53 protein-coding genes and 1 tRNA gene (1 of these 54 only partly in view) are annotated in these 57,069 nt (G+C 68.2%); 30 read left to right on the top strand and 24 right to left on the bottom strand.

From position 1 onward, the window contains the following. The 8 genes in view from RIC11_RS07305 to RIC11_RS07270 are tightly spaced (at most 30 nt apart) and all read right to left on the bottom strand, a layout consistent with a single transcriptional unit that may run on beyond the window. Positions 1-502, bottom strand: partial view of a PilN family protein gene (locus RIC11_RS07305; protein WP_350209830.1) — the 5' portion only. 74 nt of this gene lie to the left of the window's left edge; the window shows 502 of its 576 coding nt (coding positions 1-502); it begins with the start codon at positions 500-502; the stop codon falls past the left edge of the window. Then, positions 499-1,440 (bottom strand): hypothetical protein, encoded by a 942-nt coding sequence (locus tag RIC11_RS07300; protein WP_350209828.1) that lies wholly within the window; start codon positions 1,438-1,440, stop codon positions 499-501. Before RIC11_RS07300 ends, RIC11_RS07305 begins: the two co-directional genes overlap by 4 nt. Positions 1,441-1,461: 21 nt before the next feature. After that, positions 1,462-2,565, bottom strand: coding sequence for a type II secretion system F family protein (locus tag RIC11_RS07295; RefSeq protein ID WP_350209826.1), 1,104 nt, complete (start codon positions 2,563-2,565; stop codon positions 1,462-1,464). A gap of 16 nt (positions 2,566-2,581) precedes the next feature. After that, entirely contained in the window at positions 2,582-4,402 is a 1,821-nt protein-coding gene (locus tag RIC11_RS07290) for a GspE/PulE family protein (protein WP_350209824.1), read from the bottom strand. Beyond that, a complete protein-coding gene (locus RIC11_RS07285; protein WP_350209822.1) occupies positions 4,399-4,731 on the bottom strand; it encodes an STAS domain-containing protein in 333 nt (110 codons plus the stop codon). The genes RIC11_RS07290 and RIC11_RS07285 overlap by 4 nt, the downstream gene beginning before the upstream one ends. Before the next feature lie 12 nt (positions 4,732-4,743). After that, positions 4,744-6,201, bottom strand: coding sequence for a sensor histidine kinase (locus RIC11_RS07280; RefSeq protein ID WP_350209821.1), 1,458 nt, complete (start codon positions 6,199-6,201; stop codon positions 4,744-4,746). Between the two features lie 24 nt (positions 6,202-6,225). Then, entirely contained in the window at positions 6,226-6,612 is a 387-nt protein-coding gene (locus tag RIC11_RS07275) for a response regulator (RefSeq protein WP_350209819.1), read from the bottom strand. A gap of 30 nt (positions 6,613-6,642) precedes the next feature. Continuing rightward, positions 6,643-7,077, bottom strand: a complete 435-nt coding sequence (locus RIC11_RS07270; protein WP_350209817.1) for a type II secretion system protein — start codon at positions 7,075-7,077, stop codon at positions 6,643-6,645. A gap of 176 nt (positions 7,078-7,253) precedes the next feature. Between RIC11_RS07270 and RIC11_RS07265 the strand changes: the two genes are divergently transcribed. Beyond that, positions 7,254-8,870, top strand: a complete 1,617-nt coding sequence (locus tag RIC11_RS07265; RefSeq protein WP_350209815.1) for an HD-GYP domain-containing protein — start codon at positions 7,254-7,256, stop codon at positions 8,868-8,870. Between the two features lie 21 nt (positions 8,871-8,891). Here the strand turns inward: RIC11_RS07265 and RIC11_RS07260 are convergent, their stop codons facing one another. From RIC11_RS07260 to RIC11_RS07245, 4 genes are read right to left on the bottom strand one after another with little or no spacing between them, the layout of a single operon-like run. Further along, positions 8,892-10,190: a hypothetical protein gene (locus RIC11_RS07260; protein ID WP_350209813.1), complete on the bottom strand. Its 1,299-nt coding sequence runs from the start codon at positions 10,188-10,190 to the stop codon at positions 8,892-8,894. Next, a complete protein-coding gene (locus RIC11_RS07255) occupies positions 10,187-10,840 on the bottom strand; it encodes a prepilin-type N-terminal cleavage/methylation domain-containing protein (protein WP_350209809.1) in 654 nt (217 codons plus the stop codon). Before RIC11_RS07255 ends, RIC11_RS07260 begins: the two co-directional genes overlap by 4 nt. A 7-nt stretch (positions 10,841-10,847) precedes the next feature. Next, complete coding sequence (locus RIC11_RS07250) at positions 10,848-11,897, bottom strand: PilW family protein (RefSeq protein WP_350209807.1); 1,050 nt, start codon at positions 11,895-11,897, stop codon at positions 10,848-10,850. Further along, positions 11,894-12,418 (bottom strand): GspH/FimT family pseudopilin, encoded by a 525-nt coding sequence (locus tag RIC11_RS07245; protein WP_350209805.1) that lies wholly within the window; start codon positions 12,416-12,418, stop codon positions 11,894-11,896. Before RIC11_RS07245 ends, RIC11_RS07250 begins: the two co-directional genes overlap by 4 nt. A 183-nt stretch (positions 12,419-12,601) precedes the next feature. Between RIC11_RS07245 and RIC11_RS07240 the strand changes: the two genes are divergently transcribed. The 15 genes from RIC11_RS07240 (at position 12,602) to RIC11_RS20710 (ending at position 24,678) form a co-directional block, all read left to right on the top strand. Continuing rightward, positions 12,602-12,674 (top strand) — tRNA-Ala (locus RIC11_RS07240). 112 nt (positions 12,675-12,786) lie between these two features. Beyond that, positions 12,787-13,983: a tyrosine-type recombinase/integrase gene (locus RIC11_RS07235; RefSeq protein WP_350209803.1), complete on the top strand. Its 1,197-nt coding sequence runs from the start codon at positions 12,787-12,789 to the stop codon at positions 13,981-13,983. A 113-nt stretch (positions 13,984-14,096) separates the two neighbouring features. Further along, positions 14,097-14,840, top strand: coding sequence for a MalT transcriptional regulator family protein (locus tag RIC11_RS07230; protein WP_350209802.1), 744 nt, complete (start codon positions 14,097-14,099; stop codon positions 14,838-14,840). Between the two features lie 127 nt (positions 14,841-14,967). Next, positions 14,968-15,204: a DUF1580 domain-containing protein gene (locus RIC11_RS07225; protein WP_350209800.1), complete on the top strand. Its 237-nt coding sequence runs from the start codon at positions 14,968-14,970 to the stop codon at positions 15,202-15,204. A gap of 157 nt (positions 15,205-15,361) precedes the next feature. Next, entirely contained in the window at positions 15,362-15,511 is a 150-nt protein-coding gene (locus RIC11_RS07220; protein ID WP_350209799.1) for a hypothetical protein, read from the top strand. Beyond that, positions 15,511-17,103 carry an AAA family ATPase gene (locus RIC11_RS07215; RefSeq protein WP_350209797.1) on the top strand — a complete coding sequence of 531 codons (1,593 nt, stop codon included), beginning with the start codon at positions 15,511-15,513 and terminating at the stop codon, positions 17,101-17,103. The genes RIC11_RS07220 and RIC11_RS07215 overlap by 1 nt, the downstream gene beginning before the upstream one ends. A gap of 448 nt (positions 17,104-17,551) precedes the next feature. Then, entirely contained in the window at positions 17,552-17,764 is a 213-nt protein-coding gene (locus tag RIC11_RS07210; RefSeq protein ID WP_350209795.1) for a hypothetical protein, read from the top strand. 82 nt (positions 17,765-17,846) lie between these two features. Further along, positions 17,847-18,170 carry a hypothetical protein gene (locus tag RIC11_RS07205; RefSeq protein ID WP_350209793.1) on the top strand — a complete coding sequence of 108 codons (324 nt, stop codon included), beginning with the start codon at positions 17,847-17,849 and terminating at the stop codon, positions 18,168-18,170. Positions 18,171-18,183: 13 nt separating this feature from the next. After that, positions 18,184-19,110, top strand: coding sequence for a hypothetical protein (locus tag RIC11_RS07200; RefSeq protein ID WP_350209791.1), 927 nt, complete (start codon positions 18,184-18,186; stop codon positions 19,108-19,110). A gap of 34 nt (positions 19,111-19,144) precedes the next feature. Then, positions 19,145-19,336 carry a hypothetical protein gene (locus RIC11_RS07195; protein WP_350209790.1) on the top strand — a complete coding sequence of 64 codons (192 nt, stop codon included), beginning with the start codon at positions 19,145-19,147 and terminating at the stop codon, positions 19,334-19,336. Positions 19,337-19,427: 91 nt separating this feature from the next. Then, positions 19,428-19,790 (top strand): hypothetical protein, encoded by a 363-nt coding sequence (locus RIC11_RS07190; RefSeq protein WP_350209788.1) that lies wholly within the window; start codon positions 19,428-19,430, stop codon positions 19,788-19,790. Positions 19,791-20,033: 243 nt separating this feature from the next. Further along, positions 20,034-20,288: a hypothetical protein gene (locus RIC11_RS07185; protein ID WP_350209787.1), complete on the top strand. Its 255-nt coding sequence runs from the start codon at positions 20,034-20,036 to the stop codon at positions 20,286-20,288. Between the two features lie 257 nt (positions 20,289-20,545). Beyond that, positions 20,546-23,974, top strand: a complete 3,429-nt coding sequence (locus RIC11_RS07180) for a class I SAM-dependent DNA methyltransferase (RefSeq protein WP_350209785.1) — start codon at positions 20,546-20,548, stop codon at positions 23,972-23,974. Between the two features lie 90 nt (positions 23,975-24,064). Continuing rightward, a complete protein-coding gene (locus tag RIC11_RS07175; protein WP_350209784.1) occupies positions 24,065-24,313 on the top strand; it encodes a hypothetical protein in 249 nt (82 codons plus the stop codon). Positions 24,314-24,396: 83 nt separating this feature from the next. Then, complete coding sequence (locus tag RIC11_RS20710; protein WP_502879381.1) at positions 24,397-24,678, top strand: winged helix-turn-helix domain-containing protein; 282 nt, start codon at positions 24,397-24,399, stop codon at positions 24,676-24,678. 434 nt (positions 24,679-25,112) lie between these two features. Here the strand turns inward: RIC11_RS20710 and RIC11_RS07170 are convergent, their stop codons facing one another. The 4 genes from RIC11_RS07170 to RIC11_RS07155 form a co-directional block, all read right to left on the bottom strand. Further along, the gene (locus RIC11_RS07170) at positions 25,113-25,241 is read right to left on the bottom strand and encodes a hypothetical protein (protein WP_350209782.1); all 129 of its coding nucleotides are present in this window, start codon (positions 25,239-25,241) and stop codon (positions 25,113-25,115) included. A gap of 238 nt (positions 25,242-25,479) precedes the next feature. Then, the gene (locus RIC11_RS07165) at positions 25,480-26,301 is read right to left on the bottom strand and encodes an ATP-binding protein (RefSeq protein ID WP_350209780.1); all 822 of its coding nucleotides are present in this window, start codon (positions 26,299-26,301) and stop codon (positions 25,480-25,482) included. A 28-nt stretch (positions 26,302-26,329) separates the two neighbouring features. Then, positions 26,330-26,623, bottom strand: a complete 294-nt coding sequence (locus tag RIC11_RS07160) for a hypothetical protein (RefSeq protein WP_350209778.1) — start codon at positions 26,621-26,623, stop codon at positions 26,330-26,332. 102 nt (positions 26,624-26,725) lie between these two features. Then, complete coding sequence (locus RIC11_RS07155) at positions 26,726-26,977, bottom strand: hypothetical protein (protein WP_350209776.1); 252 nt, start codon at positions 26,975-26,977, stop codon at positions 26,726-26,728. A gap of 470 nt (positions 26,978-27,447) precedes the next feature. Here RIC11_RS07155 and RIC11_RS07150 point away from each other — a divergent pair, with 470 nt between their 5' ends. The 9 genes from RIC11_RS07150 to RIC11_RS07110 all read left to right on the top strand — a co-directional run bounded on the left by RIC11_RS07150 (position 27,448) and on the right by RIC11_RS07110 (position 42,480). Beyond that, on the top strand, positions 27,448-33,033 hold the full coding sequence (locus RIC11_RS07150; RefSeq protein ID WP_350209774.1) for a CheR family methyltransferase: 5,586 nt from the start codon (positions 27,448-27,450) through the stop codon (positions 33,031-33,033). After that, a complete protein-coding gene (locus RIC11_RS07145; protein WP_350209772.1) occupies positions 33,034-33,708 on the top strand; it encodes a response regulator transcription factor in 675 nt (224 codons plus the stop codon). Between the two features lie 25 nt (positions 33,709-33,733). Next, the gene (locus tag RIC11_RS07140) at positions 33,734-33,973 is read left to right on the top strand and encodes a calcium:cation antiporter family protein (RefSeq protein WP_350209770.1); all 240 of its coding nucleotides are present in this window, start codon (positions 33,734-33,736) and stop codon (positions 33,971-33,973) included. Positions 33,974-34,400: 427 nt separating this feature from the next. Then, entirely contained in the window at positions 34,401-35,870 is a 1,470-nt protein-coding gene (locus tag RIC11_RS07135) for a family 10 glycosylhydrolase (RefSeq protein WP_350209768.1), read from the top strand. Between the two features lie 170 nt (positions 35,871-36,040). Continuing rightward, positions 36,041-37,345 carry a hypothetical protein gene (locus tag RIC11_RS07130; protein WP_350209766.1) on the top strand — a complete coding sequence of 435 codons (1,305 nt, stop codon included), beginning with the start codon at positions 36,041-36,043 and terminating at the stop codon, positions 37,343-37,345. A gap of 75 nt (positions 37,346-37,420) precedes the next feature. Next, on the top strand, positions 37,421-38,536 hold the full coding sequence (locus tag RIC11_RS07125; RefSeq protein ID WP_350209764.1) for a DUF1559 family PulG-like putative transporter: 1,116 nt from the start codon (positions 37,421-37,423) through the stop codon (positions 38,534-38,536). A 133-nt stretch (positions 38,537-38,669) separates the two neighbouring features. After that, entirely contained in the window at positions 38,670-39,404 is a 735-nt protein-coding gene (locus RIC11_RS07120) for a PEP-CTERM sorting domain-containing protein (RefSeq protein WP_350209762.1), read from the top strand. Between the two features lie 209 nt (positions 39,405-39,613). Further along, positions 39,614-41,290 (top strand): TIGR03790 family protein, encoded by a 1,677-nt coding sequence (locus RIC11_RS07115; RefSeq protein ID WP_350209761.1) that lies wholly within the window; start codon positions 39,614-39,616, stop codon positions 41,288-41,290. 104 nt (positions 41,291-41,394) lie between these two features. Next, entirely contained in the window at positions 41,395-42,480 is a 1,086-nt protein-coding gene (locus tag RIC11_RS07110; RefSeq protein ID WP_350209759.1) for a formylglycine-generating enzyme family protein, read from the top strand. Positions 42,481-42,694: 214 nt separating this feature from the next. Here the strand turns inward: RIC11_RS07110 and RIC11_RS07105 are convergent, their stop codons facing one another. The 8 genes from RIC11_RS07105 to RIC11_RS07070 form a co-directional block, all read right to left on the bottom strand. Next, complete coding sequence (locus RIC11_RS07105; RefSeq protein ID WP_350209757.1) at positions 42,695-43,324, bottom strand: hypothetical protein; 630 nt, start codon at positions 43,322-43,324, stop codon at positions 42,695-42,697. A 242-nt stretch (positions 43,325-43,566) separates the two neighbouring features. Further along, a complete protein-coding gene (locus RIC11_RS07100) occupies positions 43,567-44,181 on the bottom strand; it encodes a hypothetical protein (RefSeq protein WP_350209755.1) in 615 nt (204 codons plus the stop codon). Between the two features lie 256 nt (positions 44,182-44,437). Beyond that, positions 44,438-45,796 carry a M90 family metallopeptidase gene (locus tag RIC11_RS07095; protein ID WP_350209753.1) on the bottom strand — a complete coding sequence of 453 codons (1,359 nt, stop codon included), beginning with the start codon at positions 45,794-45,796 and terminating at the stop codon, positions 44,438-44,440. Positions 45,797-45,896: 100 nt separating this feature from the next. Beyond that, positions 45,897-46,337, bottom strand: a complete 441-nt coding sequence (locus RIC11_RS07090; protein WP_350209751.1) for a nucleoside deaminase — start codon at positions 46,335-46,337, stop codon at positions 45,897-45,899. Between the two features lie 116 nt (positions 46,338-46,453). Beyond that, the gene (gene rsmA / locus RIC11_RS07085; RefSeq protein WP_350209749.1) at positions 46,454-47,365 is read right to left on the bottom strand and encodes a 16S rRNA (adenine(1518)-N(6)/adenine(1519)-N(6))-dimethyltransferase RsmA; all 912 of its coding nucleotides are present in this window, start codon (positions 47,363-47,365) and stop codon (positions 46,454-46,456) included. Between the two features lie 117 nt (positions 47,366-47,482). After that, positions 47,483-47,830, bottom strand: a complete 348-nt coding sequence (locus RIC11_RS07080; RefSeq protein WP_350209747.1) for a P-II family nitrogen regulator — start codon at positions 47,828-47,830, stop codon at positions 47,483-47,485. A 133-nt stretch (positions 47,831-47,963) separates the two neighbouring features. Continuing rightward, positions 47,964-48,209, bottom strand: a complete 246-nt coding sequence (locus RIC11_RS07075) for a hypothetical protein (protein ID WP_350209745.1) — start codon at positions 48,207-48,209, stop codon at positions 47,964-47,966. A gap of 912 nt (positions 48,210-49,121) precedes the next feature. Further along, positions 49,122-50,546, bottom strand: a complete 1,425-nt coding sequence (locus RIC11_RS07070; protein WP_502879380.1) for an ammonium transporter — start codon at positions 50,544-50,546, stop codon at positions 49,122-49,124. Between the two features lie 621 nt (positions 50,547-51,167). Here RIC11_RS07070 and RIC11_RS07065 point away from each other — a divergent pair. The 5 genes from RIC11_RS07065 to RIC11_RS07045 all read left to right on the top strand — a co-directional run. Beyond that, a complete protein-coding gene (locus RIC11_RS07065) occupies positions 51,168-51,911 on the top strand; it encodes a hypothetical protein (RefSeq protein ID WP_350209741.1) in 744 nt (247 codons plus the stop codon). Between the two features lie 242 nt (positions 51,912-52,153). Then, positions 52,154-55,036: an aconitate hydratase AcnA gene (gene acnA, locus RIC11_RS07060; RefSeq protein WP_350209739.1), complete on the top strand. Its 2,883-nt coding sequence runs from the start codon at positions 52,154-52,156 to the stop codon at positions 55,034-55,036. Between the two features lie 300 nt (positions 55,037-55,336). Continuing rightward, positions 55,337-55,810 carry a hypothetical protein gene (locus RIC11_RS07055; protein ID WP_350209737.1) on the top strand — a complete coding sequence of 158 codons (474 nt, stop codon included), beginning with the start codon at positions 55,337-55,339 and terminating at the stop codon, positions 55,808-55,810. Positions 55,811-55,895: 85 nt separating this feature from the next. Beyond that, positions 55,896-56,249 (top strand): transposase, encoded by a 354-nt coding sequence (locus RIC11_RS07050; protein WP_350209997.1) that lies wholly within the window; start codon positions 55,896-55,898, stop codon positions 56,247-56,249. A 135-nt stretch (positions 56,250-56,384) separates the two neighbouring features. Continuing rightward, positions 56,385-57,069: hypothetical protein (locus RIC11_RS07045; RefSeq protein ID WP_350209735.1), on the top strand; the 685-nt coding region annotated here is incomplete at its 3' end.

Below are 57,069 nucleotides of genomic sequence, written 5' to 3'. Positions count from 1 at the left end.
AAACGGAAGCGAGGCCCCCGCCGGTGCGGAGCCGCTCGGCGAATCTCGCGACGGCCAAGCTGTCGACGCTGGCGCCGGTCAGCCGCACGACGGGGCGTCCCTCGGGCCGGCCGCCCTGCTGCGGCGCCGACGCCTGGTAGTCGATCTCTTCGAGGTACACCTCGTTGGGCGCCGCGGCGGCGGCGAGCGTGATAGCGGCCAAAGCCGAGAGGCTGTGCTGGTCGGTGGCCAAGCGGAGGGTTGTTTGCTCGCGCGCGCGCAGCAGCTCGATCTCTTCCTTGAACTCTTCGCGCTGCTTGACGAGCGTAACAAGCGGCGCGTAGCGCTCGTCGAGCCGCTTCAGGTCGTCGAGCGCGGCGAGCCCGCGGGCCCATTCGACCAGCACCAAGAGGCCGGCGAGCGAGCCAGCCGACAGCAGCGCGACGGTCCACAGCCGCAGGAGCCGGCCGATCGCCTGGCGCCGGAGCACGGGGTTGGGTATCAGGTTGAGGCTGCGTTTCACGAGTGGCTCTCCCAGGCCAGAGCCGATAAAGCGATCGCCTGCGCTAGCAGGCTGTCGGGCGGCGCGCCCGGCTGCTGCGTGCGATCGAGCTTGCCGGCGCGGAAGGGCGCCGCGTCGACGCCCAACGCCTCGCCGAGGTGCTGCACACACAGCGGCGCGACCGAGGCGGCCCCCGTCACGAGCAGCCGCGGGGGCGTCGGGCGGCGGAGCTTCGCGCCGAGGTGCTCGAGCGACCGGCGTGCCTGCTCGATGGTCTCCCGGGACGCGTCGCGTACGGCGTCGCGCAGCAAGCGTAGCTCACGCGGCTCGGCCGGCGGCTCGATCAGCAGCGGCTCGGCGTCTGAGGGCGACAGGCCGACGCGCTCCGCCACGGCGCGGCGGAACTCGCCGAAGCCGCCCGAGCCCAATCGCCGCGCGTAGACGGCCGAGCCGTTGACCGCCCCGACGAGCAGCGCGGCGGTCTCGCCCCAGTCGAAGACCGCGACCAGTTCATCGCCGGGCGTTTCGGAGTCGAACTCCGTCGCCCGCGCGAGCGCGAGCGGGGCGCCGTCGATCGTCGTGCAGCGGACGCCGGCGCGGGTGAAAGCCTCGGCGGTCGCCTCGACGCGGGCCGCGTCGGCGCCCAGCTGGTAGACGGCGCTATCGACGGGGCTCCACGCGTCGCGGCAGTCGGTTCGCGAGGGACTCTCTTCCGGAGTGAGGGCGTCGAGCGTGCAGCAAGACATCGACAGCGTGGCCGCGGCTTCGTGGCCGCGCAGCCGCGACGCGACCGCGCGGAGGGCGCGGAGGTCGTCGCGCAGCGACGCGTTCGTGTCGCGTACGACGGCCGCCGCCGCGGCCAAGCGGAGGCTCCCGTTGGCCCGCTCTAACTGTGCGAGCTTTGCAACGCGGGATCCAAGATCGACGCCGATCCATCCCGCACGGGACGCGTTGTACATGGGTTGGACCTCCTCGATTGGTTACCGCTGGGCGATGCTCGCGATGTCGAAGACCGGCAGCATCACCGCCAGCACAACGGTCGCCACCACCGCGCCCATCACGACGGTGACGATCGGTTCGACCGCCGAGATCGCCTGTCGGGCGAGCGCCTCGCCCTCTTCTTCGTAGTGGAGTCCCATCATCTGCGTGACATCGCCGAGGCGGCCCGTCCGCTCGGCGGTGGCGATGAGCTCCGCTGCCGAAGGGGGCAGTGCTTCGGCGTCCTGAAGGGCCTCGCTGAGCGCGCGGCCGTTGGTGACCGCCTCTTCGAGCCGGTCGACGAGGCTCTGGAACACGCTGTTCGAGATCGCCTTGCGCAGCAGGCCGAGGCATTCCAGCAGCGGCACGCCGCTCGTTATCAACAGCCCCATCAAACGACACGCCCGCGCGCCGATCAGCGTGCGGGCCAGCGCGCGGAGGCCGGGGCAGCGGAGCACCGCGGTGTCCGACAGCCGGCGGCCCGCCGGGGTCGTCCGGAGCCAGATCAACCCGCCGATAGCGGCCGCGGCCAGCGGCGCCCACACCCACCAGCGTTGGCGGATCTCCTCGGCAAACCCGATCAGCACGCGGGTCACGAGCGGGAGGGTGATCTCGTATTGCTCGAAGATCGACGCGAACCGCGGCAGCACGAAAACGATGAGGATGGCGATCACGGCCGCCGACACGGCCGTGAGCAACACGGGGTAGATGAGCATGCCGCGCAGCGTGCGACGCAGCCGCAGGTCGGCCGACTGCAGCTCGGCGAGCTGCTTGAGGACCTCGGACATCCGGCCCGAGGACTCGCCCGCCGCGATCGTCGCCACGTAAGCGTCGGCGAACAGCGACGGGTGCTTCGCGAGCGCAACCGAGAGGCTCACGCCGCCGAGCACGTCGTTCTGTACCTGATCGAGCGCCGCGCGCAAGGCCGGCTTGTGGCACTGCCGCGTGATCGACTTCAACGCCGAGGACACCGCGACCCCGGCGTTGGTCATCATCGCCAGCTGCGACGTGAGCTGCACCCGCTCTTGCGCAGTGACGCGCCCCCCCAGCGACCAGCGGCGCGGGGTCGGGGCGGGAGGGGCGGCGGCGAGCGGGGCGGGGTTCATCCGGCGGCGGTCGGGGTCATTCAAACAGGGTGACGCGCGCCACCTCTTCGAGGCTGGTCAGTTCGCGGCAGGCGAGGTCGAGGCCGCCGTCGAGCAGCGTGGGGAAGCCCGCTTCGCGGATCCAGTCACGCACCGCTTCGCTCGTCGAGTCGCGGGCGACGAGCCGCCTGAGGTCGGCCTCGGCCGGCAGCACCTCGTACACGCCGGTGCGGCCTCGGTAGCCGGTGTCGTAGCACTCGCGGCACCCTTCGCCGCGGGAGAACTTTCGGTTCGGGTCGCCGGTGTAGTGCATCGCGCGGAGCAACTCGGCCGTCGCGTAGTGCTGCGTGCGGCAGGTGGGGCAGATCGTCCGCACCAGCCGCTGCGCCACGACGCCCACCAGCGCGGCGGCCAGCTTGTAAGGCTCGACCCCCATGTCCACCAGGCGCGTGACGGCGCCGGCCGAGTCGTTGGTGTGCAGCGTGGTCAGCACGAGGTGGCCGGTCAGCGCGGCCTGCACGGCCACCTTGGCGGTCTCGGCGTCGCGGATCTCGCCGATCATCACCACGTCGGGGTCTTGCCGGAGGATTGATCGCAGCGCCGAAGCGAAGGTCAGCTCGCGCACGTTGTCGACCTGGACCTGGTTGACCAGCTCGATCTGATACTCGACCGGGTCCTCGACCGTCACCACGTTCGTGTGGACGGACTTGATCAGCTCCAGCGCGGAGTAGAGCGTCGTGGTCTTGCCGCAGCCCGTCGGCCCGGTGACCAGCACCAGCCCGTACGGGCGCTTGAGCATCTGGCGGATCTCGCCGAGTTGGCGGGCGGGGATGCCGAGCTCGTCGAGGTTGAAGGTCAGCCGCCGCTTGTCGAGCACGCGGAGCACGACCTTCTCGCCGATGACCGTGGGCAGGGTTGACACACGGAGGTCGACTTCCTTGCCGTCGACGATGACCTGGCAGCGGCCGTCCTGCGGCTTGCGTTGCTCGGCGATGTCGAGCTTGGCCATGACCTTGATGCGCGAAACCACGGCCGGGTAGATGTCCCGGCGGGGGCGGATCATCTCGACGAGTTGCCCGTCGATCCGGAACCGCACCACGCCGTGCTTGCGGCTCGGCTCGATGTGGATATCGCTCGCCCCGCGCCGGATCGCCTGCAGGATCAGGTAGTTCACGAGGTTGACGACCGGGCTGCCGCCGACCATGTCTTGCACGGCGGTGAGGTCGATGTCGGTGATGTCCGACTGCAGCTCGACGGCCGACTCGTCCATGTCGGCGGTGACCGAGTCGACCTGGAAGTCCTCCTCGAACGCGCGCCGGATCATCCGATCGATCGACGCCCCGAAGGCGAACACGGGCGAGACGTTCAGGCCGGTGCGGCGTTCGACGAGGTCCAGCCGGTCGAGGTCGCCCGGGTCGTCGATAGCGACGGTGAGCACGCCGCGGACCTTGAACATCGCCAGCACGCCGTGCCGCTCGCAGAAGTCGCGGTCGAGCGTGTGCACGGCGACCGGGTCGATGAGCCCCTCGCGCAGGCGGAGCGCGGGCACGCCCAGCTGCTGCGCGATGTGCGGCAGGAGCTCCTCCTCCGTGGCGACGCCCATCTCGAGCAGCGTCTCGCCCAGCTTCAGCCCCCGCTTGGCTTGCAGCTCGAGGGCCGCCGCCAGGTCCTCGGGTGTGACCAGGTCGGCGCCGACGAGCCGCTGGCCGAGGCGCATCGGCTGCTTCGGCGCGGGTGGCGCCGCCGAGTCGCCGTCGGTCGCGCTGCCGATCGCTTCGGACAACGCGTCGAGCGCCGCGTCGAGGCGCTGCTCGACGGCGTCCCCATCGGTCGTCGGTGGCGCGGCGGTCGGGGTCATTTGGCGAAGTAAGCGACGGCCGACTTGGTCGACTGGAATACCGGGAACTGCGCATCGAGGCCTGTGGCGAGCAATACGTCGTGGCACAGCGGCGACACGCCCGCCAGACAGACCACCCCGCCGGCGCCGAGGGCCCGGTCGCGCAGGTCGAGCAGGGCTTCGCAGCCGGCGCTGTCGATCAGTGGGGTCTCGGCGAGGTCGAGCACCCACTGCGGGCGACCGGGCTCTCGCGCGTCGTCGTACGCGGCGAGCAACTCGCCGCCACTCTCGGCGGTCAACGGGGCGTCGACGCCGACCACGTCGACCGCGCCTTGCCTGGTTCGCTTCATGACGCGGTCCTCCTAACGAACCGGCAGGGTTGCGGTGAACGTGGCGCCCTCGCCGAGGGTGCTCTGGAGCGTGAGGTCGCCGCCGTGGAGCCGCGCGATCTCGCGCGCGAGGGCCAGACCCAGCCCGGTGCCGATCTGGTCCTGCACCTGCGGGTTCTCGCTGCGGAAGAACTTCTCGAAGACCTTCGGGTGTTCCTCGGGCGCGATTCCGACGCCGGTGTCGGTGACGTCGATGGCGATTGCGTCCGCTTCGCGAACGGCGGAGAGCGTCACGGCGCCGCCGTCCGGGGTGTACTTTACGGCGTTGCCGAGCAGGTTGACCAGCATGCCGGAGACCTTGTCCTTGTCGAGCAGCGCCTCGCCGAGCTTCTCGGCGAGCGTGACCTGGAAGGACAACGACTTCTGCGTGGCGAGCGGCTTGACCTTCGCCGCGGCCTCTTCGATCAGGCGCCGGACATCGACGTTCTGCCGCTCAGCGCCTAGCGATCCCACTTCGAGGCTGCTGATCGACAGCAGGTCGTCGACGAAGCGCGACAGGCGCGTGGCCTCGGCGTTGATCGTGTTGCAGAACTCTTTCTGTTGCTCCACGTCCGTCATGGCGCCCATGGCGAGGGTTTCCGCGTAGGCCCTGATGTTGGCCAGCGGCGTGCGCAGCTCGTGGGTGGCCGTGTCGATGAACTGGTCGCGCGACGCCTCGGCCATTTTCTGCTGGGTCACGTCGCGCACGCTCCAGACGGCGCCGGCCGGCTCGCCTTGGATTGGCGCGCGTTCGACGCGCAGCGTGCGGCCGACCGCCCCGAGCGGCAACTCGGCGACGCCCACCGCCGCGAACGCGTCGGCGGCCGCGGGGCACGCCCGGCGGAGCAGCTCTTCGATCGACGCGCCTTCGACTTCGGCGTCGGTCCCCAGCAGGGCCTGGATCGCCCGGTTGGCGAAGTCGATCCGGCCTTCGGCATCGGTCACGGCGACCCCCTCGGGGAGGCTGTCGAGAGCCGCCTTAACGCGGCCGCCGCCCTGTTGGGCGAGCAAAGCGAGTTGGGCCCGCGGCCCCCCGGCCTGCGACCATCTCTCGGCCTCTCGCAGCCGATCGGCGATCCGGTTCCAACCGACCGCGGCGCGGCTCGTGCCGGGGAGCCGATCGGGCTTCGGGGGCTCGCCGTACGGTGCGCACGCGATTCCCTCCAACTGCGACGCCACGCCCGACAGCGGAAGCGTCAGTCGGCGGAGGAACCACGCGCCGAGACCGATTGGGATTAAGCCGGCGGCCAGAGCGGGGGCGGCGGCGGCCGCAAGCCTGGCGAGGGATTGGGGCTCGTGGTCGGCCTGCGCAGCCGTCGGATCCGCGACGAGCCCGGACCGCAGCGTGGCCGCCGCCCCGGTCGCGAAGGCCGCCAACGCGGCGACGCTCGACAGCAGGTGCAGCGCGAGCACGCGGCGTGAAAGGCCGAGCTGTTTGTCAGCGGCGGGCATGCTGGGCGGGTGGTTCGCGGGCCGTTACTGGGGCTGCGCGATCAACCTGTCCGCAACGGCCGTCAGCTCGGTCGGGCTGAACGGCTTGGCGACCATCGCCGCGACCCCCAGCCGCTTCCGCAGGGGCCCAAACTCCAGCTCCAGCCCTTTCGCGGTGAGCAGCACCACGGGCGTGTCGGCGTTGAGGGGTGTTTCGCGCAGGCGTTCGATCAACTCTAGGCCACTCATCCGCGGCATCTGTTGGTCGGTGACAATCAGGTCGAACGACTCGAGCCCCGCGGCTTCGAGGGCCGCGGCGCCGTCGTTCACGCTGACCGCCTCGTAACCCGCGCCGGTGAACGTGAACCCGATGACCCGCCGCAACGCGGCGTTGTCGTCGGCGATCAATACGCGAGGTGAGCGATCTTCCATGGAAAACATCCCGACGGCGAGTGGCGGCTATCAGTACGTCGAGTAAGCGGCGCCGTCGTTGTCGGTCTGAGTCGTATTGACGATGAACTCGCCGGTGTCGGTGAAGTACATCCAGCCGGTCGCCCCATCGGGGGGCGTGCCGGTCGTGGCGGGCGTGACCAGGTTGTCTTGGTTGGTCCCGACGGGGGCGTTGGGGAATTCGCCGCGGATGTAAGTGGCCAGTTCGGCCCGGAAGTCGGCCCCCGTGCCGGTGCACGCGGGCAGCCGCCCCAGTTGCGCGTTGTGCAACTCGATCGCGTCGCGCACGACGGCGAGCGTCTGACGCAGGCCGTTGTCGGTGGCTTGCCCGGCCGTGTCCAACAGACGCGGCGCGGCCACGCCTGCCAGGATGCCGAGGATCAGGATCACGACGACCAGCTCCACAAGGGTGAAGCCCGACTTCGGCTTTCGATTGACGCTTCGCATGACGGTTCTGGGGTGTTGGGCGGTCTTTTAGAAGTCGCTCGAACCAACTCTAGGTCACGCCAGCGGCGCTATGGGGCGGTTCTTCCCAAAGGGGGCGCGGGCGCGACGGTCTCGCACGGGGGAGGTGAGCTACTGTTTCCGACAGAGGCCCCGCCAGCAGCAGCCCGAGCGCGACCGTGCCAACCGCTACAACCCTCTCGACCGCCGCCGACCGACCGCCCGCCCCGCACGTGGCGCTCGCCGAACACCTCGCAGCCGAGCTCGATCAGCCCGCGTGGCTGTTTCGCCGGAGCGGCGAGGGCGAGCGGCCTTGGGCGGCGGTCGCCCTGTCAACCGACCACCCGACCGCACCGGAAGTACCCAGCGGCCTATTAGACGCGGCCTACGAGGACGGATGGGCCGTCGATGCTGCCGAGCAGCGCGGCCCGTTCGTCGCTGCTCGGCTTGCAGAGAACGCCGTCTTCGCGACGCACGGCGGGGCGTCGCCCGAATGGCTCGCGCGTTATTTGGCGGCCGAGGTCGCACGGAAGAACGCGGCGGCCAAGGCCGCCATGCTGCAGGACGAGAACGACTCGTTCGCCGCCCAGCTGACGTCGGACCTCGAAGAGCTGACGTTCTTGCGGTCGATGGTGGCGAAGCTCTCGGCGAGCCGCCCCGACACGCAGCTCGGCGAGCTCATCGACGCCACGCTGCCGGTGCTGAACGCGTCGATCCGCACCGAGTGCCTGGCGTACCTCAAAGCGCCGGACCCGGCCTCGCCGTTCCGGGTCACGCCGGAGTGGGTGGGGGGGCCTTCGCCGTTGCCGGACCCGGTGCTCTTGACGATCGTCGAGCGGTTGGGGCCGGCTGCGAAGGAGCGAACGCTCGTGCGTAATTGGCCAAACAGGCCTGGCTCGGCGATTCATTACGGCGCCGAAGCCGACCGGATCGGAGGAGTCGACTCGGTTGTGCTGACCCCTCTGGAGTGCGGCCCCCGCTTCTTCGGTTGGCTGGCTGCGGTCAACCGGTTGCCCGCCGGCGACGCCACGTGGGCGAGCCCGTGGCAGCTCTCGGGCGACGAGTTCGGCACGGGCGAGGCCTCGCTGCTGGCGACCACCGCGTCGGTCATAGCGACCCACGCGGCGAACCTGGAGCTGCTCCGCGAGAAAGAGTTGCTGATCGTCAGCGTGGTCAAGACGATCGTCTCAGCGATCGAATCGAAAGACCAATACACCCGGGGCCACTCGGACCGGGTCGCGCGCTACGCGCGTCGCTTGGCTTTGGAGCTCGGCTACAACGACGCGGAGGCGGACGAGCTCTACCTCACCGCGTTGCTCCACGACGTCGGCAAGATCGGCGTCCGCGACGCCGTGCTCCAGAAGCCCGGCCGGCTGACCGACGAGGAATTCGCCGAGATCGCTCGCCACCCAGACGAGGGCTGGGCGATCCTCTCGGGCCTCCGCGACTTGGCGTACGTGCTGCCTGGCGTGCTGCACCACCACGAGCGGTGGGACGGCGGCGGGTACCCGGACGGCTTGCAAGGCGAAGCCATCCCCCGCGATGGCCGCGTGTTGGCCGTGGTCGACGCGTTCGACGCGATGACCTCCGACCGACCCTACCGCAGCGGCATGCCGGTAGAGAAAGCCGCGGCGATCATCCGCGAAGGGGCAGGAAGCCAGTGGGACGAGCGCTGCGTCGCCGCGTTTATGGCGTGCTTCGACGACATCCTGCAGATCAAACGCGAGTACAAGCTGCCAGAGCGTGTGGCCCGCCGATCTCTTGCGAGTGGCGCCCTTGCAGCAGCGCCCGAGTAACCGCGGCGGCCCCCTCCGGGGTCAGAGGCCGATCCGACGCCAAGTGCCCGGCAAGAGCCGAACACCTTGTCCAGCGCTGAACCCCGGCGGCGGGTAATAGCTCGCGTAGGGGCGGTACAGCGCCTGCACAATCTTGCTCGACGCCACCTCGACCGAACCTGCGACCACCACGCCATCGATCACGCTGTCGTCGGTAAATCGCAGCGCGCCGGAAACATAGATAAGGCCGTCGATCCGCGAGGGATAGGTATCGAGCGAGTCGATGTCCTCGCCCCCTTCGTAAGGGAATCCGAACGGATTGAAGTTGTAAGGGAAGTTCTCGACGAGCTGCTGGCCGACCAGCGCGTTGCGGAGGTCGACGCTCAGGTTGCCATCGACGAGCAGCGTCGGGTAGTTGAGCGCTTCGGTCTGCAGCAACGACGCGTTCGACACCGCGGTCCCAGGCCCCGCGTTCAGCAAAACCAGCGTGCCGAGCAGCCGCGAGCGGGCGATCGAGAGATCGGCCCCGCCACAGTCGATCCAGTAGATGCCGCGGGGATTCGCCTCGCCGTAGTCGTTGATCGACCGACCCAATCGAGCGTTGTGCAGTTGGTACACGCCCGACGCATCCGGCAGGCTGGTCAGCTCGATCTCCGTTCCGCGGCTCACGTACCAATCGAACACGTGCCCGCCAGGCGACTCCCTGGCCGGGAGCCCTTCGGTCGAAGCGCCGTGGAACGTCCCCCCGTTTATGGTCGAAGCCGACTCGGCGTCGAGGCCGACCGAAGCCGAGTTGGCGGTGACCTCGCCGCCGGCCGAGAGGACACCGTTGCCATTGACTTGCGACGAGTTCGCGAGGGTCGCCGTCGTCGCGGCGTGCATCGTCGCCTCGAGGCACGTCAGGCTGCGACCCGCCGGTTCGATACCCACCTCGACGGCCCAGACCGAGTCGCCGCTGTAGCCGATCGACCTTAGCACGGCGTGGTCGCGGGGGTCGTCGGCCAGGTCGCCATCGGCGTCGGTAACCGACCACCGGAAGCTCCCTCCGCCGGTCGGGTCGGGCAGCACCGCCGCGCTGAGCACGCCGCTAGCGAGGGCCGTGCGCCAATCGGGATGGGAGTTGAGCCAGCCCAACGCGTAGTCGACGCCCGACTCGGCGTGCCGCGCAGCGCGGCGCGAGCCCTCGGCCATGCTCGCCGAGCGCAGCGTCAGCCGCCCGGTGCTCGAAGCGGTGATCGCGATCAACGCGATCACCATGCTCGCTCCGAGCACCGCTATGTAGACCGAGCCCGTCCGCGCGGGGCGCCGTGATCGATGGGCAGCCTTGGCGTTGCTCGTCATTCGCTCGGCTCGTTCACGGTCGAGGCGGTCCGCTCAAGGGGCTGGCCCGCGGCCCGGATCGACGCGGCCAACCCGGTCACCCAAACGCAGTCGAACGCCGGCGCAGCCTCGTGCGCGCCGTGCGGCGAGCAGATCGCGGTCGCCAAGGTGCTCTCGCCCGACGGGCCACTGACCGAGACGATCACCCGCTTCAGGCCATTGTCGCTCCCGCTCGCCCGGAGCCGGCCGGCCCCGTCGGGCTCGACCCCCACCAGCTCAACAGAAACCGAGCGTGTCCAGCCGGCGAACCCCGCCAGAGCGGCGCCGCTGGCGTCCTCCGGCGGCGAGCGCGACCAGCCGTCGAAGTCGTCGACGTCGTCCAGCGACAAGCGGTCGGCCGGCGAGCCGTCCTCGCCCGACTCGACGCCGATCGGCAGCGGCGCGCCGTCGGGGTCCTCATACGGCTGAGCGAGGATCTCGTTCAGCAGCGACTCGGCGAGCGCGTGGGCCTCCACTCGGCTCGCCGCGGCGCGTTGGGTGCTGACCGCCATGCCGAGCGTGGTCAGCGCCGCGCTGAGCACGACGCCGACGATCGCCGTCGACGCGACCACCTCCACCAGCGTAACGCCCCGATGGGGGCGCCGAGAGCAGCGGGCGTTGCGTGTTTTCATAGGGCGGTCAGTCCGAGGCCGGCGCGATCATCACCGTCATGGCGGCGAATTCCTTCTCGCCTGTCAGGGCAAAGAACGATTCGCCCACGACCCCCGCCGGTTTCCATACGCGGTAGCCGCATCCCCCGGAGACCTTCCCGTCCGCGTCGTCCATTAGCACCGGGTCATGCCCGGCCAGCCCCGGCGAGCCGGCCGTGACGTCGCCATCTTTGAACGCGCCGAGCCGGATCGCCAGGCAGTTGTCGAGCGGGCTCATCGCTTGCGGGGCGGCGGGCCATCGAGACTTTCCTGGCGCCGCCGAGTGTGCGGCGATTGGCTCGGCGGGGTCGTGATTCGACACGCGGATGATCCACCCCATCGCGTTGGACTCTGGACCCCAGCCCCACGTGTGTGTCGCCGGTTCGGCGTCGCTGGCGATTCGCCAGTACGCCGCCAGCGCGACGTCGCTGCCGTTCGGTTGCACAGCGATCGGGACCCAATCCCCCATCGCGTAGATGTCGTTCGTGTGCTCGCGGTCGAGCGCCACGGCGGCGACCAACAGGTCACCGGCCGCCGTGTCGGGCGGCGTTTGCACGGTTAGCAGGTTGGTCGGATCGGTCGCCTTCGCGACCGCCGAGACGCCTAGGAAGATCGGCCAAGCGGGTTCCGGCACGACCGTCACGTCGAGCGCAGTGACCGCTCGGGTCAGCGAGCGAAAGTCGACCGAGTCGACGTTCCCGAGCAGCGGCACGCCAGCCCCGCCGTTGATCCGGTGCAAGAGCGGCTCACCGGCGACGCCGGACCACTCGTATCGGAGCGTCTCCGACGAGCCGTCGCCATCGCGGTCGGGGACGTCAAACTCGATCGCTGTCGGGGTCAGCTCGCGAAAGCGGGAGGCCGTCCGCGCGTCGGCCGTGATCCTGGCCAGAGCCTCGTCGACATGAACGACGGAGCTCGCGTCGAGGTCCAACGCGCGGGCCGATACGTACAGCGCGCTCGCCAAGCCCACCATCAGCACGCTCGCCGTCGCCGTGGCGAGCAGCAGCTCGACCAGTGTGTACCCGGCCCTGTGGGTCATGGCGTGACCGACACGGTTCCGATTTGGTTGACCAACACACCGACCGTCGCGCCGCCCAGGGAGAGCACCACCTGCCCGCCGGAGTTAGGGTCGCCGCGGAAGTCGAACGCTATCTCCGCCGCGCCGCCGAAGTCGGCCGAGACCAGATCCACCCCGCCAAGGTCCTCCCACAGCGGCGCGCCCGGCCGGTCTGCCCCCTCAACGGAACGCCCGTCGAGGGTCTGCGACTGGTAGGTATCGGCCACGGGATCGAACGCCAAGCCATGGCTAGCGCCCCGTGATATCGACAGCGACCGCGTGTGCCGGAGGCTGGCGGCGAGCCGCCGCGCGGCCGTGTCGAGCTGAGTAGCGTCGAGCGCCGCCCGGTAGCGCGGCGCCGCAACGCCGGCCAGGATCCCGAGCATTAGCACGACGATTGTCAATTCGATAAGCGTAAAGCCAGCACGCCGTAGTCGCGCGAGCGAGCGGCCCCAGTCCACTGGGCTCGCCGGATTACGCAGCGTGGCGGCGCGGTCTTGCACGGTGTCTTCGGGAATCAAGGAACTACCGCAACGGTAGCCCATCCCGATCCCCACGCGGCCGGCCCAACGCCGCAACCGACGCTCCAAAACCCTCGCAACCCCTACAACCACCCCGCACTGGACTCCCGCGCCGGCGGTCGTAGACTAAGGGACGGTGGCCGGCCCGAAGCCGCCGCCGTCCCCGGGGCTGTAGCTCAGTTGGGAGAGCGCCGCCTTTGCAAGGCGGATGTCGCAGGTTCGAATCCTGTCAGCTCCACTTGATGTAAGTCGCTTTGGCGTGGGACCTTACGGCCCAACCCCCTGACGCTCAGGGGAGCTGCCAGACACTCAAACGCGTGTAGTCACTACACGTTTTGGAGGTCGGTGGCGTGAAGAGTCCCCCCAGAGTTCCCGGCTACAAGCTGCACAAGGCGACCGGACAAGCGTTCGTTCGGCTTGGCAAGCGGTTCGTCTACCTCGGCAAGTACGGGTCGCAAGAAAGCCACGCGAAGTACGCCGACGTGGTCCGGCAGCACCTGCTGGGCCAGCCGGTTGCCGCGCTCCCGCGGCGCCAATCTGAGGTGCCGCCCGCCACTGTCCTGACCGTCCGCGGTCTGGTCGACCGCTACCTGGCTTACGCCCGGTCCTACTACGCGAAGGGCGGCAAGCCCACCGCCGAGTTTGCGAAGTTTGACACGGCCGGCGTCCTCGCGAAAAAGCGATACGGCGAGCTGCCGGCCGAGGACTTCGGACCGCTCTGCCTCGAAGACCTACGCGACGGGATGATCGGCGCGGGGCTCGCTCGCACCACGATCAACGGCCAGACCCGCCGCATCGTGGCCATCTTCAAGTGGGGCGCGGCCAAGCAGTTGGTCTCGGCGGGCGTGCCGCAGGCGTTGGGAATGGTCGCTGGTTTGCGCGCGGGGCGCAGCGAGGCCCGCGAATCCAAGCCCGTTCGCCCCGTGGACGACGCCATCGTCGACGCCACCATCGTGGAGCTTCCCGAGGTCGTCGCCGACATGGTCCGGCTGCAGCGGTACACCGGCGCCCGCCCCGGCGAGGTCTGCAAGCTCAGACCGTGTGACATCGACCGATCCGGCGACGTTTGGCTCTACACGCTGGCCGACCACAAGACGGCCCACCACGGGAAGCGCCGGACGGTGTTCATCGGTCCGCAGGGGCAGGCCGTGCTGCTGAAGTACTTGGCCCGCGCCGCCGACACGTACTGCTTCCGCCCGTGCGACAGCGAAGCCAAGCGCCGAGCGGCGCAGCACGCCGCGAGGACGACACCGTTGTCGTGCGGCAACCGGCCGGGCACGAACACCAAGTCCTCGCCGCTGCGGACCGCTGGGGACCGCTACACGAAAGACTCGTACGCCCGCGCCATCGCCCGCGCCGCCAAGCGGGCGAAGGTCGAGAAGTGGACGCCGAACCAGTTGCGGCACACGTACGCGACGGCCGTTCGCCGCGATCACGGCCTCGAGGCGGCCCAGGTGATGCTTGGCCATTCCGGCGCCAAGGTCACCGAGATTTACGCCGAGCGGGATATGGCGAAGGGCGCCGTCGTGGCGCGGCTGATCGGCTAGAACTACCGTTACTTGCCGGGCGTGGGGTAGCTCCCCGCACAGACCGGCCGGCGTCGCGCACGCATCCTCGCGCGGCTCCGGCCGGTCGGCCCGGCCCTACCGAGGATGCGACGATGGGCGAGAGCGAGAACGGCGAGCCTGTGCGGCCACCGGAGTTTGACCAGTACGGCTTGGAAGACACCGGCATCTACAAGCGATGGAACGGGCCATCGTTCACGGCGCCGGGCATGACGGTCGCCCCGGGCGGCAAGCTTGTTCCGCCTAAGCCATCGCTGTCGCTCGACCTCGAGTTCGTTCGGCAGAAGCTCTCGGAGTACGTGGCCCCCTTCCGGCTCGACAAGGGGCAGATGGGCGCCGGGGAATTGCTCCGGGTCGACTTCGGGGACGGCCCCGACTGGCAACGGTTCGACGACGCGCCGATGGATGAGATCGTCTACACCGCGTTGGTCGCGCTACGGTGCGTCGAACGGGTGGCCTCGGGGCGGTCGATCCTTCACCGGCTCGTTTCAGACAGCCTGCTGCCCGGCGAGGCGTTCTCCCCCGGCGAGGCCGAGCGGTGGCTCGACACGCTGGCACTGGACGCGTGGGAGCTCGGCAAGCTGTGCGAGCGCGTGGGCGTGCTGCCGTTCGAGCCGATGGTGGCGAGTCGGAAGGCCAGCACGAACGGCCTAGCGCAGGCGCGGCGTGCGCGGTCTGACACGAAGAAGAAGAAGCAGAAGCACCAACGGGCGGTGGCCGCACTCGCCGAGGCGCAGCGCGAGTACCCGGATAGGGGTCTCACCGTGCAGAAGGAGAAGGCTGCGAAGTCGCTCGGCATCGGTCGCACGACGCTCGACAAGCACCTGAAGAGCGGCTGAGCGGCAGGAAATACGACTACTTTTGGCAGCACTGATCAGTGTTGCCAAAGCTGAAGGCGACAAGCTCGCCCCCATCTTTACCTTGCTAAGCGTTGGCTTTCCCGCCCCCGTGTAGCGAGGTTTTTTTATGGTCCTGCGAAGCGATTCTGAGCTGCCCGAAGCCGAGAAGCTGGTCCGCGTGCCCGACGCTGTCGAGGCGGCGACCGGCTACCGCCCGACCCCGTCGACCGCCTGGCGGTGGACCAAAAAAGGGGTCCGCGGCATTCGATTAAAGACTGTCGATCTGGGCGGCCGGCCCGTGTCGTGCGAGCGCTGGGCCCGCGAATTCGTCGAGGCGACCACCGCGGCCCGCGACGGCGCCTAACGACAAAGCCCCGCCGGGATTGATTCCGGCGGGGTTCGTTCTGTTCGTGCTCGGCAAAGCGGGACCAACGCGGCGCCGAGCGACCTCCCACACGAAGGAGCTTGTGGTGGTGAGAAATAATCTACCTGCGGCATCGCCAAACGCCAAACGTGTTCTTTTGCGAGGAAGCTGTCGCGACGACCCGGCCGAGCCGAGAGACGCCGCCGATCAGCAGCACGCTCTGGCCGAGTACCTCGCCGCCCCGACGCTCGGCTCGGCCATCGATCGCTGGCTCGCCGAGTCGCGCGGCCGGGGAGGGGGCGCCTGATGGCTGCCAACCGGCAAGAGTGCCCCGACATAGTCACGCCGCCGCGCTTCACATCGCCTGAAGAACTGCGGCTCGTATCGACGATGGTCCGCGAGCCGCGGCACATCGACGACATCGCGAAGCTGGTCCGCCCGACCGACTTCGGCGACTCCGCCCTCCGCGCCGCTTACGAGTCGATCGTGAAGCGGCGCCACGAAGCCGGTGGCGACGGTCAGGCACTCGCCACCCTGGTTCTCGGCGACCTTCGGGACCACCCCACGGCCGATGGCGGCCGGATGCTGTTGGACGACCTGAACCTGGTCGCCACGGCGGCTGACGTGGCCACGTTGGCCGCGGCGGTCCGGGACGCGGCCCTTAAGCGTCGAATCCATGACGCGGCCAGCACGGCCCTCCAGGCAGCCGCCAACGGCCATAGCGGCGAGGAAGTCCTGGCGGACCTCTTCTTGTTCGCCGAGGACGAACTCCGTGGCGCGGAGCGTGGCGACGGGGTCAAGTTCCAACGGATCAGCTGCGCCGAACTGGACCGCGGCGACTACGAACTCGAGTTCCTGATCGACAACATGCTCGTGAAGGGGCAGCCGGGAATCCTCGCCGGGCCTCCGAAGGGGCTAAAGACCGGCGCCGCCGCCGACATGTCGATCAGCCTCACCACGGCCACCCGTTTCTTCGGCCGGTTCGACGTGCCCCGCGTGGTGCGGACCGCCTTTATGTCGGGCGAGTCGGGGCTGTCGGTCCTGCAGGAAACCGCCCGGCGGATCAGCGCCGCCCGCGGCCTCAACCTGGCAGACAACAGCAACCTGATCTGGTCACCCGACCTGCCCCGGTTCGGCAACGTCGAACACGCCGACGCGTTGCGGGCCTTCCTCGAGGAGGACGCCATCGAAGTGCTGATCGTCGACCCCGCCTATCTGTGCCTCCCCGGCGCCGACGCGGGCAACCTCATGATCCAAGGCGAGATGCTGCGGGCCATGAGCCGGCTTTGCGACGAGATCGGCGTCACACTGCTCATCGTGCACCACACAAAGCGGAACACGCTCACCCCTTCCGGGGAGCCGCTCGAGCTGAGCGATATCGCGTGGGCCGGCTTCCCGGAGTTCGCCCGGCAGTGGTGGCTCATCAATCGCCGCGAGCGATACGAGGAAGGCACCGGCGAGCATCGCCTGTGGCTCTCCGTGGGCGGCTCCGCGGGCCACAGCGGCCTCTACGCGGTCGACGTCTCCGAAGGCGTCTGGAACCCCACAGAGCCCCGCTACTGGGACGTGTCGATCCAAAGCGGCAACGCGTTGCTCGCCGAGCAGCGACAAGCCAAGCGCGACGAGAAGTCCCGCGAGCGTGAAGAGAAGGCCGAGGAGAAGCGGGACGCCGACCGCACGAAGGTCTGGGCCGCCATGTGCGAACTGGGCCGCCCGGAGACCACCAGCATCATCGCCGGCGCCGCGCAACTCAATAACGCCCGCACCAAGGCGGCGATCGGGCTGCTCATGACCAACAAGCTCGTCCGAGAGGCCAAAGTCGTCAGGGCAAACAACCAGAGTTATCCGGGCTTCGAACTCACCGAGGAGGGCCGAGGCAATGCCTCCGAAGCAGCCTAACTGTCAGTCGGACTCAGTCGGACTGTCCGAGTGTCCGAGTGGGGGGACACACACACTCGGATGGACCCCTATAGGGGGTCCGAGTCCGAGTGAGTGTGAGTGCCTCTGTGGGGGTCACCCGGACGGGGAGTCTGTCCGAGTGGAGTTGTCCTCTGGCGAGTCGATCCAGGGCGAGAACCATGGTTCTCGGTTCTCGGCGGGAGCCCAACGAGACGAGGCCGCCACGATGAGCAGGACTGACTGGTCTACAGCGCCCACTATCTTCGTTGAGAAGCCAACGTGCCCGCACTGCGGAAGCGCGGCCTACGACCGTGTCCGCACCGTGGCCGGCGGCGACGGCTCGACCACCAAACGCGTGCGCTGCCGCGCGTGCCGCCAACCCTACAAGATTTGCGTCGAGTTGCCCGAACCGGGCGATTCGACTGTGTGGCTGTCGTAGACTCTCGCCATGAACGTGCCCCTCCCCCCGACGCCGCGCCTCCGATCGGTTGGGAATGCCGCGTCGCTCTTGCAGTTGATGCCGCAACGGATCAGCGAGATCGCCGAGCTGCTGGACATCGCGCCGGCTTGGTACGTCAACGGAGTGCCGCACTTCAACGAGGCTGATTTGGAACGAATTGCGACCTACGCCGCCGCCCAACGCCGCGCGGCCGGTCGCTGACCAACCCTTGGGGGCGGCCGCTGGCCCCTGCCGCTTAGTTTGATCGCTCGGGCGGCGGGGCCGGCGGCCTCTGTTGAATCGCATGCACAACATCTACTGGCTTGAGAAGCGCGTCATCGACCTCGAGCAAACCATCGACAAACTCGCCTTCCGGCTCGCCGCGGTCGAAGGGACTCGCGCCGCGCAGCCGGAGGGTGAGCAGCACCGGCGACTCACCGGCGCGGAGGCGGCCCAGGCGTTCGATGAGCTGGTTTGCGACGCCGCGAAGGTGGAGTTTGCCTGCGAGGCGCCCGCCGCTACCGAGCAGCGCGTCCGGAAGAAGCATCCTGAACTTGCTCGGGCTGCCGACGACTATTGGAACCACCGACGCCTGCTGCAGCACGCGCGCGGGTCGGGCAACTACTGATCAGGGGAGCCACATGTCCGCCACAGCAACGAAGAAGGCCGCCGCTACCAAAGCGCCCCCGTCGACCACCGCCCAAGCGCTCGCCGACGAACTGAAGGCCGCGGCGCTGGTGCAGGACGTGATCACGCGCATCGAGCGGCGCGTTGATCGCCTCGACCGTGGCCATGTATCGCTGACCCTCCAGGAGCGTTCGTTGCTCAGGCGCGAGGCGCCGGAAGCCGTCGCCAGCGACGGCGAGCTCCGGCGGACTCTCGCGAAGGCCCGCGCGATCCGCGAGGCCCGCGAGCGGGGCGTGTCACGCCAGGCGATCGCCGCTGCCGAGGCCGCACTCGAAAAGGCCCGCGCGGCCGCTAGTGATACGGCGGCTACGCTTGAGGACCTCGACGTCGGCGACGACACGGCGCCGGCGCTCGAACGGCAGATTGCGAGGTTGACCTCGAAGTACGCCGAGCTCGTCGGCGATGTTCGATCTTGCGAGGCCGAGCTCGGGCGAGCGCGCCGCGACTACGAGTCGCTCCGGGGGAAGGCGCCACAGCCGCTTCAGCGGGCCGTGGGCGACCGCCGCGGGGAAATCAAGGCCGGACCAGCCGGCGATGCCTTCCGCGAGGCGAGAGCGGCTTTGCGGGCCGTGGAGCACGCGGTCCGCGCTTACGACGCCGGCGCGGCCAGGACCCGAGGCATCGACCACGCGTACTGGCGCCGGTACGCGGCCAAGCATCTGCCCGAGTCGATCCTGCCGGCAAGCCGTCACACGACGACACGCCGGGTGGATGAGGCCGCCCTCGCCGACCACATGGAGAAGCAGCGGGCCAAACTACCCGAGTTGCGGCGGGCCATGGCCGACGCGAAGGCCGCCCTCGCCGCTGCGATCATCGAGGCCGAGAAGCCGCTCGACGTCTGGGCGGCAGCCGGCCGTATCGAATTCCCCGCGGCCGGCTGATCGCCCGGCCGACCGCGCAAGCAAAGAGGTCATCATGCTGAGCTCAAGGCAAACCGCCGACGCGACCATCCGCGCGGCCATCGAGAAGAAGGTCAAACAGGTCAAGGACGAGCAGCCTACGCTTCGCCACAATGAGGCCTGGCTGAAGGCCAAGAAGTGGGCCGTGGCCAAGTTCGGCTACGCCCCGGTCGCCAAGATCTTCGGCCTCCCACCGGCGGAAGAGTGAGCCCCTGCCCCCCCGCCCCGGCGTCGCTGTGCTGAAGTGAACCAGCACGCCGCCGGGGCGGTTCGGGGTCGTTTGAACAAGGAAGCCGCCCATGCTCATCAGTCACGACCCCACGAACCTCCTCACGGTCCGCGCCTCTGGCGCCTACGCGCCCGGCCTCCGCGTGAAGTGGAGCAGCACACCCGGCCGGGTCGAGCTCGCTGACGACGAGGCCTGTATCGGCGTGACGAAGACCCGCTCTTATGCGACGGGTGAGAGGATCGTCGTGTACGACATCAAGTCGTGCGGCTCGCTGCCGTTCACGGCGGCGGGGCCCATCGCCAGGGGCGCCGGCTTCACTTCGACCACGGGCGGCAAGGTCGCCAGCGGAGCCGGTGGCAACGAGGACTACGGCATTGCCATGACCGCCGCGGGCGGCGACGGCGCTCAATTCGAAGGGACGAGCGGCAGGTGATGAGCGGGGCCAGGTGCTAACCGTTAGCACCTGATCGCTGGCTTGACTCAAGGCCGAAGCCTAGCGGCACGCGACGTGGTGCCGCGTGAGGCGGCGTCAGGGGCGGCAGGAGGGGCGCCCCCCCCGGGGGTGCGGGTCCTTCCGGCCGGGGAGGGCGCGGGGCAGGCGTAGCCGGCGATCGCAAGGCATTTATTCCCGCACGGCAGACCGATTTCCGGCAGAAAGATCCAAGGCCGTTGTTTCATGCCAAGCCAAACCACCGTTCAGCGTGAGGCCGCTTGGCTGACTCTCGCCGAGCTCGCGAACGTTCTCGACATCAGCCAGCAGCTTGCCCGGCGGGAGCTGCCGCGGCGTGTGCCGGAGTCGGCGATCCGGCGAGGGCGGCCGATGCGGCTGCACGGGCGGACGGCGGTCGAGTGCTACCTGCGGGACCGGCTCGCGCCGCCGCCGGCAGCGTTTGACGGCTTCGACGACCTGTTCGTGGGCGAGCTCGATTGACCCTCGGCAACAACCCGATCCGTCGCCCGAGGAGATCGCCGCAGCGTGCCAGCGGATTCAGGCGAGATGGACGCCGTTCGAGCGGGAGCGCCGGCGCGTGGTTGCCGCGCCGACCTGGGAGCTGCCCGAGGGATTGAGCGCGTCGCCTAACGACGATCGCGAACCAGCCTAAGGGCGCCCGTGCGGCCGATCGCCCCCGTAGTTACCCTGGCGGCCTACTCCCCGCCCTCACGCCAACGCCGACGCCCGCCGCGACCATGGACGCCGACGCCTTCATCGCCCGCTGGAGCGCCTCGGGCGGCTCCGAGCGGAGCAATTACCAGCTCTTCCTCGCCGAGCTGTGCGAGCTGCTCGACGTTGAGCACCCCGACCCGGCCGGCGACGACAACCGCCACAACGCGTACGTGTTCGAGCGGGCGATCACGTTCGACAACCGCGACGGCACGCAGAGCACGAAGTTCGCCGACCTCTACAAGCGGGGCTCGTTCATCTGCGAGACCAAGCAGGGGGTCGAGCGCCGCGACCAAGAAGAGCTGTTCAGCGAGCGGGCCCAAGCCGCTGCTCAGCGCCGCCGCACGGGGCACGGCCGCCGCGGCACGAAGGGGTACGAGCTGACGATGCGCCGCGCGGTCGGCCAAGCGGAGCAGTACGCCCGCCACCTGCCGGCCGACGAGGGACGGCCGCCGTTCCTGATGGTCGTCGACGTGGGGGACCGGATCGAGCTGTACAGCGAGTTCAGCCAGACCGGCGGCGCCTACACCCCGTTCCCCGACGCGCGGTCGCACCGGATCAAGCTGACCGACCTGGCCCAGGAGGAGGTCCGCGACACGCTCCGCCGCGTGTGGACCGACCCGCTGTCGCTCGACCCGTCGCGTCGCAGCGCGAAGGTCACCCGCGACATCGCCGGGGCGCTAGCCAAACTCGCCAAGGCGCTCGAGCAAGCGGGCCACCAGCCCGACCAAGTCGCGCAGTTCCTGATGCGGTGCCTGTTCACGATGTTCGCCGAGGACATCGGGCTGCTGAGCGAGAACAGCTTCCTGGACCTCCTGAAGTCGATCGACGACCCGGCCCACTTCCAGCCGGTGATGCAGTCGCTCTGGCGCACGATGGACGAGGGCGGCTTCTCGACCGACCTGCGGCAGACGCTCAAGCGGTTCAACGGCGGGCTGTTTGCCGAGCAGACCGCGCTGCCGCTCAACCGCGACCAGCTCGACCTGATGATCGAGGCGGCCTCCGCCAAATGGAACGACGTCGAGCCCGCCATCTTCGGCACGCTGCTAGAGCGGGCCCTCGACCCGGTCGAGCGGCACAAGCTGGGCGCCCACTACACGCCCCGGGCGTACGTCGAGCGGCTGGTCGTGCCGACCGTCGTCGAGCCGCTCCGCGAAGAGTGGGACGCCGCGCGGGTCGCCGCGATCACGCTCGCCGAGGAGGGCGACACGAAGGGCGCCGCCGCGGAGCTGACCCGTTTCCACGATCGGCTGTGCGAGGTCCGCGTGCTCGACCCGGCCTGCGGCTCGGGCAACTTCCTGTACGTGGTGCTAGAGCACTTAAAGCGGATCGAGGGGGAGGTGTTCGACGCGTACGACGAGCTCGTCGGCGACCGCCAGATCGCGTTCGACCTCAGCCACACGGTCAACCCCGAGCAGCTCCTCGGCATCGAGATCAACCCCCGCGCCGCGGCGATCGCTGAACTGGTGCTATGGATCGGCTACCTGCAGTGGCACTACCGCACGCGCGGCAAAGTCGATCCGCCCGAGCCGATCATCCGCGACCTGCACAACATCGAGTGCCGCGACGCGGTCCTCGCGTACGACCACCAAGAGGTGTTGTTCGACGAAAAGACCGGCGAGCGGCTGACGATCTGGGATGGGCGGACGACGAAGCCCAGTCCGGTGACGGGCCGCGAAGTGCCTGACGAATCCGCACGCGTGCCGCAGTATAGGTACATCAACCCGCGAAAAGCGATGTGGCCGGCGGCAGAGTTCGTCGTGGGAAATCCACCGTTTATCGGTACTCGCAGGATGCGGCTGACGCTTGGGGATGGATACGTCGACGCATTAGTGGGAGCGTGGCCGAAAATGCCAGAGAATGCCGATTACGTCATGTTCTGGTGGCACCATGCGGCAACGCTTCTCCAGCATAGCGAGCTAGCAAGGTTCGGCTTCATTACGACGAACAGCTTTTCCCAGTCATTCAACAGGGCAGCGGTGCGTCCGTTCCTCGAAGCCGATAATCGCGTAAGCATCGTCTTCGCCATCCGGGACCATCCCTGGATTGACTCTGCCGACGGGGCAGGCGTGCGAGTCGCGATGACGGTTGCAGAGGCGGGCGAACATAACGGACTTCTCGCCGAGCAATGCAGCGAACTCAAAACACAAGAAGGGGCGACTACAGAGTTAGAGTTTCGGTTAGGCAAGATAACTTCTGACTTGCGCATCGGAGTTTCGCCTGCCTCTGCCGTCCCACTACGAAGTAACCAGGGCGTCGCATTCTGGGGCACGAAATTCTATGGCGACGGATTCATCGTATCCGCACCCTTTGCAGAAGAACTGAGGGAGAAGCAATCGGGCCGCACCATTGCTCGCTCATTTGTGAGTGGCCGCGATCTGACGGGCGTACCGCGACGCCTGATGTGCCTAGATTGCGATGGGCTGGATGAGTCGACCTTGAGGACTAACTACCCGGCTTCGTATCAGCACCTACTCGACACCGTCAAACCTGTGCGGCAGCACAACCGCCGTGCGTTCAAGCGCGAGCGTTGGTGGATTTTCGGTGAGAATCAGCCGGGGATGCGCTCGGCCGTCGATGGCATCACACGCTTCGTGGCAACGACTGAGACGGCCAAGCATCGGGTCTTCCAAAATTTCGATAGCAGCATCCTTGCCGAGGGAACCGTAGCGGTCATAGCGCTTGAAGATCATTGGTACTTGGGCGTTCTTTCTAGCCGGGTTCATTCGATCTGGTCATTGGCAGCAGGTGGCACGCTTGAAAGCCGCCCTCGCTACAACAAAACCGTGTGCTTTGAGCCCTTCCCGTTTCCCAAGGCCAGTGTGCCGCTACGCGATCGGATTGGCGACCTCGCAGAGCAACTCGACGCGCACCGCAAGGCCCGCCAAGCCGAGCACCCGAAACTCACGATGACCGGCATGTACAACGTGCTGGAGAAGCTCCGCAGCGGCGAGGACCTGACCGACAAGGAACGGACGATCCACGAGCAGGGTCTCGTCAGCGTGCTCCGGCAGATCCACGACGACCTCGACGCGGCCGTCGCCGAGGCATACGGCTGGCCGGTCGACCTGTCCGACGAGGAGATCCTCGAGCGCCTCGTCGCGCTGAACCACGAGCGGGCCGAGGAAGAGAAGCGCGGCCTGGTGCGCTGGCTCCGCCCCGAGTACCAGAACCCGGACGGGGTTACCCAGAAGGCGGCCGAGCTGGCGGACGACGCGCCCGCCAAGACGAAGGCGACCGCCAAGGTCAAGAAGCGCCCCTGGCCCAAGACGCTCGCCGAGCAGGCAGCCGCCGTCGGCGCCGTGCTGGCGACCCTCGGCGAGCCGGCCGACGAGGCCGACATCGCCAAGGCGTTCACCCGCGCCAAGAAAGACCGCATCGCCGAGCTGCTGGCGACCCTCGCCGCGATCGGCAAGGCCCGCGTGCTCGACGACGGGCGGTTCGTGGCGGCTTGAGCGGGCGGGGCAGCACTCATCCGGCGACCGTCTCGCCGACCGGCCGCCGCGCTCGGCGTACCGAGTCCACCTTGCGACAAGGAGCCCCCGATGTCCGACCTCGGCATTCAACTCGACCGTCTCTACTTCCGCGAGGAGATCGCGAAGCTGTGGGGAGGCCCCGATGAGGGCCAAGCCTGCACCCGCTGGTTTCGCGACAACTTCACCCGCAAGGGCTTGAAGACGATGCGGGTGAGCCACCGGACCGTCGTGCACGGGCGCGAGCTCTCGGAGTGGGTGCTCAGGAACTCGGCGGTGAGCATGGCGACGGCCTTGTCCTGGTTGGCCTCGCTTAGCTGACACCACGCTGTCGACGGGGGGGCGCGTTGGTAGAGAGTCGGGTGAACACGGTGGCATCGTGCTACCGCGGCGCCTTGGCTCGCATGCCCGCACGGGCGAGACTGATCGGCCACCAGCCCGGCGGCTGGAGAACGCCGCTTGCAAATCGGCAGGTCCTTCGCGAAATCTGGGCTTTAATCGAGGCAAGGTGCACCGCCGTGGCTGTTCCCGACTTCCAGACTTTGATGCTTCCGCTGCTCGCTCACGCTGCGGATGGAGACGAGCACACGATCTCCGGATGCCGCGACGTCTTGGCCGACAGGCTCAACCTGACAGAAGAGGAGCGGTCCCGCGATCGCATGAGGGCCGTTTGCCATAGTGTGTAGTCCTACACACTTTTTGGGCGAAGTCGGCGGCAAAGGTCTGCGAAAACGCGAGAAGCGTTGCAAGGCGGCCCGCCGAAATACTACTATCTACGCCGTCCCATTCGTTTACACGCGTAGTGTCTGTTCGCACGCTTCAGTGCCTTTGCAAGGCGGATGTCGCAGGTTCGAATCCTGTCAGCTCCACTTGTTGTAAGTCGCTTCGGCGTGGGACCTTACGGCCCAACCCCCTGACGGTCAGGGGAGCTGCCGGCGAGCTCGATGAGGGGCACACCGTACCCCCGAAATGGGGTTCCAGCACGGCAGCGACTCGCGCTAACGAGCGGCGTGTCTCCTCCTGCTCTGTTCATCAAGCCGGTGGCCTCGCCTGTTGCAAGGTCGATCGATGGCCAACGGGTCTGCCTTGGCGAGTACGCTTGGCCGGAAAGCCAAGAGGCCTACGCCCGCGTCGTCGCCGGCGCTCCAGTGACGAACGCCGCGGTCAAGAGCAGGACGGCCACCGGCGCGGCGCCCGGCGTGACGACCAAGCGGTTGGCGGCGAAGTACCTCGAGCGGGCTCTCCCCATCACCAGGGTTCCGCTCCGAGTTCGCACGCGCTGGGCCGCTTCAGAACCACGTGCTCCGCAGGAAGAACCGCAGCATTGCGGCCGAGACCGCGAAGCAGCTCAGCAGCATGGCTAACATCCAAGCGTTGGATTCAAACGGCAGCGCTTCGGAGTTCTGGCCGAAGAAGGGGTTCGGCAGAAAGGGGCTTCGTCGTAGTGGCCGGAGGCGATTCCCGCTGAGGCCAACCGAGGCAGCCGCTCAACCGGAGGGCGCCGCGCTGCTGCGGTAACAGGGCAACGAACAGCGGATCCTCGTCCCCGTGGCCGCGTTGCTCTGCACGGTGACCGTACCGGAGTGGCCGCGGATGATGCGGAGAACCGAGGGCATGCCGAGGCCGCGGCCGTCGGCCTTCGTCGTGAAGCCGACGTCGAAGAGGTTCTGCCGGGTTTCCGCCGTCATTCCGCAGCCCGAGTCGCAGACCTCGAAGTAGACGGCGTCGCCGTCGAACTCCGCGCCGGGCAGGCCGGCGCCGTCTTCCTCGTGCCCCTTGCGCCGCAGCACGCCGGTGCGGAGCGTGATCGCCCCCCCGCCGTCGCGCTGGTGCGCCGTGGCGGCGTGGTTCGCGTTCTTGACCAGCTCGAGGATCACCTCGCGGAGCTGGCTCTCGTTCGCCATCACGAGCGGCAGGTCGTGGGCCAGGTCGACGACGAGCCGCACCTGCTTCGCCACGACCGATCGGAGCACCGGCAGCGCGCGGTTGACCACGCCGTTCACGTCCGACACGCCAAAAGGAATCGCCGCCGCGCGTGCGCCGCCGAGCTCGCTTTGCAGCTGTTGGCACAGCTCGACCGCGTGCCTGGCCGCTTCGCGCAGCCCGCGCGCGTCGTCGCGCACCGGCGTGTTGTCCTCGGCGGTCTCTTCCAAGAGCTGGGCCATCGAGCAGATCGCTCCCAGCTCGTTGGCGAGATCGTGCGCAAGCTGCCGGCAGACGGTGTTCACCGGCGGGCCGCCGATGGTCGGGGGCCGCGGGTTTTCCATCGCGAAGCGTTCCGCGTTGCGCATTTCGAGTAACGACTCCATGAGTTTTCCTGTTGGGTTGCCCACAGCGTTAGCCGATCCTTGCCGCGTCCAGGCGGGCGAGCAGTCGCTCCGCGCGGTCCATCGCCGAAAGGCTGTTGCGGCCGTCCATCTGGCGGACGACGAACTCCCGATGGCAGCTCGGGCACTCGACGGCGCGGCCCAGGTTGCGGAGCCGCACCCTCAGTTTCCGGCCGCAGGTAGAGCACTCGCACGGCATGTAGGTCGGCACGACCACCGCCGTGCCGGTCCCCTGTCGCCCTACCCCGGCGATCGGGGTGCGGAGCATCGGCGCGCTCGTCGGGGCGGCTGCGTGGTGGAGCATCCTGGTTGCCCTCACGTTTGGGGTTCTTCGATCGCCGCGCGACGCGGCTCGACGCCGAGAAGGGGCACACGACGGCGGAGTCGCCGCGGGTGGGGCGCCGCTTTAGAAGCAGCCGTTCCGGATTTCCTCGGCGAGCAGTTGCTTGAGCTGCCGCACGTTCTCAAGCTCTTGCTCTTTCTGTTGGCGCCAGAAGTTGCCGAGGCTCTCTCGCCAGTCCGCGTTCTCGATGTACTGGTCGTACCGCCAGAGGTTGTCCAGGCGGCGGCTCAGTTCGTGGACGAGGTCGTGGTCGTGGTTGGCGCAGCCTTGGGTCTCTCCCAAGTGCTCGAGTTGCTTTTCCGAAGCTAAAGCCATGGGTCTCCTTCCTCCTCTTTGCTCTTTGAAATTGATCCAATCAATCCACCCCGACGGCGTCTGTCGCCGGAGAGTCCAATCTATCGCTGGCGACGCACCCGGGGCGATCAGCCGGTCAGCCAAATCCGCGTAGCGCTATCTGCTATCGTCGGCCGGAGCGAGTCGCGTGCGTTCGCCTCTAGGACGCGCCGCGTGGCCGTGGGTCGTGGTCCGTCCTGCGGGCGGTCGATCCGTCTGAGAAGAGTCCGCCGAGGATCCGTTGCGGCGGGCGAGCTAACCGGCGAGCCGATGTGCGGCCCACCGCTCTCGTGACGCCATCTTTGCGGCTGTCGCGAGCGCCGGGTATCGCCGCGTCGACCATCCGAGAATGGCGGAATCCACCACTCCGCTTCTGGCTGTGGCGCCGGCCACATAGTGCTAAGATCCGGCCGGTCAAGCATTTACGAACTAACCCGCGTTGACGGGCCGCGATGGCTAGAAAGAAAGCGGCAAAGAAGTCCCCGGACGTATCGGCCGAAAAGCCCGCCCCGAAGCCACGCCCGAAGGCCACGCCGCCGAAGGCCTCGCCGCCGAAGGCCACGCCGCCGAAGGCCACGCCCGCGTCGGCCAAGGGCGACTCGGGCAACGGCGCGCCCGAAAAGGAACACGTGCCGATCGTCGGCATCGGCGCGTCGGCGGGTGGGCTCGCCGCGTTGAAGCAGTTCTTCGCCCACGTGCCGGGAGACTCCGGCGCGGCGTTCGTCGTCGTGGTGCACCTGTCGCCCGACCACAAGAGCCACCTGGCCGAGCTCTTGCAGCCGCACGTGCGGATGCCGGTGCAGCAGGTGAGCCGCACGGTGCGGCTCGAGAAGGACCGCGTGTACGTGATCCCGCCGGGCGCGAACCTCAACACGATCGACACGCACCTGCGGCTCTCGAAGCTGGAGGAGGACCGCCGGGAGCGCGCGCCGATCGACCACTTCTTCCGCACGCTCGCCGAGACCCAAGACGGGCACGCGATCGGCGTGATCCTCACCGGCACCGGCAGCGACGGCACGCTCGGCGTGAAAGAGATCCGGGGGCGGCACGGGCTCGTGCTGGTGCAGGACCCCGGCGAGGCCGAGTACGACGGCATGCCCCAGAGCGCGCTGGCGTCGGGCGCGGCCGACGCGGTGTTGCCGCTCCACGAGATCGCGCCGGCCCTGCTGCGATTCCTCGGCACGCGGCCCCGGGTCGAGCTGCCCGCCGACGGCGCCGAGCCCGACCCGGAGCAGAAGCAACTGCTCCACAAGGTGTTCGCGCAGATCCGCGCGCGGACCGGGCGCGACTTCAGCTCCTACAAGCAGTCGACCGTGCTGCGGCGCATCCGGCGCCGCATGCAGCTGCACCAGGTCGAGTTGTTGGAGGGGTACCTCGAGATGCTCCGCAAGTCGGCGGACGAGGTGCGTGCGCTGGCGGACGACATGCTCATCACGGTCACCAACTTCTTCCGCGACACGGAGACCTTCGAGTACTTCGCCGGGGAGGTCCTGCCCCAGTTGATGGCGGGCAAGGGGGCAGAGGACGAGTTGCGGGTGTGGAGTGTCGGTTGCGCCACGGGAGAGGAGGCCTACTCGCTGGCCATGCTGCTGGTGGAGACCCTGGGGGACCGCGAAACGGCGCCGCGGATCCAGGTGTTCGCTAGCGACCTCCACGAGCGCTCGCTCCGCCACGCGCGCGAGGGCGCGTACCCCGGCGACATCGGGGTCGACGTCAGCCCCGAGCGGCTGAAGCGGTTCTTCGTCAGAGAGAACGGGGGGTACCGAGTCCGGAAAGAGCTGCGCGAGATGGTGGTCTTCGCGCCGCACAACCTGCTGGGCGACCCGCCGTTCTCGCGGATGGACATCATCTTTTGCCGCAACCTGCTGATCTACCTGCGGCGCGAGGTCCAGCGGGACGTGGCCGAGCTGTTCCACTACGCGCTGCGGCCGGAGGGCTACCTGCTGGTCGGCTCGTCGGAGACCATCGACGCGGTCGACCTGTTCAGGGTGGTCGACAAGAAGCGCTGCCTGTACCAGAAGCGGAACGTGCCCGCGTGCGACCCACGGCTGCCCGTGTTCCCGATGGCGTCGTCGCACCGGGCGATGGCGGCGCCGGCCCGTCGCGACGCGGCCGAGCCGATCGCGTACGGCCGCGTCCACCAGCAGATGCTCGAGCGGTACGCCCCGCCCAGCGTGCTGGTCGGCCCGGACGAGAAGATCGTCCACTACTCCGAACACGCCGGCCGCTACCTGGTGCACCCCGGCGGCGGGCCCACGACCAGCGTGTTCAAGCTCGTCCGCGACGAGCTACGCATGGAGCTGCGCTCCGCGTTGCGGGCGGCCCTGGAACGCGGGCGCGCGACGAGCACCAAGGCGGTGACCGTGCGGTTCGACGGCGGCGCCGCGCCGGTCGTGCTGCACGTGTGGCCGGCCTACGAGAGCCAGCAAGAGGGTTTCGCGCTGGTGATCTTCGACGAGCGCTCCGCCGACGACACGCCGTCCGAGCCGCCGCCCGGCGCGTCGGGCGAGGTGGGCGCAGCGGGCGGGCAGGTGGCCAAGCTCGAGTCCGAGTTGGAGGTGTCGCGGCAACGGCTGCAGGCCGTCATCGAGGAGTACGAGACCGGCCAAGAGGAGATGAAGGCCTCGAACGAGGAGCTGCAGAGCGCGAACGAGGAGCTGCGCTCCACGATGGAAGAACTGGAGACCTCCAAGGAAGAGCTCCAGAGCATGAACGAGGAGCTGCAGACCGTTAACCAGGAGAACCGGCACAAGGTCGAGGAGCTGGGCCAGCTCTCGGGCGACCTGCAGAACCTGCTCGCGGCTACCGACATCGCCACGCTGTTCCTCGATCGCCAGTTGCGGATCCTCCGTTTCACGCCCCGGGTGGCGGACCTGTTCAGCATCCGCATCACCGACCGCGGCCGCCCGGTGTCCGACCTCACCCACCGCCTGGCCTACCAGCAGATGACCGACGACGCGCAGCGCGTGCTCGACAAGCTCGTGCCGGTCGAGCGGGAGGTGCGCGACCACGACGACGGCTGGTACCTCGCGCGTGTGCTGCCGTACCGCACCGCCGACGACCGCATCGATGGCGTGGTGCTCACGTTCGTCGACATCACCGCGCGGCGCCGCGCGGAGGAGCGGGTGCGCCGGAGCGAGCGGCTGCTGGCCGTGCAACTGAACGCGTCGCAGCGGTTCCACGAGTTCAGCACGCGGCTGCTGCGGGGCGAGGACAAACGGGCCGTGTTCGAGGAGATGCTAGAGGTCGCCGCCTCGGTGCTGGACAGCCGCATCGCGTGCGTGCAATTGCTCGAGGGCGAATCGGCGGCCGACGGGCGCGCCGCGCAGCTGCGCCTGATCGCCGACATCGGCTTGAGCCGAGAGAGCGCCCACGCTTGGCGCGTGATCGCCGCCGATTCGGACACCGCGTGCGGCCGGGCGCTGAAGTCGGGCAAGCAGGTGATTCTCGAAGACCTTCAGCAAGAAGAACGAATCGCCGGCGAGGAGCTCGAGCCGTACCGGCTCAGCGGCATCCGCGCGGTCTTGTCGACGCCGCTGTTCTCACGGGACGACAAGCTGCTAGGGATGATCTCGACGTTCTGGCGGGAGCCCCACCGGCCCACGCGGCAACAGCTGGACACGTTCGAGGTCGTGGGCGGCCTCACGAGCACGCTCCTGGAGCAGCTGCTCAGCGACGAGGAGCTGCGCGCCGCGAAGACGGCCGCCGAGAACATCATCGAAACGCTGCACGAGCCGCTCGTGGTGCTCAACCGCAACCTGACCATCAGGTCCTGCAACCCCGCGTTCTACCACCACTTCCACGTGCGGCCGGACGAGACCCAAGGGAAGAAGATCTACGACCTGGGCAACGGCCAGTGGAACCTCCCCGAGTTGCGGCGCCTGCTGGAAGACGTGCTGCCCGACAACAACTCGTTCGTCGACTACGAGGTCGACCACCGCTTCGAGTCGATCGGCCGACGCGTGCTGCTGCTCAACGCGCGGCGGCTGGAGCACGAGCAGCTCATCCTGCTAGGGATCCGCGACATCACCGAGCGCACCCTGGCGGAGCAGGCGGTCCGCGAGAGCGAGCAGCGGTTCCGCGCGCTGACGGCCGCGTCGAGCGTGATCATCTACCGGATGAACCCCGACTGGAGCGAGATGCAGCAGCTGTCTGGGCAGGATTTCATCGCCGACAGCCCGTCGCCGACCGGGGATTGGCTCGAGCGCTACATCCCCGAGGACGACCGGCAAGCCGTGTCCGCGGCGATCCAGCGGGCGATCGACTCTCGGGAGATGTTCGAACGCGATCACCGCGTCATCCGGCTCGACGGGACCACCGGGTGGGTCTATTCCCGCGCCGTACCGATCCTCGACGAACGGGGCGAGATCAAGGAATGGTTCGGCGCGGCCGGCGACATCACCGCGCACCACGACCGGGAGCACGCGCTGCGTGAGAGCGAAGAACGCTTGCGGCGGGCGGCCGAGGCGACCGGCTTCGGCACCTACGACTACGACGTCGCCGGGGGGCGGGCGATCTGGGCGCCCGAGCTGTACGCGTTGACCGGCGTGCCCGCCGGCGCGGAGCCAGACGACCGGCTGATGCTCGGGCTCGTCCACCCGGAAGACCGCGACCGCTTCCAAACCGAAATGGAAAAGGCCGTCGGCGCCGACGGCCCGGGGCGCCACCAGATGGAGTTCCGCATCGTCCGCCCCGACGGCGCCACGCGCTGGGTCCGCGACACGGGCCAGACGTTCTTCGCCGGCAAGGGCGCCGACCGCCGTGCGGCGCGTGTCGTGGGCACGGTGCAAGACATCACCCGGCAGAAGCAGTCGGAGCTCGAGCTGCAGCGGCTCAACGAGTCGCTCGAGCAACAGGTCGCCCACCGGACCGCGATGCTCAAGCTGCTGCAAGAGGTCACCCGCGCGGCCAACGAGGCCCGCACCGTTGAGCAGGCGCTGAACGCGGCGATGGCGAGCATCGCCGGGCACAATGGGTGGAGCGTGGGGCACGTGTGGCGCGTGGCCGAAGACGACAAGCGGGAGCTGGTCACCAGCGGCGTGTGGCACGTGGCCGACGACTACCACCACGCGGTCGCTAAGCTCGACGAGTTCCGCCGGCTCACCGAGCAGACGCGGATCCCCCGCGGCGAGGGCTTTATCGGCCGCGTGTGCGACACGGGCCAGGTGCTGTGGATCGACAACGCCGCGGAGTACGAGGCCTGGCTGCGGGGTGACCCGAGTGACTTCGGTCTCCACGCGGTGATCGCGTTCCCGATCTTCCTGGACGGCGAGGTGGCGGCCGTGATGGAGTTCTTCTCCCCGTCGCCCACGGAGCGGGACGAGCGGTTCCTGGAGATCATGCCCGACCTGGGCCTGCAACTGGGGCACGTGATCCAGCGGAAGCGGCTCGAGCGACGCATCGCCGACGCGGCCGAACGCGAGCAGCGGCGTATCGGGCAAGACATCCACGACGGCGTCGGCCAAGAGATCACCGGGCTGAAGTTCCTCGCCAAGGGCCACGCCGCGTCGCTCGAGTCGCAACGCGCCGAAGACGGCGAGATGGCCCGGCGGCTCGCGTCGGGGTTCGAAACGATCCAGGGCCAACTGCGGCGGATCATCCGCGACCTGGTGCCGGTCGAGGTCGACGCGCAGGGGCTGGCGGCCGCGCTGCAGTCGCTCGCCGAGCGCACGGCCGCGGACTACGGCGTTGAGTGCCGCTTCGAAGGCGACGAGGCGGTCCGCCTCGCGAGCAACCTGATGTCGACCCACGTTTACCGCATCGCCCAGGAAGCGGTCAGCAACGCCGCGAAGCACGCCGGGCCGTCGCTGATCGAGATCAAGTTGGAAGTCGAGGGGGACAGGCTCCACCTGTGCGTCAGCGACGACGGCGTCGGGATGCCGACCTCTCGCCCCAACGACGCGACCTTCGGGATCGGCAGCATGACCTACCGCGCAGAATTGCTCGGGGGAAAACTAACAATCGAGCCACGCGACGCAGGCGGGACCGTCGTTTGCTGTGTGGCGCCACAGTCACCCAGCAAAAGGGAGGAAAGCTAGATGACTCGTTCAGCCACGCTGCTCAGGGGCCAGACGATGCGGATACTCGTCGTGGACGACCACCCGACCGTCCGCGAGGGGTTGGCCCACTGCATCGCCGCCCAGCCCGACATGACGGTGTGCGGCGCCGCCGCCGACGTCGGCGAGGCGCTCCGAGAGATCGAGGAGCACCAGCCCCACCTGGTGATCGTCGACATCTCGCTCAAGACCAGCGACGGGCTCGACCTGGTCAAGGCGATCGTCAACCGCCACCCGGCGGTGCGCACGGTCGTCCACTCGATGTACGACGAGGCCATCTACGCCGACCGCTGCCTGCGGGCCGGCGCGCACGGCTACGTGAACAAGGAGGCGGACCCCGACGACGTCATCGAAGCGATCCGCACGGTCCTGGCCGGCGACATCTACCTCAGCGCGAAGATGACCAGCCGGCTGCTCGGCCGCCGCTTCGCGTCGACCACCCAGCCGACCGACCCGGTCGAGACCCTCACCGACCGCCAACTCGAGATCTTCCGCTTGATCGGCGAGGGGGGCGACACCCGCTCGATCGCCCAGCGGCTGCACCTGAGCGTGCACACCGTAGAGACCCACCGAGAGAACATCAAACGCAAACTCGGCGTGGAGCGGCTGTCCGACCTGAACCGCCGCGCGGTGCTGTGGGCGCAAGAGAACCGGTGAGGGCGCCGCGTCGGCCGCCGGCGCGGTGCCGATCGGCAACGCCGTGGGCAGCAACATCTTTAACGTGCTGTTTATCCTCGGCGTATCGGCGTTGATCGTCCCGCTCACGGTGGTGCAGCAACGGGCGCGCTTCGACGTGCCGCTGACGATCGTGCTGTCGATCGCCGTGGAGCTCCTGGCGCTAAACGGCGTCATCGGCCCCTGGGAAGGCCTGCTCTTGGCGAGCGGCAGCGGCGCGCCCTTGGGGGACGCCCAGCCGGGCTAGAGTCCGAGCGGCGGCGATCGGGCCCCTCCCGATTCGCCGCCAGGCCAAATGCAGCCACCCGACAGTCGACGCCGCCGCTGGGCCGGTCCCGCGGCCGGGCGCCGCGCCAATCGATTGGCGGATGCGCAGTTTGGCGATAGGGTTGCGCTAGGTCGCATCGAGCCGCCCGCGAATCCCGTCTAACGTGTACATCCGGTCGGGAGCAGTTCGAAAACGGCCTCCGGCGTGCGGCGTTCGGTGAGATGGCTTCCGATGCCGGCCTCGCCGATTAGTCTCGGTAAGACAAAGCGTCTCAACACGACAGGGCGCGACCACGGCTTGGCCTCTGGGCGCCAACGCATTGGCCGCGCAGCGAGGAGCACAGAGCTTGGCGAAATCTGGTACGGGCGGCCGCTGTGGGCGGATTGTTGCGGCTTGGCTCGCGGCCATGGCCGTCGCCCCCTCGTGCGCGCGAGCCGAGTTCGACGACTTCCGCGGCCTCTGGATCAGCCGTTTCGAGTACAACGACAACAGCTCAGCGGACATCCGCAACAAGATCAACGCGGCGGCTGACCTCGGCATCACCGACGTCATCTGGCAGGTCCGCGGTAAGGCCGACGCCTACTACCAGAGCGCGCACGAGTCGCCCGCCGAGGGTTGGAACCAAGCGATCGACCCCCTCCAGGTCGCGATCGACACCGCCCACGCCCGGGGAGTGAAGCTGCACGCTTGGCTCAACACGATGCCGCTGTGGCGGGACACCACGCAGCCGTCCGACCCGTCGCACATCTACTACAACTCCGACCCGAGCTTCCGCGTCACGGACAGCGGCGGCGCGGTCGAGCAGACGGTCGGGGGGAGCAGCTCGTTCAGCGGCGGCTACTCGCGGATCAACCACGTGCTGCCCGAGGCCCAGCAGCACATCAGCAACGTCGTCCAAGACATCGCCACCAACTACGCGGTCGACGGGATCCACCTCGACTACATCCGCTGGCTCGGCCCGGGCGACGCCGGCGATGGTTTCCGCCCCGACTGGGACTACCTGCCCCACGACCCGTACTCCCACCAGCTCTACTTCAACGACACCGGCCAGGACGCGTCCGACGGCTCGACCTTCGCCAAACGCGAGGCCTACCGCGACTGGGTCCAAGGGCGGATCACCGACCTGGTCGAGCTCGTCGGCGACACCGTCGACAACGCGGAGCTCGCCACGGGGCGGCAGATCGACCTGTCGGCGGCCGTCTGGAACAACCCGACCACGGCCGAACGGGACTACATGCAGGACTACCGCGACTGGCTCAGCCGCGACCTGCTCGACATCGCGATCCCGATGGTCTACCTGCGCCAGTCCAACAGCCACCTGCTCGACAACTTCCTCGACGACATCTTCTCGACGCCGACCAACAGCCAAGTGTCGATCGGCCTAGGAACCTACCTGCACACCCCCGCCGAAGGGGGCGTCGACGAGACGCTCCGCCAGGTCCAAGAGGTCTACGACGACGGCCGCGCCGACAGCCTTACCTTCTTCAGCTGGCGATCGCTGCTGGATGGCTCCTCGCTCAGCAGCCAGCGGGCAGCCGCACTCGTGCAGTGGTACGAAGACACGTTTGTGCTCGAAGGCGATTACAACGACGACGGCCTCGTCGACGCGGCCGACTACACCCTCTGGCGCGACACGTTCCTGCAGTTCGGCGACCTGCCCGCCGACGGCAACGGCGACGGGTTCATCGGCAACGCCGACTACGACCTGTGGGCCGCCAACTACGGCGCAAGCGCGGCCAACGCCGCCACGATCCCCGAGCCCGCCGCTGTCGCGCTGCTCGCCGCGTTGGGGCTAGCGCCCCGCTGGGCGGGCGGCCGACCACTGCGCAACAGCGAGATACAGCTACGCTCCCGCGCGGCGCCGATGCGCCGGTAATGGTTATGCTGAGAGTTGCTACGCGACCCCGCAACGAGTATCGCTCGCGTGGTCGGCCGACCGCGGAGCGGCAACCGCCGCCCCCACTTTTCTCCAAGAATCAGCCGTCCGACAACCGGTCCCGGCGACCGCGTCGGTCGGTACTAAGTCGCCTTCAAAGGAACGCACCGATGCCCACCTGGTTCGCCCGCCTGACGTTTTGCGGCCTCGCCATCGCGACCTCCACTTCGCTCGCGCAAACGGTCTTCATCAACGAGGACTTCGAGTCGTACGGCAGCACAAGCGCCATGAACTCCCGCTGGGCGCCCACCACGGGCGACGGTCTGGCGCCGGCCGGATCCGCCGGTTCGCTGACGGCCGAAGTCGATGGGGTCGTGGGGCAAGCCGGCAACGCCGCGACGGGCGGAGCGGGGGTTGTCAACGAGCTGGTCGATGGCTTCTCACTCAGCAACCAGAATGGGTTCCTGATCACCCCCTCGGCGACCGAGAACATCGTCATGCGGGGCGACATCTTCATCGACGCCGAGTTCGGCGCCACGATGCGTCAAGGGATCGGTCTCCGCGGCGACATCTTCGACCGTGACCCGTCGGGCGAAACCGCCTTCGGCACGAACTTCGTCGAAATGGGCACGTGGAACGGCAGCGTATGCCTGCCCACGGCGCCCGACTGCGTGATCGGCGACCCCACCGCGGAGCCCCCGGTCGAGCCGGACGCAAACGCGCGGATCGAGAATGACTTCGCGTTCCGCGTCGTCTTGTTCGACAGCAGCACGCTCGGCAACTACTTCGAGAACGGCGTCGATCTGGGCCAGATGCAGGTCTCGCCGAACTGGCAGTACTTCCCGCTCGATCCGGCTCTCGACCTGGCGACCACCGTCCTCCCCAACGGAAGCAGCGGCAACGAGGACGGCCTCGCTAACCTCGCCGACATCGGCACGGGATGGCACACGTTCGAGGCCGTTATCGGCGACGACTTCGTGGAGCTGACCCTCGACCTGTTCCGCGACGGCATCAACAACGTGACCGGCGCCGCCGGCGTCGACGCCAGCGTCCTGGTCGAAGTCGCTATGGCCGCCAACTTCGACGCGCCGCCGTTCGACTTCGATCCCGCACCGATGAACAGCTTCCGCTTCGGCTCGCCGTCGGGCGTGACCAGCGACACGGGCGTGGCGCACTTCGACAACCTGTACCTCGCCCTTGAGGAAGCCGCCGCCGAACTGCTCGGCGACTACAACGGCAACGGGGTTGTCGACGCGGCCGACTACACCGTGTACCGCGACACCCTCGGTGACAGTGTCGCGGCCGGCGAGGGCGCCGACGGCAACAACAACGGCGTGATCGATCCGGGTGACTACGACGTGTGGGCCAACAACTTCGGCGAGGCTGGCTCGTCGGCCGTGGCCACGCCCGAACCGACCGCCGCGCTGCTCGTGTCGCTGGCCGGCCTGGCCGCCCTCGGTCGCCGACGCGGCTGAGCGGCCGCGGCCGCACCGACGGATCGATCCATTTGAGAAGAACCCATGTTCACGACCCAAGGCAGGCGTCGCCCCATGCAACCCCAAGCGCCTCGCGTCCGCCGCGGCTTCACGCTCGTCGAGCTGCTCGTGGTGATCGCGATCATCGGCATCCTCGTCGCGTTGCTGCTCCCGGCCGTCCAAGCGGCACGGGAAGCGGCACGGCGGATGAGCTGCCAGAACAACCTGAAGAACCAGGCGCTCGCGTGCCTGAACTACGAGTCGGCCAACAAGGTCTTCCCGCCCGGCGCGCAGTACGCCGCGCGGCCAGAAGGGTCGACTTCCGCCGCAAACGGGCCCGGCTTTCACTACTTCATCCTGCCGTACCTGGAAGACACCGCGCTCTACGACTCGGTCCAGCAACAGATCGAGGCCTTCCGGCAGAACAATAACGGCCGCGATCCCGACTTCGGGAGCACGCTGCTCGCGAATATCGAGGTGTCCGTGTTGATATGTCCCTCGGACGACCGCGTTGGCAACGACGGCGCGTTCAACTCTGACCCTTCCGCCCCGGGCGCCGACTACGCCGGCGTTGCTGGGTCGACGGCGGCAAGGCTCCAGTACGTGGAAGGCTTACAGGGGTTCCAGCTCTCGTTCGCTTGCCAGCCGAACGGGACAGAAGATTGCATCGGGCCGGTGGGCTCGCTCGGCGCCGAGGGGCTGAACACCGACGGTCTCCTTTACCCACAAAGCCGCGTTCGGACCGGTCAGGCGTCCGACGGCCTCAGCAAGGTCTACATGATCGGCGAGCGGTGGTATATCCAACGCATCTGGTCGCAAGGCGTCCGCAGCCCGCGGCCCGAAGCGGGACCCGACGCCGACCGGCCGTACCACGAGACCTTCTCCTACGTCTGCAAGAACATCACGCCGCGTGTGCCCATCAACGCCAACCTCGAGCAAGTCGGCTACGCGGTGTACCACTTGGGAACGCAGGTGCGGCCGGTCCCCGAGGACGTCGGCAACCCTGGGCGGATCAGCCACAGCAACCTGCCCTTCGGCAGTTTCCACCCGGGCGGGGCCCATTTTGCCTACGGCGACGGCAGCGTCCACTTCGTGAACGACGACATCGAGGCCGCCGCTTATATCGCCCAGGGATCCCGCAACTCCGGGATGTCGGGCGAAGAGCAGCTGGCAGTCCAGGTCACGTTCTAGATGATAACTCCTGCCCCTCGCAAACTCCCCTTGCATAGCAATCGCCCAGGATTACGGTGTGCAATTGGGCGAATAGTTCTTTGAACGATTCAAGAGTCTCTCCTTCGTTTCCCATCAACGGTACGGCAGTCTAATGAAAGCAACTCGTGCTACCGCGCTCCTGGCAGCGCTCGCCCTGGTCGCGCCGGCCAGCGGCGCCTTCTTGCTAGAGATCGACACCGACGGCCTCGACGACGGCGTTCTGACGCTGAACCCGAACTTCTCGACCGGCGGCGACACGGGCGTCCCGTCGCAGAGCATCGCCGGCACGGCCGTGGGCCTCACCGGCGGCGACAGCGTGTTCGGCGGCGCGGCGGCCAATGGCGATGGCGCCCCCAACCCGGACACCTACATCTACACCTACACCCCCGCGGTCGACGGCGATAACGTCGGCCTCGCCCCGGGGACGGTCCTCAACGAGTTCGGCGACACGCTGGTCAACCTGCCCGCCAGCAGCGGGCTCTACGAGGTTTACGTGACCTGGCCCGACACCGGGAACATCAGCTTCGAGGCGCCGACCAACTACGTGCTGAGCGACGGCGTGAACGAGCTGCTCTCGGTCTCGATCAGCCAGGACAACGACTCGGGCGGATTCACCGGCAACCAGTGGATCTCGATCGGTCAGGCGGTGCTCGACGCGAACACCACCTACACGCTCACGCAGACCAACACCCCCGACGAGCAGGTCGGCCTCGGCGGCACGACGTTCGTCAACGGCTTCGTGTCGATGCGTGCCTCCGGCGTGTTGTTCGACCGCGTCCCCGAGCCCACCTCGGCGCTGCTCGCCGCGGTTGCGCTCGCGGGCTTCGCCGCCCGCCGCCGCGTCTGATCGACGCAACGCGTGTCCGCTACAACCCGAAGAGCCCCGCCGACCCCAACCGGTCGGCGGGGCTTTTTTCGTCGCACCAGCGCTCCCCCTCCCGCCGGCCACCCCGCGGCGCGGGGGCCCGCCGCGGGGTAGAGTAGGGGACGCCCCCCGACGCCGCCCCGGCGTCCGCCCCAAGCCCGATCACTCCTCCACAGCGCCCAGGGTCCCCCATGCGCCTTGCCTTTCTCCTCACCGCGTCGGCGACGCTCGGCCCGGCCGCCCTCGCCGCGCCGCTCTCGCCGGACGAGGTCGCGGTGGTCGCCGCCAAGTCGGTCGACGAGTCGGTCGACTTGGCCCGCTACTACGCACAGAAGCGGGGTCTGCCCGACGGCCGGATCATCGAAGTCGAGTTCCCGGCCGGCGCCGGCGAGACCCTCTCCCGCGCCGCGTGGGCCGATACGGTCCGCCCGGCGATCCGCGCGTGGCTCGAGGAGAACGACCCGAAGGGGGCGATCCGCTGCCTCGTGACCACGCACGGCACGCCGCTGCGGATCGGCCCCGCCGAGCCGGACGCCGAGTCCCGCGCCTACGCGCGTTACCTCGAAGCCGAGCGGGCCGCCCGCGTCGAGCGGCTCAAGCAGGTCGCGGCCGCGATGGACCAGGTCGGCGGCGGCGCGCCGCTGTCGAGCGTGCTCGACGCGTTGCCCGACAGCGGCGGCGACGGCCAAGGCCTCACCGCGCTCCGCGACCGCCTCGAAGCGGCCGTGCGCGGCGCACAGACGCGCTTGGCGGAACTCGATGCCGCCGATCGGGGGACCCAACAGGCCCGCTTGCAGCAGCTCGCCGGCGCCGTCGGCGGTGCGAACGTGCTGGTGCAAAGCCTCCAAGGCCAGATCCAACAGCGCGCCAGCGCCGGGCAAGAGAGCCCCTCGGCGGTCGTGCAGCAATACGCGGCCCTGGCCGGCCGTGTGAGCGGACTGGTCGAAGCCCGCCAACTTCTGGAGCGACAGGGCCCCGACCCGCAACGCGACTCGATCATCTTGCGGCTGATCGAGCAATCCAACGGGTTGCTCGGCGCGGTTGTCTGGCTGCAGGAGCAGCAGCGGGCGGCCGAGCGCGACGAGACCGCCGCGTCGCTCGACAGCGAGCTGAGCCTCGTGCGATGGCCGGACGGGTACCAACTCCGCCGTTGGCAGCCGAACTACTTGGCCGCCGGCTACCGAGATAGCCGCATCGAAGAAGCCCTGCCGACGCTGATGGTCGCCCGGCTCGACGGGCCCGACGCCGCGTCGGCCCGCCGCTTGGTCGACGACGCGCTAGCCGCCGAACAAGCCGGCGGCTTGTCGGGCAAGGTCTACCTCGACGCCCGCGGCGGCGCATCGGACGACGCCACCCCCTCGCTCGAGGCCGAGCAGCAGTACGAGGAGTCCCTCCGGGCGACGGCCGACGGCCTCCGAAAGCTGCTCGAGCAGACCGACCCGCCGCAGCTGGAGGTCGTGCTCGATGACGAGGAGGGCCCGCTCTCGCAGCCCGCGACGGAGGCCGCCCTCTACTGCGGGTGGCGCTCGGACGACGGGCCGCCCGAGGGGCTCGCGTGGCGCCGCGGCGCGATCGGCTACCAGCTCGTCGACAGCGACGCCGGCGAGGACCGGGTCGACGCGTCCGGCGTCCCCTGGGCGCAGTCGGTGCTCGCCTCCGGGGCGGCGGCGACGGTCGTCCCGTTGTTCGACCCGTACCTGGTCGCTTTCCCGCGGCCGAACGAGTTGTTCGGCGTGCTCGTGCAGGGCGACGTCACGCTCGTCGAGGCCTACTACCTCACCAAGCCGTTCAACAGCTGGGCCATGACCCTCGTCGGCGACCCGCTCTACCGGCCCTTCCCGGGCAAGGCCGCCCCGGCCGGCGATTGACCGCCACGCCGCCCACGCGCCGCCCCCGTCGCGCCGACTCCGGCGGCGCCACGTAGAATGACGGCTGCGAAACCCACTCGTCCCCGGAATCTGTTGGTAGCTGGATGAAGCTTCGAGCGCTGTTGATGTTCCTCTGGGCCGCCACCGCAGCCGGCGCGGGTGAGCCGCCCGGCCCCGCCCCCGAGGGGATGGCGTGGGTCCCCGGGGGCGAGTTCTCGATGGGCAGCGACTTCCGGCTCGCCCGCCCCGACGAGCGGCCGATCCACCGCGTGCGGGTCGATGGCTTCTGGATCGACGAGACCGAAGTCACCAACGCCGAATTCCGCGAATTCGTCGACGCGACCGGTTACGTGACCGTCGCCGAGAAGCCCCCCGAGCTCGAAGAAATCATGGCGCAGCTGCCGCCGGGCACGCCGCCGCCGAAGGAGGAGGACCTGGTCGCCGCGTCGCTGGTGTTCGTGCCGCCGAACCACCGGGTGCCGCTGAACAACGTCGGCGCGTGGTGGCGTTGGGTCCACGGTGCGAACTGGCGCCACCCGGCCGGCCCGGAGAGCTCGATCGCCGGCAAGGACGACCACCCGGTCGTGCACGTGGCCTACTACGACGCGCTCGCCTACGCCGAGTGGGCGGGCAAACGGCTCCCGACCGAGGCCGAGTGGGAGTACGCGGCCCGCGGGGGCCTCGAGGGCAAGCCGTTCACGTGGGGCGACGAGCCGCTCTCCGAGGAGCAGCCGCAGTGCAACATCTGGCAGGGCGAATTCCCGGTCCGCAACACGATGAAGGACGGCTACGCACGGACCGCCCCGGTCGGCAGCTTCCCGGCCAACGGCTACGGCCTCTACGACATGGCGGGCAACGTCTGGGAGTGGACGACCGACTGGTTCCGCCGCGACGCTTACGCCCGCCGGCTGAAGAAGCTCGGGGCCGACGAAGCCGCCGTGAACCCGACCGGGCCAGCCGACAGCTTCGACCCGAACCAGCCCTACACGCCCCAGCGGGTGACCCGCGGGGGCAGCTTTCTCTGCAACGACGTCTACTGCAGCAGCTACCGCCCGTCCGCCCGGATGGGTTGCAGCCCCGACACGGGCCTCGCGCACACGGGCTTCCGCTGTGTGAAGTCTCCCCCGACGGACCAAGCCGCCGACGCCGAGGCTGAGAAGCCGACCGGCGACGCGCGCACGGCCGAGTGATCGGCGACGCTGCACGGCAAGAGCCCTCGCCCGTCGGGCGGCCCCAAGCTTGCGCCGCTAAGCCGCCCCCACGCGGCTACGCCTGATCGCGGGCGACCATCGTTTGCCCGCTACCGGTTCGGGAGACAGCCGAGCGAGGCAAGAAAAAAAGCCGCCGGCCTTGTGGCCGACGGCTTCGGAGTTTTTGCTATCTCGCTACTGCGAGCCCGGTCTCTCAGCAGCCGCGGCGGGTCGCTCCGCCTGCGAGCACGAGGCCGGCAATCCACACAAGGCTGCTGGCCGCCTCGGGAACAGCGGCGAGGCTCTCATCGATACGGAAGCCAGCGGTCGCCATGCTCGGCGTGCCGTTGTCATACACGCCGAGACGGTACGTCCCAGGCGCCAGACCGGCCAGGAGCGGCGTCGCGGAATCAGCGTTGTAGACGACTCCTTCCGATCGCACCGTGCCAGGCTCACCGAACATGTTCGCTTGGCCGGCGAGCACGCCCGGGGCGCTGTTTGCCACGTTCGTGTCGGTGGTAAGCCGAGTGGAGCCTCCCATGCCGTCCAGCTGGTCCAGGATAACGGCCGAGATGTCGTTCGGTCCTGTGGACGCTGTCGAGCCGACCATGAACGAATCGAGGAACAGGTCGAACGGATTGGTGACCGTGAACTCAAGGTACGCGGCAAACGGCGTCTCGATCCAGTTGAACGTCACGGATCCCGACGACGAGGCGCTCACCGTGCCATCGCCGTCAAGGATCACGGATGGTTGAGTCGAGATCGACGCATGAGCCGAAGCCGCGCTGAGGGCGATCACGGCGATTGCTGCGGTCAGCGCTCGGCTACGGTGCGTGAAGGACATGAAAGTTGCTCTTTACTAATTGCCTAGATTCTCTGGATCCCGCAGCACGGTCCGTGCGGTTGACTCAGGTGTTCTGTGCCGCCTTGGCCAGTCTTGCCGTCTGCCTCATGTTACTCGCATGCGGCTGACCGCTCAATGTTCTTCTTGCGAAGACGAGCAATTCTTATTCAGCAATTGAGCTGCGGTACGCCGCACAGACGAGCCCCACGCAGCCTCCCTGCGTCGCTCAGTACCGCCCTGAGTTATCGAAGCGGCTCGAAGATCGAGTCGTCGTCGAATAGCTGCTGAGGGGTCAATGCCCCGAGCGATCGCGACAGCACGCCCCGGCCGGCCAGCTCCGGCTGCTGGTGCAAGCAGTAAGCGGCTAGCTCGCTGCAGATCCACTGGTCGTCGGCGTCGATGATGCGGTCGACCGCGTCCCGCACTTGCCCGCCGCAACACTGGTTGACTAACCAGCCCACGAAGTTGTTCTGCACCGCGAGGTTCGCCAACTTGGTGTGGTCGAACCGATCTCCCACGTGGGCCTCGGCTAGCCCGACGATGGAGCCGGCCATCCGGTCGTCCAGGCCGCGCGGTCTGCGGAACACCACGTATCGCTCGTCGTTGTCGAAGTACAGCTTGTCCAGCGGCGACCGCACGATGCCCTTGGGGAACGCGGCCTCGATGCACTCGTTCGGGCCGGTCACGATCATCACGTGCGACACGACGATCTTCTTCTCTCGCTCCCATTGCTCGACGTGGGCGATCGCCGCCGACATCGTGCTCGCGGCGTGGTTGAAGCCGATCCAACCCAGCCCATAATCCTTCCCCCATTCGGGGCGGCGATCGTAAAAGATGACGTCGCTGTCGGTCTGCACGGCGGCGTCTCAACTCATCTAGGGGGAGGGGCGTACGCTCGGACCCGAAACGTTCTAACTGCGCGGCACACCGGAGGTCGAGAGTCGGGCCCAACGCCCACGCCCGGCCGGCCCCGCGCTCGGCGGGGCGCCCCGGTGGGACGCTCCCTTGCGCCCCGGCGATCGACCTTGCGTCTCAGGCGATCGACGCGCTCCCCCGCGTCCGCGCTGGCGGGGGAACCCCGGCGAGCGCGCCGCCGAGCGCCGCATTCGCGGCCTAAGCGGGTTCGTCGTCCGCGGGCGCGTCCCGCCGGCCGTCCTCGCCAGACAACACCTCGGCGCGGCGGTGGCTCCAGGCCGCGCGGCGCGTGTCGCCGAGCGCCTCGTACGCGCAGGCCAGCCAGTAGTGGGCCTCGTCGTCGTACGGGTCGAGCCCAACGGCGCGCTTCAGCCGCCGCCGCGCGCGCCGGGGCTGCCCCAGCCGCAGAGCGGCGATCCCCTCGACGACCAGCGCGTCGGCGTTGTCCGGCTCGAGCCGCACCGCGCGGCGGGCGTAGTCGGCGGCCGCCCGGTCGTCCTCCTCGGCGAGCAGCGCCTCGGCCGCCACGACGGCCGCGAACGCGTCGTCCGGGTCGGCCTGCGCCGCGGCGATCGCGTCGTCGCGGGCGGCCTGCAACTCGTCGAGTTCCAACAGGGAAGCCGCGCGGTGCGCGCGGGCTTCGGCGTCGTCCGGGTCGTCGTTCAGCACCGCGTCGAACGCGCGGACCGCCGCTCCGTGCCGCCCCGCCTCGGCGAGCTGCAGCCCCTCGGTGAAAGCGCGGTCGGCCGGCGACAGCCCGAGCCCGCCGGCGCCGATCCGCGGCGCCGCGCGCCCCGCGCGGACCCGGTCGAGCCGGCCCGCCAGCCGCCCCGGCGGCGGCGCCCACCCGCCCGGATCGTGCTGGTAGAACTTGGTGAGCAGATCGTAGAGGTCGCCGTGCTTCGCCCGCATCTCGCGCGACCGCTCGAAGAAGCACTCGGTGGTGACCGCGAAAAACTCCGCGCGGCTGGTCGCCCCGTAATGGTTGAGCAGCGTCGCCTCGCCGCGGCGCGCCTGGCCGACCAAGCGAGCGTGCTCCTCGTCGACGACCGCGCGCCAGCGGCGGGCGTCGGCGCGGGACAGCGCCGGGTGGCCGTCCATCTCGCCCCACAGGCCGTCCACGTGGTGGGCGAACTCGTGGAGCACCAGGTTGTCGCCCCGCGCGGCGCGCCGCGCGTCGCGCGCCGCGTCGGCCCACGAGACGATCACCGGGCCCCCCTCCCAGGCCTCGCCTAGGTGCCCGCCTTGGTCCGTTTCGAACGCGGTGGGGTAGACGATGATCGACGGCAGCCGCTCGAACGCGTAGGGCTCGTCGGTCCCGAGGGTGAGCAGCGCGGCCACGCCGGCGATCGTCACCCGCATCTCGTCGGTGACCGCCATGCCGCCGCCCCCCTCCCAGCGGCGCTCGGCGAGCATCCGCGCGACCACCTCGCGCACCCGCTCCTTGTGCTCCGGCGGCAGCCACCGGAACTGCCAAACCCCCCGCGCCAACACGCCCGCGTGCTCCGCCGACAGCGGGCCCACGCTACCGCGACGGGGGAACAGCCAAGAGAGCATCGCCGACTTCGCCGGTGGGTTGTGGAGACTCTCGGAAGCTCTCAGAAGGGGGATTCGGGCGACGAGCAGCTAGTGCGTTAAGGGGAGAATTAGTAATCGATCATTCCCCGATGTCCTCGCCCCACAGCTCCGGTTGAGCAGCCGCGAACTCGGTCATCAGCCGGAGGCACTCCGGGTCGTCGACGATCGAGAGCTCGACGCCGCGGCTCCGCAGGTAGCCCTCGGGGCCCTGCAGGGTCTTGTTCTCGCCGATCACCACACGCGGCACCTTGTACAACAGCGTCGCGCCGCTGCACATGTCGCACGGGCTGAGCGTCGTGTAGAGCGTGGCCCGCTGGTAGTCGGCCGCCTTCAATCGGCCCGCGTTCTCGTAGGCGTCCATCTCGGCGTGGAGGATCACGCTGCCGCGTTGCACGCGGCGGTTGTGGCCGCGGCCGACGATCCGGTCGTCGATCACCAGCACCGCGCCAATCGGGATCCCCCCCTCGGCCAGGCCGAGCTTCGCTTCGTCGATGGCGGCTTGCAGAAAGTCAGGAGACATTGAGTTGCGAGTTGGGAGTTGCGAGTTGGGAGTTGGGAGTTGGGAGTTGGGAGGCGCGAGTTGCTTGGCGTCCCGGCAAAAACTCGCGCCTCGCGCCTCGCAACTCAAAACTCCTCTCAAAGCGACCACTCCGGCGCCAGCGCCCGGAGCTTCTCCGTGAAGGTCATCAGCGTGGGGATGTCTAGCTGCTCGGTGCGTGTGTCGGGGGCGAAGCCCATCTCGTCGAGCACCGCGTCGACCTGCTCCTTCGTCAGGTGGCGCTTCATCGCCGACGCCACGTTCGCCCTGAGATACTTCCGCCGGTGCAGGAACAACGCGCGGACCAGCTGGTGGAAGTAAAGCGGGTCGGGGATCGCCGCGCGGCGCTCCGGGTCGACCGTGATCCTCACGATCGCGGACTCGACCTTCGGCTGCGGCCAGAAGACCTTGGGCGACATCACGCGCACGATCTCGGTCCGCGCCTGGCTCTGCATCCACACGCTCAACGCGCCGTAGTCCTTGCTCCACGGCTCGGCGACGATCCGCTCGGCCAGCTCCTTCTGGATCGTGGCCACCATCATCGCCGGCGTGTGCGGGCACATCAGCAGGTTCGACAGCACCGGCGTGGCCACGTTGTACGGCAGGTTCGCCACCAGCTTCAGCTGCGCGTCGGGCGTGCCCCGGAGCGCCGCGCCGACGGCCTCCATCACCTCGTCGGCGAAGTTGTTCTTGTTCCGCAACGCGTCGCACCGCAGCTGGGTGACGTTGTCGTGCGGCAGCAGGTGCTCCGACGCGAGCTCGAACAGGTGCTTGTCGATCTCGACCGTGACCACGTGGCTCGCCCGCTTCGCGACGAGTTCCGTGAGCGAGCCGGTCCCCGTGCCGACCTCCAGCACCACGTCGCGCGGGCCGAGCTCCGCCGAGTCGGCTATCAGCCGCACCAGGTTCAGGTCGATCAAGAAGTTCTGCCCATGCCGCGAGTTCGGCTCCACGCCGATCTCACGCAGCTTGTGCATCAGGAAGGACTTCGTTTGGCGGGGCGCAGCCATCGATGGCGGGCTATCGGCTATCGGCTGTCGGCTATCGGCCGACGCGAATTCAGACTTTGCGGAGGGCGTCGCCAGGACCAGCCGACGGCCGATAGCCGACGGCCGATAGCCCCGCACCTAGATCGCTTCCGGCCCGCGTTCGCCGGTGCGGATGCGGATACAGTCGTCCATCGGCAACACGAAGACCTTGCCGTCGCCGATCTCGCCGGTCTCGCCGGTGCGGCCCCCCTTGATGATCGCGCTGACGGTCGGCTCGACGAACTCCTCGTTCACCGCGATCTGCAACTGCACCTTGCGGAGCAGGTTCACCGAGATGTCCGTCCCCCGGTACTGCTCCGTCTGGCCCTTCTGCCGCCCGAAACCTTGCACGTCGAGGATCGTGAGCCGCACGACCTCGACCTCCGCGAGCGCCGCCTTGACGTCCTCCAGCTTGCTCGGCTGGATGATCGCGATGATGAGTTTCATAAGGGGAGTCGGCAGTAGGCAGAGGGCAGCAGGCAGAGGGCAGCAGGCAGTCTCGCCGGCCGAGTCGAACAGCTTAGCCGAGCGGTCCGGCGGCTAGAACCCGGTCATACGCCCCCGATCGCTGGATCCGCTTTCAGCCGTTCGTCTGCGGCTTGCGGAAGCCGGCCGTCACGATCGCCAGCAGGTGCAGCACCAGGCCCGGGATCACGAACGGCACGTAGCCGATCAGCGTGGTGAAGAACCAGAGCAGGCCCGCGACCCGCTTGCCGTCGTAGAACTGGCCCAGGCCGGGAACAATCAGGCTCAGCAGCATCGGCAACCCCGGCTCGAACCGGGCGACAGGCGGCGAGGAACTCCCGGCGCCATCGGCGGAATCCATGGCTGAGCCTTGGGCAAGCAGAAGCCCCGCTCGGCATCCAGCGACAAAAGCAGGCGGCGGGCGAAAGCGGGCGGCGGGGAAACGGGCGACTGGACCAAGCCTAGGCAAGAACCCCGCCGTTCCAACCCCCGCCGATCCAAGCCCCCGACGGGGCTGCCTCCCCGGGCTGACGCCCTGGGGCTCTCCTACCCGCTGCTGCTCGCGTTTCCCCTCGTCCCTCGTCCCTCGTCCCTCAACGACCCCTCCCGAAAGGACACCCCGGCTTGAGCGGACTAGGCGGAAAGCCCGCCCAAGCCATGTGGGGCGTCCTTCTGGATCGTGGCCGGCCCGAGAGGCCGGCTCAGTCGAACCGGCGCGACGGCAGGCACGGCCTTCGTGCTACGTACGAACCGGAGTCGCCGGAAACAAAAAACGCCCCGGGCAAGAGCGAGCCAGGCGGGAACTCGCTCTCGCCCTGTGGGGCGCTGGTTGGTCGATTGCGATAGGCCCGCCGTGACGCTGTCTGGAGCAAGCCGTTATGAAAGCTCAAGAGTCTCGTTCCCTCGTCCCCCGTCCCTAACCCCCCCGTCCCTCCACAAAAAACGCCCTCGGACCCGGCGGCGCCAGGCGGTAACGCCGCCGGGCCGAGAGCATTCGGTTGGCTCAGGGAGCGGTCAGCCCTCAGCTCTCAGCGGTCAGCCCAGTCGCTCGACCAACCGCAGAAAGCTGAAACCTGACTTCCCTCGTCCCCCGCCCCCCTCTTCCCGCTTCCCTCCCTCTCAAGAGACGCCCCAGCCCGGGGCAGCCAGGCGGTAACCGCCCCGGGCTGGAACCATCTCGAATTGCAACGAGTTGCAACCATCGTTTCGCCGCGGTCCTTGCGGCTGAAGTTAAGGCCGGGCAGTCCATCGGCCGGCCCGTACTGCAAGGACCTCAGTTCGTGTAAGCGGCCATGCCGTGCTCGCTGATGTCCAGGCCTTGCTGCTCCTCTTCAGGCGAGACCCGCAGCAGGCCGGTCCCCTTCAGCAGCGTGAACAGCACGAACATCGTCACGAACGCCCAAGCACAGATCGAGAACGCTCCGATCGCTTGGATGCCGAGGTTCGTCGCCCCGCTTTCGAGGTGCGAGTTCGGGATGATGCCGATCGCCAGGCAGCCCCACAGGCCGCACAAGCCGTGCACGGGCCACGCGCCGACCGGGTCGTCGATCTTCAGCTTGTCGAGCATCAGGATGCCGGCGATCACGAGGATGCCCGCGATCGCGCCCACGGCCATCGCCGCCCAGGTGCTCATGCAGTCGCAGCAGGCGGTGATGCCGACCAGGCCGCCGAGGATGCCGTTGAGGCCCATCGACAGGTCGGGCTTGCCGAACATGATCCAGCTCATCAGCGTCGCGATGATGCCGCCGGCGCCGGCGGCCAGGGTCGTCGTGATCGCACAGTGCATCGTCGCGTCGATGTCGCCCGTGGACTGGAACGCGAGCTGGCTGCCCGGGTTAAAGCCGTACCAGCCGAACCACAGGATGAACACGCCCAGGCCGGCCAGCGGGATGCTGTGACCCGGCATCGGCACGCTCTTGCCGTCCACGTAGCGGCCCAGACGCGGCCCGAGCACAATCGCGCCGGCCAGGCCGGCGAAGCCGCCGAGGCCGTGCACAACCGCCGAACCGGCGAAGTCTTGGAACGCCATCGACCAGCCGTCGGCGCCCTCCTCACCGAACTGGGTGAGCCAGCCGCCGCCCCACTTCCAGTAGCCGCTGATCGGGTAGATCAAGCCGGTGAGAATGGCGCTGTAGACCAAGTAGCCGGCGACCTTCATACGCCCCGCCACGGCGCCCGACACAATCGTCGCGGCGGTCGCGGCGAACACCGCTTGGAACAGCCAGTCCACCTCGGGAGCGAACGTCCGGCCGGCCTCCGCCGCGTAGTTGTTGAGGCCGAAGCCGCCGAATCCGAAGTACCCGTTGCCCTCGCCGCCGGCGTACAGGTCCGGGTACATCAACCCGAAGCCCACGATGAAGAACAGCAGAACGCCGACACAGATGTCCATGGCGTTCTTGAACATGATGTTCACGGCGTTCTTCGAGCTGTTGAAGCCCGACTCGACCATCGCGAAGCCGGCTTGCATGAAGAACACGAGAACCGCACAGAGGAACAGCATCGCGTTGTCGAGCGCGTAGCCCACGCCGCCGTCCCAGTCGGCCGCGGCGTCGGCCTCGCTCGCCTCGGCGTCTTCGGCGGGCGCCTCTTCGGAGGACTCTTCAGCCGCCTCTTCCGCCACGGCGGCGTCGGCTTCCTCTTCTTGCGCCCAAGCGGCGGGCGTTGGACCGGCCAGTGCGGCGAGTAGCGCGAGCAGCATCACCGCCCAGCCCCGCCTTTCCAAAGCAAGCGTCATGACGATCGGTTCCTCTTTGCATCACAGAAGGACATTCTTGCCGCTGCGTCCCCCGATCGCCTCTGTCGTTCCACCTACGCCGGGGGGCGGCGGGAGGCCGACACATGCGGCCACGGGGTCGCCGCTCAGCAGGATTGGCGCCAAAGCGACCACCGGCTGAACGACCAGCGCCCCAAGTGGCTACAGAGAAGCCACTTACGTTGACAAAAAATCGACGCCCCACCCCCCACAACGCCCACCGCGCTCGGGGGGGCGCCGCGATCGCATGCACTCGTAGCGTAGGGACTGGGCAGCCCGCGGCGCGCTATCGGGCACAGCCGGTGGGCCCATCAAGGCCGCTCGCGCTCGGCGCCACAACAGCAGCCCGGGCCAGCCGCAGGAGGGTCCGGTTGTAGCGGTTGTGCGGATTATGCGGGCTGCGCTCGGCCGAAGCGGGCCGCGCCACGCGATCTGCTGGCGATCGGGCCCGCAGCGACTAATCCGGAGAAGAGACCCCTCTCGTGTTCGGCCGCTATCGGCGCCGAGCCGCGGGGTCGCGCGACAGCTACGTACGCTCCTCCCCGGCCGAATCGAGAAGACCTAATCATGAAATCCCTGCTGCTCACCCTCGCCGCCCTGGCGCCCGTCGCGGCCGAGGCATCGATCCAGATCCCCGGCGCGCCGCTCGACCCGGTCGCCGACACGTTCGGCGCGATCCCCGCGGCCACGTTCGGCGGGTCGGGCATCCCGAACAACCAGATGGCCATCTCGACGGCCGTGCACAACGGCAACACGATCACGCTCGGCATCGCGGCGACCCAACGCTTCGACTCGGCGCCGCAACCGCTCGCCGACGGCATGGGCGGCTACCAAGCGCTCAACGGCGAGAGCGACCCGGGCCTCGCGCGGTGGAACTTCTCGTTCTACGCGACGATCGACGGGCCCGGCTCGTTCGAGGACTACCGCTTGGTGCTCGACTACGACATGGACAACGCCGCGGGCACGCCGTTCGACATGCACGGCCAGTGGGATCTGACGATGGGGGCGGCGATGCTCGGCGCCGACCTGTCGACGCTCCGCACGATCGAGACCAGCCAGAACCTCGGCTTCGGCTTCCTCGACACGCCGGCCGTCGGCGTGATCATGCCGCCCAGCGCGTCGTTCGACCCGTTCGACGTGGGCGAGTACACGTTCTTGCTGAGCGTGCACCACCCGTTCATCGGCGGCGAGCTGATCGACTCGGTCGCGATGGCCGTGAACGTCGTGCCCGAGCCGACCGCCGCCGGCCTGTGGGGCGTGCTGGTTGGCGTGGCCGGCCTGACGACCCGCCGCGGCGCGCTGCTGGGCTGAACGCGGCCCCGACAACCCCAAGCAACAACCGCCCCGCGGCGCCCAGCGCGCCGCGGGGCGTTTTCGTTGCGCTCGGTTCAAAGGCCCGCAATTGACGCGGATCAGCGCGAAGTACCTTACTCCGCGTCCTCCGCGACTCCGCGTTGAACCCACCCGCCGCCTGCCGGCGCGGCGCGTAATCTGCTACCATCGCAGCCCTTACGGCAATTCCGCATTCCGCAATCCGCAATCCGCGATCCCAAATGGCTTCCTTCGACCCCTTCGGCGCCCGCGACACCTTCCAAGGCCCCAGCTCCTTCGGCGACGCGGGCAAGCTCGGCATCTACCGGCTGTCGAAGCTCGAAGAGGCCGGCCTCACCAAGGTGGCCGAGCTGCCCTACTCGATCCGCGTGCTGCTGGAGGCCGTGCTGCGGCACTGCGACGGCTACGTCGTGTCGGAGGCAGACGTCAAATCCCTCGCCGCGTGGGCGAAGACCAAGGGGACCGAGCCGACCGAGGTCCCCTTCAAGCCGGCCCGCGTCGTGCTGCAAGACTTCACCGGCGTGCCGTGCGTGGTCGACCTGGCTGCGATGCGCTCCGCCATGCAGCGCCTGGGCGGCGACCCGGCCAAGATCAACCCGCTCGCGCCGGTCGACCTCGTGATCGACCACTCGGTGCAGGTCGACCACTTCCTCGGCGACACCGCGCTCGACCTGAACATCGAGCTAGAGTTCGAGCGCAACAAGGAACGCTACGAGTTCCTCCGCTGGGGCCAGAAGGCGTTCGACAACTTCCGCGTCGTCCCGCCGGGCACGGGGATCGTCCACCAGGTGAACCTCGAGTACCTGGCGAAGTGCGTGTTCACCGGCGAGGACGAGAAGGGCGCCGTCGCGTTCCCCGACTCGCTCGTGGGGACCGACAGCCACACCACGATGATCGACGGCCTGGGAGTCGTCGGTTGGGGCGTCGGGGGCATCGAGGCCGAGGGCGTGATGCTCGGCCAGCCGATCTACATGCTCACGCCCGAGGTCGTCGGCATGCGCCTGACCGGCAAGCTCCCCGCCGGCGCGACCGCGACCGACCTGGTGCTGACCGTCACCGAGATCCTCCGCAAGGAGAAGGTCGTCGGCAAGTTCGTCGAGTTCTTCGGGTCGGGCGTGTCGACGATGTCGCTCGCCGACCGCGCGACGATCGCCAACATGAGCCCCGAGTACGGCGCCACGATGGGCTTCTTCCCGGTCGACGACGTCACCCTCGGCTACCTGCGGATGACCGGCCGCACCGACGACGAGGTCGCCCTCGTCGAAGCCTACTGCAAAGAGAACCAGCTCTTCCGCACCGACGACACGCCGGAGCCCGTGTTCACCAAGGTCGTCGAGCTCGACCTCGGCGACGTCGAGCCCTCGCTCGCCGGCCCCAAGCGCCCGCAAGACCGCATCGCGCTCTCCGCGATGCAGAGCCAGTGGAACACCGACCTGGCCGACGTGTACGAGAAGTCCCCCAACGGCGCGCCGGGCGCGCGCTGGGAAGGGGAGGGGGGCGGCGTGCCCGACCCGTCCGGCGCGGCGATCGCCGAGCCGGCCATCGCCGAGCCCGGCTTCGACGGCGTGTCGGTCACCGACAGCGGCCGCACGTTCGACCTCAAGCACGGCTCGGTCGTGATCGCCGCGATCACCAGCTGCACGAACACGTCGAACCCGAGCGTGATGGTCGCCGCCGGCCTGGTCGCGCGCAAGGCGGCCGAGCACGGCCTGCAGGCCCAGCCCTGGGTGAAGACCTCGATCGCCCCCGGCTCGCGCGTGGTGACCGACTACTACGAGAAGTCGGGGCTCGACGAAGACCTGGCGAAGGTCGGCTTCTACACGGTCGGCTACGGCTGCACCACGTGCATCGGCAACTCCGGCCCCCTCCCCGCGCCGATCAGCGCGGCCGTGCGCGAGAACGACCTGGTGGTCGCCGGCGTGCTCTCGGGCAATCGCAACTTCGAGGGCCGCATCAACCCCGACGTGAAGGCCAACTACCTGGCCAGCCCCCCGCTGGTCGTCGCCTACGCGCTGGCCGGCACGGTCGACGTCGACTTCGACTCCGAGCCCATCGGAGAGGGCGCGGACGGCGGCGAGGTCTTCCTCAAAGACCTCTGGCCCACGCCCGAGGAGGTCCAGACCGTGGTCGCCGAGAACGTGCTGCCGGAGATGTTCCGCGAGCAGTACGAGGGGGTCTGGAACAAGAACCCGAAGTGGAACGCGATCGAGACCACCGAGGGCGAGCTCTACGAGTGGGACGAGTCGAGCACCTACATCCAAGAGCCGCCGTTCCTCTCCACGCTGACCGAAGAGCCCGACCCGATCGAGCCGATCGCCGGCGCACGGTGCCTGGCCGTGCTCGGCGACTCGACCACGACCGACCACATCAGCCCCGCCGGCGCGATCGCCAAGGACTCGCCCGCCGGGCGGTTCCTGATCGACTCGGGCGTGGAGCCGCGCGACTTCAACAGCTACGGCTCGCGGCGCGGCAACGACCGGGTGATGACCCGCGGCACGTTCGCCAACATCCGCATCCGCAACCAGCTCGCGCCGGGCACCGAGGGTGGGGTCACGAAGTATTTAGGCCCCGCTGATGGGAAGGGGGGCGACGGCTCGGGCGACGTGATGCCGATCTACGACGCGGCCATGAAGTACAAGGAGTCCGACACGCCGCTGGTCGTGCTAGCCGGCGCCGAGTACGGCACCGGCAGCTCCCGCGACTGGGCCGCCAAGGGCACGTATCTCCTCGGCGTGCGGGCGGTGATCGCCGCCAGCTACGAGCGCATCCACCGCTCGAACCTCGTGATGATGGGCGTGCTGCCGCTAGAGTTCCTCCCCGGCGAGTCCCGCGAATCCCACGGCCTCACCGGCGAAGAAACCTTCGACATCCCCGGCCTGACCGAAGACCTCAAGCCGGGCCAGAAGCTGAAGGTGGTCGCAAGGCCGAAGGCCGCAGGCGGGAGGCGGGAGGAAGAAGCAGCCTCCTCGTCCTCCGGCCTCCAGTCTGCAGCCTCCAGCCTGACCTTCGACGTCAAAGTCCGCATCGATACGCCGGTCGAGATGGACTACTACCGGCACGGCGGGATCTTGGCGTTCGTGCTGCGGAAGTTGTTGAAGGGGTGAGAGGAGTTCACCGCGGAGATCGCGGAGGCCGCGGAGATAGAAGGCCCACGAATTGAGCGAATCAAAGAGCCGGGGTGCGATACTCATACGCGACGCGGATGAGCATGTGATGTCCCTCGGTAGTTCGCCTGCCTATCTCCTTCGGAGGTGGGCATGACGCCCGGCTATTAGAGGCAGGGGGGATCTATGAAATTGAGCCGACTTCTGCTCGCTACTTCATTGATTGCAATTCTTCTAACGTGGGCTTGGATACTTACGCCAAACAGTTGGAATGGATACGCTCCCTTTCCTTCCCATCTGTTGTTGATGATTCTGTTTCAGGTGGTCACGTGCTATGCAATGCTGGCTTGGCTGCATCGTCGTAAGTTAGCGGAAGCAGGCCCTGCCGTCGTTACGTGTCACGATGCGATTGGGTTAGGGCGATTGACTTGCATTGCCTTAACGGGCGCCGTAATTGCCTTTGTGGTTCAGTATCTTCAGCTAGAATTGATCTACGGCGTATCGACGGCGTTTGGAATCGTGCTCGGTTTCGTCGCCTATGTGCTAATGAATCGCCCTCGTTACGTACTCGGCGAACGAGGGATCGTCATAGGTTTGGGCAAGTTTGTACCAACCAAGGATTTGCGGATTACCCTCGAGGGCGATTCTAAGAGCACCCTGTTGCTGGTCGAGACTAGCGAAATGAGCCTACCGGTCTCGATTCAATTCCAACTACTCCCTCGCGAAAGAGACCAGGTCGTGAAGGTGTTTAAGTCACTAAGCAACTCCCTTTGAGTCATTGATTGATAAGTCCGTAGGATGGGTGCTCGCACCCATCTTTCCGCTCCGCCGTGATGGGTGAACCCGCCGATCGCACGACATTGCCTGGTCGACCCCATCGCGGCGGAACCACCCATCCTACGATCTGCGGCGCGAACTGGGACGCAAGCTGCACGTGGTGTGGGACAACCTGGGCGCCCACCGCAAGGCGGAGAACTTCTTCCACGCGATCGACTGGCCGTGGGCCCGCTTCCACCGCCTGCCCCCCTACGCGCCCGAGCTCAACCCGGTGGAGCACGTTTGGTCGACGAGCAAGTGGGGCCCGCTGGCGGGCGCCCTGCCGGAGGACCTGGGCCGCCTCAACACCCGACTCAACGAAGAGCTCACGCGACAAGCTACCACCCAACAAATCCTCAGCGGCCACTTCCGCTGGGCAGGACTCGATCTCCGGTAACCTACTTTGCTTGCGCATCCGTCAATACGCCGACTGGACTGAGGGGGTGCACTGTCCGCCCCCTGAGCTCCTGGGCAACGCTAACACCACGTATTCAAGATACAGTAATCGAACCACGAATTTTCAGCAGTCATCATGTCCCACGAACAACAGCTGCAGTCCGATAATGACGTACAGGTACTTTACGCCTTGATGTCGTTAATGGAAAACTCAATCGACTCGATGGCATGCTGCGAAGCCGTAATAACCGTTCTGGAAAAGTATATCTCGGACTGCCGTGGCACAGACAGCCGCCAGGCGCCAACGATTGTTGGCCTCAGTGTGTACATTCTCGGCGCATTGCATCCACAAATGGAAAGCGATCTGCGGCTTCGATTCGAGTCAGCCATGCGCCTCGTGCTTAAGGGTGAGAATCCGGCTGCTTTACGAGCGACAGTGTTCTGGCTTGGTCGGCTGGGATCCAGTGCGGCCTTCGCAGTACCGCAACTTCGCAATCTGTTGCGTATTACAAGTAGAAGAATTAGCGACCTGGGTTTTACACACGCTGGTATTGCAGCAGCCGCGCTGATGAGAATTGAACCGTCGTGCGTGTCCAGCAATGAGGGAGTCCGCGGCTTAGAAGAATATGAAGAATCTCTCAAATCTTCGATTGCCGATATTATTGAAGTCGATCGAAAGAAGTACTTGTTTACCGCCCTCGCGCTATTGCGCCCTTGTTTGAGTGGGTCTAGCTTGGGTGCATGGACGCCCGCGGACCCGAGACGGACTGCCCGAACTGCAAGCGGCTCGAGCGAGAGGTCGCGGAGCTTCGTGAGGAAGT

The sequence above is a fragment of the Botrimarina sp. genome, assembly GCF_040219535.1.
GTDB lineage: Bacteria > Planctomycetota > Planctomycetia > Pirellulales > Lacipirellulaceae > Botrimarina.
This window is presented reverse-complemented; position numbering and strand designations above follow the sequence as displayed.

Excerpts from the sequence above, each read along its gene's own strand:
- RIC11_RS07300 (WP_350209828.1), bottom strand. The coding sequence starts at position 1,440 with ATGTACAACGCGTCCCGTGCGGGATGGATCGGCGTCGATCTTGGATCC.
- RIC11_RS07295 (WP_350209826.1), bottom strand. The coding sequence starts at position 2,565 with ATGAACCCCGCCCCGCTCGCCGCCGCCCCTCCCGCCCCGACCCCGCGC.
- RIC11_RS07290 (WP_350209824.1), bottom strand. The coding sequence starts at position 4,402 with ATGACCCCGACCGCCGCGCCACCGACGACCGATGGGGACGCCGTCGAG.
- RIC11_RS07285 (WP_350209822.1), bottom strand. The coding sequence starts at position 4,731 with ATGAAGCGAACCAGGCAAGGCGCGGTCGACGTGGTCGGCGTCGACGCC.
- RIC11_RS07280 (WP_350209821.1), bottom strand. The coding sequence starts at position 6,201 with ATGCCCGCCGCTGACAAACAGCTCGGCCTTTCACGCCGCGTGCTCGCG.
- RIC11_RS07275 (WP_350209819.1), bottom strand. The coding sequence starts at position 6,612 with ATGGAAGATCGCTCACCTCGCGTATTGATCGCCGACGACAACGCCGCG.
- RIC11_RS07270 (WP_350209817.1), bottom strand. The coding sequence starts at position 7,077 with ATGCGAAGCGTCAATCGAAAGCCGAAGTCGGGCTTCACCCTTGTGGAG.
- RIC11_RS07260 (WP_350209813.1), bottom strand. The coding sequence starts at position 10,190 with ATGACGAGCAACGCCAAGGCTGCCCATCGATCACGGCGCCCCGCGCGG.
- RIC11_RS07255 (WP_350209809.1), bottom strand. The coding sequence starts at position 10,840 with ATGAAAACACGCAACGCCCGCTGCTCTCGGCGCCCCCATCGGGGCGTT.
- RIC11_RS07250 (WP_350209807.1), bottom strand. The coding sequence starts at position 11,897 with ATGACCCACAGGGCCGGGTACACACTGGTCGAGCTGCTGCTCGCCACG.
- RIC11_RS07230 (WP_350209802.1), top strand. The coding sequence starts at position 14,097 with ATGGGCGAGAGCGAGAACGGCGAGCCTGTGCGGCCACCGGAGTTTGAC.
- RIC11_RS07225 (WP_350209800.1), top strand. The coding sequence starts at position 14,968 with ATGGTCCTGCGAAGCGATTCTGAGCTGCCCGAAGCCGAGAAGCTGGTC.
- RIC11_RS07215 (WP_350209797.1), top strand. The coding sequence starts at position 15,511 with ATGGCTGCCAACCGGCAAGAGTGCCCCGACATAGTCACGCCGCCGCGC.
- RIC11_RS07210 (WP_350209795.1), top strand. The coding sequence starts at position 17,552 with ATGAACGTGCCCCTCCCCCCGACGCCGCGCCTCCGATCGGTTGGGAAT.
- RIC11_RS07205 (WP_350209793.1), top strand. The coding sequence starts at position 17,847 with ATGCACAACATCTACTGGCTTGAGAAGCGCGTCATCGACCTCGAGCAA.
- RIC11_RS07200 (WP_350209791.1), top strand. The coding sequence starts at position 18,184 with ATGTCCGCCACAGCAACGAAGAAGGCCGCCGCTACCAAAGCGCCCCCG.
- RIC11_RS07195 (WP_350209790.1), top strand. The coding sequence starts at position 19,145 with ATGCTGAGCTCAAGGCAAACCGCCGACGCGACCATCCGCGCGGCCATC.
- RIC11_RS07190 (WP_350209788.1), top strand. The coding sequence starts at position 19,428 with ATGCTCATCAGTCACGACCCCACGAACCTCCTCACGGTCCGCGCCTCT.
- RIC11_RS07185 (WP_350209787.1), top strand. The coding sequence starts at position 20,034 with ATGCCAAGCCAAACCACCGTTCAGCGTGAGGCCGCTTGGCTGACTCTC.
- RIC11_RS07180 (WP_350209785.1), top strand. The coding sequence starts at position 20,546 with ATGGACGCCGACGCCTTCATCGCCCGCTGGAGCGCCTCGGGCGGCTCC.
- RIC11_RS07175 (WP_350209784.1), top strand. The coding sequence starts at position 24,065 with ATGTCCGACCTCGGCATTCAACTCGACCGTCTCTACTTCCGCGAGGAG.
- RIC11_RS20710 (WP_502879381.1), top strand. The coding sequence starts at position 24,397 with ATGCCCGCACGGGCGAGACTGATCGGCCACCAGCCCGGCGGCTGGAGA.
- RIC11_RS07170 (WP_350209782.1), bottom strand. The coding sequence starts at position 25,241 with ATGGGGAGAGCCCGCTCGAGGTACTTCGCCGCCAACCGCTTGGTCGTC.
- RIC11_RS07165 (WP_350209780.1), bottom strand. The coding sequence starts at position 26,301 with ATGGAGTCGTTACTCGAAATGCGCAACGCGGAACGCTTCGCGATGGAA.
- RIC11_RS07160 (WP_350209778.1), bottom strand. The coding sequence starts at position 26,623 with ATGCTCCACCACGCAGCCGCCCCGACGAGCGCGCCGATGCTCCGCACC.
- RIC11_RS07155 (WP_350209776.1), bottom strand. The coding sequence starts at position 26,977 with ATGGCTTTAGCTTCGGAAAAGCAACTCGAGCACTTGGGAGAGACCCAA.
- RIC11_RS07150 (WP_350209774.1), top strand. The coding sequence starts at position 27,448 with ATGGCTAGAAAGAAAGCGGCAAAGAAGTCCCCGGACGTATCGGCCGAA.
- RIC11_RS07145 (WP_350209772.1), top strand. The coding sequence starts at position 33,034 with ATGACTCGTTCAGCCACGCTGCTCAGGGGCCAGACGATGCGGATACTC.
- RIC11_RS07135 (WP_350209768.1), top strand. The coding sequence starts at position 34,401 with ATGGCCGTCGCCCCCTCGTGCGCGCGAGCCGAGTTCGACGACTTCCGC.
- RIC11_RS07130 (WP_350209766.1), top strand. The coding sequence starts at position 36,041 with ATGCCCACCTGGTTCGCCCGCCTGACGTTTTGCGGCCTCGCCATCGCG.
- RIC11_RS07125 (WP_350209764.1), top strand. The coding sequence starts at position 37,421 with ATGCAACCCCAAGCGCCTCGCGTCCGCCGCGGCTTCACGCTCGTCGAG.
- RIC11_RS07120 (WP_350209762.1), top strand. The coding sequence starts at position 38,670 with ATGAAAGCAACTCGTGCTACCGCGCTCCTGGCAGCGCTCGCCCTGGTC.
- RIC11_RS07115 (WP_350209761.1), top strand. The coding sequence starts at position 39,614 with ATGCGCCTTGCCTTTCTCCTCACCGCGTCGGCGACGCTCGGCCCGGCC.
- RIC11_RS07110 (WP_350209759.1), top strand. The coding sequence starts at position 41,395 with ATGAAGCTTCGAGCGCTGTTGATGTTCCTCTGGGCCGCCACCGCAGCC.
- RIC11_RS07105 (WP_350209757.1), bottom strand. The coding sequence starts at position 43,324 with ATGTCCTTCACGCACCGTAGCCGAGCGCTGACCGCAGCAATCGCCGTG.
- RIC11_RS07095 (WP_350209753.1), bottom strand. The coding sequence starts at position 45,796 with ATGCTCTCTTGGCTGTTCCCCCGTCGCGGTAGCGTGGGCCCGCTGTCG.
- RIC11_RS07090 (WP_350209751.1), bottom strand. The coding sequence starts at position 46,337 with ATGTCTCCTGACTTTCTGCAAGCCGCCATCGACGAAGCGAAGCTCGGC.
- rsmA (WP_350209749.1), bottom strand. The coding sequence starts at position 47,365 with ATGGCTGCGCCCCGCCAAACGAAGTCCTTCCTGATGCACAAGCTGCGT.
- RIC11_RS07080 (WP_350209747.1), bottom strand. The coding sequence starts at position 47,830 with ATGAAACTCATCATCGCGATCATCCAGCCGAGCAAGCTGGAGGACGTC.
- RIC11_RS07075 (WP_350209745.1), bottom strand. The coding sequence starts at position 48,209 with ATGGATTCCGCCGATGGCGCCGGGAGTTCCTCGCCGCCTGTCGCCCGG.
- RIC11_RS07070 (WP_502879380.1), bottom strand. The coding sequence starts at position 50,546 with ATGCTGCTCGCGCTACTCGCCGCACTGGCCGGTCCAACGCCCGCCGCT.
- RIC11_RS07065 (WP_350209741.1), top strand. The coding sequence starts at position 51,168 with ATGAAATCCCTGCTGCTCACCCTCGCCGCCCTGGCGCCCGTCGCGGCC.
- acnA (WP_350209739.1), top strand. The coding sequence starts at position 52,154 with ATGGCTTCCTTCGACCCCTTCGGCGCCCGCGACACCTTCCAAGGCCCC.